General features: G+C 64.4%; 58 protein-coding genes and 1 other RNA gene (2 of these 59 running past the window's edge). 31 read left to right on the top strand and 28 right to left on the bottom strand.

Going from position 1 to position 54,204, the window contains the following annotated elements:
* Positions 1-302, bottom strand: the start of a protein-coding gene (locus VSX79_RS10430; RefSeq protein WP_179495667.1) for a sensor domain-containing diguanylate cyclase. It extends 835 nt beyond the left edge of the window; 302 of the gene's 1,137 nt are visible here — the first part of the coding sequence; its start codon is at positions 300-302; the stop codon falls past the left edge of the window.
* A 135-nt stretch (positions 303-437) separates the two neighbouring features.
* Entirely contained in the window at positions 438-2,567 is a 2,130-nt protein-coding gene (locus VSX79_RS10425) for a S9 family peptidase (RefSeq protein ID WP_326913303.1), read from the bottom strand.
* Between the two features lie 293 nt (positions 2,568-2,860).
* Here VSX79_RS10425 and VSX79_RS10420 point away from each other — a divergent pair, with 293 nt between their 5' ends.
* Both VSX79_RS10420 and VSX79_RS10415 read left to right on the top strand, forming a co-directional pair.
* A complete protein-coding gene (locus tag VSX79_RS10420; protein ID WP_326913302.1) occupies positions 2,861-5,053 on the top strand; it encodes a TonB-dependent receptor in 2,193 nt (730 codons plus the stop codon).
* Positions 5,054-5,166: 113 nt separating this feature from the next.
* On the top strand, positions 5,167-5,553 hold the full coding sequence (locus VSX79_RS10415; protein WP_326913301.1) for a hypothetical protein: 387 nt from the start codon (positions 5,167-5,169) through the stop codon (positions 5,551-5,553).
* A gap of 64 nt (positions 5,554-5,617) precedes the next feature.
* On the opposite strand, the gene VSX79_RS10410 is transcribed toward VSX79_RS10415, so the two are convergent.
* From VSX79_RS10410 to VSX79_RS10400, 3 genes are read right to left on the bottom strand one after another with little or no spacing between them, the layout of a single operon-like run.
* Complete coding sequence (locus tag VSX79_RS10410) at positions 5,618-6,631, bottom strand: histone deacetylase family protein (RefSeq protein ID WP_326913300.1); 1,014 nt, start codon at positions 6,629-6,631, stop codon at positions 5,618-5,620.
* On the bottom strand, positions 6,628-7,206 hold the full coding sequence (locus VSX79_RS10405) for an FMN-binding negative transcriptional regulator (protein WP_179495673.1): 579 nt from the start codon (positions 7,204-7,206) through the stop codon (positions 6,628-6,630). The genes VSX79_RS10410 and VSX79_RS10405 overlap by 4 nt, the downstream gene beginning before the upstream one ends.
* On the bottom strand, positions 7,203-8,159 hold the full coding sequence (locus VSX79_RS10400; protein WP_326913299.1) for an alpha/beta hydrolase: 957 nt from the start codon (positions 8,157-8,159) through the stop codon (positions 7,203-7,205). Before VSX79_RS10400 ends, VSX79_RS10405 begins: the two co-directional genes overlap by 4 nt.
* Before the next feature lie 176 nt (positions 8,160-8,335).
* Here VSX79_RS10400 and VSX79_RS10395 point away from each other — a divergent pair, with 176 nt between their 5' ends.
* Positions 8,336-9,094, top strand: coding sequence for an AraC family transcriptional regulator (locus tag VSX79_RS10395; RefSeq protein WP_179495678.1), 759 nt, complete (start codon positions 8,336-8,338; stop codon positions 9,092-9,094).
* A 19-nt stretch (positions 9,095-9,113) separates the two neighbouring features.
* Here VSX79_RS10395 and VSX79_RS10390 read toward each other — a convergent pair whose 3' ends face one another.
* Complete coding sequence (locus tag VSX79_RS10390) at positions 9,114-9,527, bottom strand: DUF2147 domain-containing protein (RefSeq protein WP_179495680.1); 414 nt, start codon at positions 9,525-9,527, stop codon at positions 9,114-9,116.
* On the bottom strand, positions 9,524-10,381 hold the full coding sequence (locus VSX79_RS10385; RefSeq protein WP_326913298.1) for a metal-dependent hydrolase: 858 nt from the start codon (positions 10,379-10,381) through the stop codon (positions 9,524-9,526). Before VSX79_RS10385 ends, VSX79_RS10390 begins: the two co-directional genes overlap by 4 nt.
* Before the next feature lie 162 nt (positions 10,382-10,543).
* On the opposite strand from VSX79_RS10385, the gene VSX79_RS10380 reads away from it, so the two are divergent.
* Positions 10,544-11,170: a TetR/AcrR family transcriptional regulator gene (locus tag VSX79_RS10380; RefSeq protein ID WP_179495684.1), complete on the top strand. Its 627-nt coding sequence runs from the start codon at positions 10,544-10,546 to the stop codon at positions 11,168-11,170.
* Positions 11,171-11,182: 12 nt separating this feature from the next.
* On the opposite strand, the gene VSX79_RS10375 is transcribed toward VSX79_RS10380, so the two are convergent.
* Both VSX79_RS10375 and VSX79_RS10370 read right to left on the bottom strand, forming a co-directional pair.
* A complete protein-coding gene (locus VSX79_RS10375; RefSeq protein WP_179495686.1) occupies positions 11,183-12,178 on the bottom strand; it encodes a FecR family protein in 996 nt (331 codons plus the stop codon).
* Positions 12,175-12,687 (bottom strand): RNA polymerase sigma factor, encoded by a 513-nt coding sequence (locus tag VSX79_RS10370; protein WP_179495688.1) that lies wholly within the window; start codon positions 12,685-12,687, stop codon positions 12,175-12,177. The genes VSX79_RS10375 and VSX79_RS10370 overlap by 4 nt, the downstream gene beginning before the upstream one ends.
* A gap of 333 nt (positions 12,688-13,020) precedes the next feature.
* On the opposite strand from VSX79_RS10370, the gene VSX79_RS10365 reads away from it, so the two are divergent.
* The 3 genes from VSX79_RS10365 to VSX79_RS10355 all read left to right on the top strand — a co-directional run bounded on the left by VSX79_RS10365 (position 13,021) and on the right by VSX79_RS10355 (position 19,366).
* Positions 13,021-16,260 (top strand): TonB-dependent receptor domain-containing protein, encoded by a 3,240-nt coding sequence (locus VSX79_RS10365; RefSeq protein WP_179495691.1) that lies wholly within the window; start codon positions 13,021-13,023, stop codon positions 16,258-16,260.
* 182 nt (positions 16,261-16,442) lie between these two features.
* Positions 16,443-16,937, top strand: a complete 495-nt coding sequence (locus VSX79_RS10360) for a hypothetical protein (protein ID WP_179495693.1) — start codon at positions 16,443-16,445, stop codon at positions 16,935-16,937.
* A 203-nt stretch (positions 16,938-17,140) separates the two neighbouring features.
* Positions 17,141-19,366 carry a TonB-dependent receptor gene (locus VSX79_RS10355; protein ID WP_326913297.1) on the top strand — a complete coding sequence of 742 codons (2,226 nt, stop codon included), beginning with the start codon at positions 17,141-17,143 and terminating at the stop codon, positions 19,364-19,366.
* Here the strand turns inward: VSX79_RS10355 and VSX79_RS10350 are convergent.
* On the bottom strand, positions 19,363-19,839 hold the full coding sequence (locus VSX79_RS10350) for an Lrp/AsnC family transcriptional regulator (RefSeq protein WP_179495697.1): 477 nt from the start codon (positions 19,837-19,839) through the stop codon (positions 19,363-19,365). The two genes, VSX79_RS10355 and VSX79_RS10350, sit on opposite strands and share 4 nt — an antisense overlap.
* A gap of 187 nt (positions 19,840-20,026) precedes the next feature.
* On the opposite strand from VSX79_RS10350, the gene phhA reads away from it, so the two are divergent.
* The 9 genes from phhA to VSX79_RS10305 all read left to right on the top strand — a co-directional run bounded on the left by phhA (position 20,027) and on the right by VSX79_RS10305 (position 28,375).
* The gene (gene phhA / locus VSX79_RS10345) at positions 20,027-20,899 is read left to right on the top strand and encodes a phenylalanine 4-monooxygenase (RefSeq protein ID WP_326913296.1); all 873 of its coding nucleotides are present in this window, start codon (positions 20,027-20,029) and stop codon (positions 20,897-20,899) included.
* On the top strand, positions 20,896-21,801 hold the full coding sequence (locus VSX79_RS10340; protein WP_326913295.1) for a tryptophan 2,3-dioxygenase: 906 nt from the start codon (positions 20,896-20,898) through the stop codon (positions 21,799-21,801). The genes phhA and VSX79_RS10340 overlap by 4 nt, the downstream gene beginning before the upstream one ends.
* Positions 21,798-22,427, top strand: coding sequence for an arylformamidase (gene kynB / locus VSX79_RS10335; protein WP_179495704.1), 630 nt, complete (start codon positions 21,798-21,800; stop codon positions 22,425-22,427). The genes VSX79_RS10340 and kynB overlap by 4 nt, the downstream gene beginning before the upstream one ends.
* The gene (gene kynU / locus VSX79_RS10330; RefSeq protein ID WP_326913294.1) at positions 22,424-23,665 is read left to right on the top strand and encodes a kynureninase; all 1,242 of its coding nucleotides are present in this window, start codon (positions 22,424-22,426) and stop codon (positions 23,663-23,665) included. The genes kynB and kynU overlap by 4 nt, the downstream gene beginning before the upstream one ends.
* Positions 23,662-24,678 carry a carbon-nitrogen hydrolase family protein gene (locus VSX79_RS10325; RefSeq protein ID WP_326913293.1) on the top strand — a complete coding sequence of 339 codons (1,017 nt, stop codon included), beginning with the start codon at positions 23,662-23,664 and terminating at the stop codon, positions 24,676-24,678. Before kynU ends, VSX79_RS10325 begins: the two co-directional genes overlap by 4 nt.
* Positions 24,675-25,808 (top strand): cupin domain-containing protein, encoded by a 1,134-nt coding sequence (locus VSX79_RS10320; protein ID WP_326913292.1) that lies wholly within the window; start codon positions 24,675-24,677, stop codon positions 25,806-25,808. The genes VSX79_RS10325 and VSX79_RS10320 overlap by 4 nt, the downstream gene beginning before the upstream one ends.
* 22 nt (positions 25,809-25,830) lie before the next feature.
* Positions 25,831-26,739: a fumarylacetoacetate hydrolase family protein gene (locus tag VSX79_RS10315; protein WP_326913291.1), complete on the top strand. Its 909-nt coding sequence runs from the start codon at positions 25,831-25,833 to the stop codon at positions 26,737-26,739.
* A 10-nt stretch (positions 26,740-26,749) separates the two neighbouring features.
* Positions 26,750-27,502 carry a maleate cis-trans isomerase family protein gene (locus VSX79_RS10310; protein ID WP_306455566.1) on the top strand — a complete coding sequence of 251 codons (753 nt, stop codon included), beginning with the start codon at positions 26,750-26,752 and terminating at the stop codon, positions 27,500-27,502.
* 249 nt (positions 27,503-27,751) lie between these two features.
* Positions 27,752-28,375 carry a PilZ domain-containing protein gene (locus VSX79_RS10305; RefSeq protein ID WP_179495713.1) on the top strand — a complete coding sequence of 208 codons (624 nt, stop codon included), beginning with the start codon at positions 27,752-27,754 and terminating at the stop codon, positions 28,373-28,375.
* Positions 28,376-28,377: 2 nt separating this feature from the next.
* On the opposite strand, the gene VSX79_RS10300 is transcribed toward VSX79_RS10305, so the two are convergent.
* The 4 genes from VSX79_RS10300 to VSX79_RS10285 all read right to left on the bottom strand — a co-directional run bounded on the left by VSX79_RS10300 (position 28,378) and on the right by VSX79_RS10285 (position 32,792).
* The gene (locus tag VSX79_RS10300) at positions 28,378-29,022 is read right to left on the bottom strand and encodes an FABP family protein (RefSeq protein ID WP_179495715.1); all 645 of its coding nucleotides are present in this window, start codon (positions 29,020-29,022) and stop codon (positions 28,378-28,380) included.
* Positions 29,023-29,044: 22 nt separating this feature from the next.
* Positions 29,045-29,896, bottom strand: coding sequence for an N-carbamoylputrescine amidase (aguB, locus tag VSX79_RS10295; RefSeq protein ID WP_326913290.1), 852 nt, complete (start codon positions 29,894-29,896; stop codon positions 29,045-29,047).
* A 96-nt stretch (positions 29,897-29,992) separates the two neighbouring features.
* Positions 29,993-30,976, bottom strand: coding sequence for an agmatine deiminase family protein (locus VSX79_RS10290; protein ID WP_326913289.1), 984 nt, complete (start codon positions 30,974-30,976; stop codon positions 29,993-29,995).
* Between the two features lie 130 nt (positions 30,977-31,106).
* A complete protein-coding gene (locus VSX79_RS10285; RefSeq protein WP_326913288.1) occupies positions 31,107-32,792 on the bottom strand; it encodes a M28 family metallopeptidase in 1,686 nt (561 codons plus the stop codon).
* Between the two features lie 150 nt (positions 32,793-32,942).
* Between VSX79_RS10285 and VSX79_RS10280 the strand changes: the two genes are divergently transcribed.
* A complete protein-coding gene (locus VSX79_RS10280; RefSeq protein WP_326913287.1) occupies positions 32,943-34,904 on the top strand; it encodes an alpha/beta hydrolase family protein in 1,962 nt (653 codons plus the stop codon).
* Positions 34,905-34,961: 57 nt separating this feature from the next.
* Here VSX79_RS10280 and rpsD read toward each other — a convergent pair whose 3' ends face one another.
* The gene (gene rpsD / locus VSX79_RS10275; RefSeq protein WP_037510385.1) at positions 34,962-35,573 is read right to left on the bottom strand and encodes a 30S ribosomal protein S4; all 612 of its coding nucleotides are present in this window, start codon (positions 35,571-35,573) and stop codon (positions 34,962-34,964) included.
* 202 nt (positions 35,574-35,775) lie between these two features.
* Here rpsD and VSX79_RS10270 point away from each other — a divergent pair, with 202 nt between their 5' ends.
* Complete coding sequence (locus VSX79_RS10270; protein WP_179495723.1) at positions 35,776-36,090, top strand: chorismate mutase; 315 nt, start codon at positions 35,776-35,778, stop codon at positions 36,088-36,090.
* Between the two features lie 2 nt (positions 36,091-36,092).
* On the opposite strand, the gene VSX79_RS10265 is transcribed toward VSX79_RS10270, so the two are convergent.
* From VSX79_RS10265 to rpiB, 6 genes are all read right to left on the bottom strand, one after another.
* Positions 36,093-36,317 (bottom strand): hypothetical protein, encoded by a 225-nt coding sequence (locus VSX79_RS10265; protein ID WP_179495725.1) that lies wholly within the window; start codon positions 36,315-36,317, stop codon positions 36,093-36,095.
* Between the two features lie 67 nt (positions 36,318-36,384).
* Positions 36,385-37,110, bottom strand: coding sequence for an RNA methyltransferase (locus VSX79_RS10260; RefSeq protein ID WP_326913286.1), 726 nt, complete (start codon positions 37,108-37,110; stop codon positions 36,385-36,387).
* Positions 37,107-37,574 (bottom strand): transcriptional regulator NrdR, encoded by a 468-nt coding sequence (nrdR, locus tag VSX79_RS10255; protein WP_179495730.1) that lies wholly within the window; start codon positions 37,572-37,574, stop codon positions 37,107-37,109. The genes VSX79_RS10260 and nrdR overlap by 4 nt, the downstream gene beginning before the upstream one ends.
* A gap of 3 nt (positions 37,575-37,577) precedes the next feature.
* The gene (locus VSX79_RS10250; protein WP_179495732.1) at positions 37,578-37,796 is read right to left on the bottom strand and encodes a hypothetical protein; all 219 of its coding nucleotides are present in this window, start codon (positions 37,794-37,796) and stop codon (positions 37,578-37,580) included.
* A gap of 4 nt (positions 37,797-37,800) precedes the next feature.
* Positions 37,801-39,108 (bottom strand): serine hydroxymethyltransferase, encoded by a 1,308-nt coding sequence (gene glyA, locus VSX79_RS10245; RefSeq protein WP_179495734.1) that lies wholly within the window; start codon positions 39,106-39,108, stop codon positions 37,801-37,803.
* A complete protein-coding gene (gene rpiB / locus VSX79_RS10240; RefSeq protein WP_179495736.1) occupies positions 39,105-39,557 on the bottom strand; it encodes a ribose 5-phosphate isomerase B in 453 nt (150 codons plus the stop codon). Before rpiB ends, glyA begins: the two co-directional genes overlap by 4 nt.
* 112 nt (positions 39,558-39,669) lie before the next feature.
* Here rpiB and VSX79_RS10235 point away from each other — a divergent pair, with 112 nt between their 5' ends.
* Complete coding sequence (locus VSX79_RS10235) at positions 39,670-39,834, top strand: hypothetical protein (RefSeq protein WP_179495738.1); 165 nt, start codon at positions 39,670-39,672, stop codon at positions 39,832-39,834.
* A 101-nt stretch (positions 39,835-39,935) separates the two neighbouring features.
* Here the strand turns inward: VSX79_RS10235 and VSX79_RS10230 are convergent, their stop codons facing one another.
* Positions 39,936-40,592, bottom strand: a complete 657-nt coding sequence (locus VSX79_RS10230) for an alpha/beta hydrolase (RefSeq protein ID WP_011541103.1) — start codon at positions 40,590-40,592, stop codon at positions 39,936-39,938.
* Positions 40,593-40,732: 140 nt separating this feature from the next.
* Between VSX79_RS10230 and VSX79_RS10225 the strand changes: the two genes are divergently transcribed.
* Both VSX79_RS10225 and VSX79_RS10220 read left to right on the top strand, forming a co-directional pair.
* A complete protein-coding gene (locus VSX79_RS10225) occupies positions 40,733-41,824 on the top strand; it encodes a cysteine desulfurase family protein (protein WP_326913285.1) in 1,092 nt (363 codons plus the stop codon).
* Complete coding sequence (locus tag VSX79_RS10220) at positions 41,821-42,159, top strand: 2Fe-2S iron-sulfur cluster-binding protein (protein WP_179497328.1); 339 nt, start codon at positions 41,821-41,823, stop codon at positions 42,157-42,159. The genes VSX79_RS10225 and VSX79_RS10220 overlap by 4 nt, the downstream gene beginning before the upstream one ends.
* 65 nt (positions 42,160-42,224) lie before the next feature.
* Here the strand turns inward: VSX79_RS10220 and VSX79_RS10215 are convergent, their stop codons facing one another.
* Positions 42,225-43,520 (bottom strand): MFS transporter, encoded by a 1,296-nt coding sequence (locus VSX79_RS10215; RefSeq protein ID WP_179495742.1) that lies wholly within the window; start codon positions 43,518-43,520, stop codon positions 42,225-42,227.
* A gap of 133 nt (positions 43,521-43,653) precedes the next feature.
* On the opposite strand from VSX79_RS10215, the gene pgsA reads away from it, so the two are divergent.
* The 3 genes from pgsA to VSX79_RS10200 are packed head-to-tail and all read left to right on the top strand — an operon-like array spanning position 43,654 to position 44,931.
* Positions 43,654-44,226, top strand: coding sequence for a CDP-diacylglycerol--glycerol-3-phosphate 3-phosphatidyltransferase (gene pgsA, locus VSX79_RS10210; protein WP_179495744.1), 573 nt, complete (start codon positions 43,654-43,656; stop codon positions 44,224-44,226).
* A 10-nt stretch (positions 44,227-44,236) separates the two neighbouring features.
* The gene (locus VSX79_RS10205; protein WP_179495746.1) at positions 44,237-44,494 is read left to right on the top strand and encodes a MoaD/ThiS family protein; all 258 of its coding nucleotides are present in this window, start codon (positions 44,237-44,239) and stop codon (positions 44,492-44,494) included.
* The gene (locus tag VSX79_RS10200) at positions 44,491-44,931 is read left to right on the top strand and encodes a molybdenum cofactor biosynthesis protein MoaE (RefSeq protein ID WP_179495748.1); all 441 of its coding nucleotides are present in this window, start codon (positions 44,491-44,493) and stop codon (positions 44,929-44,931) included. Before VSX79_RS10205 ends, VSX79_RS10200 begins: the two co-directional genes overlap by 4 nt.
* Before the next feature lie 49 nt (positions 44,932-44,980).
* Here the strand turns inward: VSX79_RS10200 and VSX79_RS10195 are convergent, their stop codons facing one another.
* Both VSX79_RS10195 and VSX79_RS10190 read right to left on the bottom strand, forming a co-directional pair.
* A complete protein-coding gene (locus VSX79_RS10195; protein ID WP_326913284.1) occupies positions 44,981-45,550 on the bottom strand; it encodes a hypothetical protein in 570 nt (189 codons plus the stop codon).
* Between the two features lie 93 nt (positions 45,551-45,643).
* Positions 45,644-46,549: a hydrogen peroxide-inducible genes activator gene (locus VSX79_RS10190; protein ID WP_179495752.1), complete on the bottom strand. Its 906-nt coding sequence runs from the start codon at positions 46,547-46,549 to the stop codon at positions 45,644-45,646.
* 132 nt (positions 46,550-46,681) lie between these two features.
* Between VSX79_RS10190 and VSX79_RS10185 the strand changes: the two genes are divergently transcribed.
* Positions 46,682-47,149, top strand: coding sequence for an EF-hand domain-containing protein (locus tag VSX79_RS10185; RefSeq protein ID WP_179495754.1), 468 nt, complete (start codon positions 46,682-46,684; stop codon positions 47,147-47,149).
* A 76-nt stretch (positions 47,150-47,225) separates the two neighbouring features.
* Here VSX79_RS10185 and trmFO read toward each other — a convergent pair whose 3' ends face one another.
* Positions 47,226-48,572 (bottom strand): methylenetetrahydrofolate--tRNA-(uracil(54)-C(5))-methyltransferase (FADH(2)-oxidizing) TrmFO, encoded by a 1,347-nt coding sequence (gene trmFO, locus VSX79_RS10180; protein ID WP_179495757.1) that lies wholly within the window; start codon positions 48,570-48,572, stop codon positions 47,226-47,228.
* 78 nt (positions 48,573-48,650) lie between these two features.
* Here trmFO and VSX79_RS10175 point away from each other — a divergent pair, with 78 nt between their 5' ends.
* Positions 48,651-49,316: a lysoplasmalogenase family protein gene (locus tag VSX79_RS10175; RefSeq protein ID WP_326913283.1), complete on the top strand. Its 666-nt coding sequence runs from the start codon at positions 48,651-48,653 to the stop codon at positions 49,314-49,316.
* Here VSX79_RS10175 and VSX79_RS10170 read toward each other — a convergent pair whose 3' ends face one another.
* Positions 49,317-49,778, bottom strand: a complete 462-nt coding sequence (locus VSX79_RS10170) for a host attachment family protein (protein ID WP_179495760.1) — start codon at positions 49,776-49,778, stop codon at positions 49,317-49,319.
* 51 nt (positions 49,779-49,829) lie between these two features.
* The gene (locus VSX79_RS10165) at positions 49,830-50,672 is read right to left on the bottom strand and encodes a TauD/TfdA dioxygenase family protein (protein ID WP_326913282.1); all 843 of its coding nucleotides are present in this window, start codon (positions 50,670-50,672) and stop codon (positions 49,830-49,832) included.
* Positions 50,673-50,837: 165 nt separating this feature from the next.
* On the opposite strand from VSX79_RS10165, the gene VSX79_RS10160 reads away from it, so the two are divergent.
* From VSX79_RS10160 to VSX79_RS10140, 5 genes are all read left to right on the top strand, one after another.
* Entirely contained in the window at positions 50,838-51,215 is a 378-nt protein-coding gene (locus VSX79_RS10160) for a glycine zipper 2TM domain-containing protein (RefSeq protein WP_179495765.1), read from the top strand.
* A 152-nt stretch (positions 51,216-51,367) separates the two neighbouring features.
* Complete coding sequence (locus VSX79_RS10155; RefSeq protein WP_179495767.1) at positions 51,368-51,928, top strand: peroxiredoxin; 561 nt, start codon at positions 51,368-51,370, stop codon at positions 51,926-51,928.
* A 128-nt stretch (positions 51,929-52,056) separates the two neighbouring features.
* Positions 52,057-52,154, top strand: an RNA gene (gene ffs / locus VSX79_RS10150) — signal recognition particle sRNA small type.
* 43 nt (positions 52,155-52,197) lie between these two features.
* Positions 52,198-53,901, top strand: a complete 1,704-nt coding sequence (locus VSX79_RS10145) for a DNA polymerase III subunit gamma/tau (protein ID WP_407697216.1) — start codon at positions 52,198-52,200, stop codon at positions 53,899-53,901.
* A protein-coding gene (locus tag VSX79_RS10140; RefSeq protein WP_058803723.1) for a YbaB/EbfC family nucleoid-associated protein crosses the window boundary here: on the top strand, positions 53,898-54,204 show its 5' portion. 29 nt of this gene lie beyond the right edge of the window; 307 of the gene's 336 nt are visible here — the first part of the coding sequence; the start codon lies at positions 53,898-53,900; the stop codon falls past the right edge of the window. Before VSX79_RS10145 ends, VSX79_RS10140 begins: the two co-directional genes overlap by 4 nt.

Below are 54,204 nucleotides of genomic sequence, written 5' to 3'. Positions count from 1 at the left end.
GTGATGCCTTCGGCGGTCTGCGCCTGCGCGACGATCTGCCGCGCGAGCCGCGGGTTGCGTCCCGAAAAGGCGCCGTGCGCCAGCAGGAGGTTCGTCGGCGACACGTCGAGGTCGTTATCGACAAGAAAGGAGGTGATCGACGCCGCGAGCTCGTAGCGCGCCTCGCGCGCCAGAAGGCGCGGGCCGCCGGGGTCGGGGGGCGCGTGGCCCTCTTCGGGGGCGCCGCCGCGTGCGTGGCGAAGCCCCAGCCAACCAAGGAGCCGCCCTACCGGCTCGTTCGATGCTGTCGCTTTGGTGGTCATGCGAGCTTTAACGAGCGGGCGCAGCCGGATTTAAGCGCGATTTGCACCGATTCGGCGGGATTTTGCCGCAGCCCGTCGCCGCGTGCCCGGAGGCCGCGGCGATCCTTTCGTCAAATCAGCGATTTAGCTTCGCGCCTATGCGACGCAGCGCATGGCGAAGGCCCAGAAGAGCGCCTTCTCCTTATATTCGCTCGCCAGATCGGCGCTGCCCTGGTGGCCGCTGTCCATGTCGGTCATCAGCATCGCGGGATTGCCGCTCGTCGACCTCCGCCGCACTTCCGCCACGAGCTTCGCCGGCTCCCAATAGGCGACGCGGTCGTCCTTCAGCCCCGCGGTGCAGAGCAGCGGCGGATAGGAGGCTGCCTGCACATTCTCATAGGGCGAGATCGAGGCGATATAGTCATAGGCCTTCGGATCGGCGAGCGGATCGCCCCAGTCGGGCCGGAACAGCGGGACGAGCGGATGCGCTGCATCGCTCATCGTGTTGAGCATGTCGACGAAAGGCACCTTCGCAATCACGCCGCCCCAGAGCGTCGGGGCGATATTCATGCTCGCACCGACCAGCAGCCCGCCAGCCGAGAGGCCGTAAGCGACGACCTTGCCCTTCGCGGTATAGCCTTCGGCAGCGAGATGTTCGGCGCAGGCGACGAAGTCGGTGAAGCTGTTGCGTTTGGTGAATTTGCGTCCACCGAGGAACCAGCGACGCCCTTTCTCCGACCCGCCGCGCACATGCGCGATCGCATAGCGCCAGCCGCGGTCGACGAGCGCGAGCGCGGGGATCGAAAATTCCGGATCGCTCGGCACGCCATAGGCGCCATAGCCATATTGGAGGAGCGGCGCCTTGCCGTCCCGCGCCATGCCGCGGCGCGAGAGCAGGGTGATCGGCACCATCTCGCCGTCGGGGGCGGGCGCGGCCAAGCGTTCGACTTCATAATCGTCCGGATCGAAGTTCGCGATCGTCTGTTGCCGCACGACCCTTTGTTCTCCGTTCGAAAGATCGACGCGGATCCAGCGTGGCGGCGACTTGGGCGACTGATGGACGATCATCGCTGACGATGCGTCATACGCCTGCTCGCCCGGCAGTTCGATCGCATAGGCGGGATCGTCGAAGGTGATCGCCTGTTCGGAGCCGTCGGGGCGGAGGATGACGAGGCGGTGCAGTCCCTCGATGCGTTCGAGCCGGACCAGCGCCGTCTTGAATGGCAGGATTTGCAGGATCGGGGTCCCCGCGCGATGCGGGACGAGCGTCGCAAGCGTTCCGAAATCCCTGGGATCGAGCCGCAGGAGCTGCATGTCGAACGCATCGTCCCGGTCGGTCAGCGCGACGAGGCTGCCGTCCCACTCGTCGATCTCGTACCGCACGCCGGCCTTGCGCGGCCAGACCGTGGTGGGGGCGGCGGTTTCATTCGCTGCCGATACAAGGCGAACCTCGGCGGTTTCGGGACCCGCGAGCGTCAGCGCCACAAAGCCGTCGGCGGCGGTGCGCTTGACCGACATGAAGATCGCCGGGTCCTTTTCCTCATAGACGAGGTCGGTGATCTTGCCGTCGACCGAGGTCCGATAGAGCCGCGTCGGCCGGTTGCGCGCGTCGCGCCAGATCCAGAATAGCCAGCGCGACGAAGGCGAAAAGACCAGCCCGCCATAACCATAGGCGTCCTTGTCGACGATCGTGCGGATCGCGCCGCTCGCGTTGTCGCGGATACAGATGCGGTGGCGGTCGTTGCCGATGACATCCTCGGCCCATGCGAACCAGCGATGGTCGGGGCTCGGCTGGTGGCCGGTGCTACGAAAATAGGGCTGGCCCTTTGCGCGCAGGCCTTCGTCGACAAGCAGTTCGGCCTGTCCGCCGTCGCGCTGGCGGCTATAGCGCGCGTGCGTTTCGCCTTCGGAAATCGCCGATGAATAGCGCCAGCCGTCCTTTTCGAGCGCCGGAGCCGCGACCGCGCCGGCGCTTCGCGCGAGCATCGCGCGGACCAGTTCGGCCTGCATCGCTTCGGTCGGTTTCAGCATTGCGTCGGCATAGGCGTTTTCGCCGGTCAGCATCTTCGCGACCGGGGCGGGCAGGTTGGTCCGGTTGCGTTCGCCGCTCGCAGGGATGAACTTCATCCAGCTGTAGGAATCGTCGCGCGACCGGCCCAATTGCTCGATCGGGTTCGAGATGCGCGGCGATTGCGGGGGTGTGATCTTGGGCCAGCGTCCGCCCGCCTCGCGCGCCCAGCCAGCGCGATGCCCGAGCATAAGTGCCGCCGCCGCGACGCTGCCCATAAACGCTCTCCGACCTTTGTTTTCGATGCTGTGCATGCGACCCTCTTTCGACCGGCGGGGATATCGCGTCCAGTCTATGATGGCACGAATGGCTTACTGCGCCGATCAGGCCGCCCAATCCATCGATCGGGCAATTTGACCGCTGGCCCTCGCGAAACTGCGCTTTCCCGCGTGCAGGTGCTGGCCCGATCCGGCTGGATTATGGCCCGACCATCGCCGTCACGCCAGTTTCGCGTGATAGCTTGAGCATCGGATTTTCCTACCAATAGGCATTATAAAAAAGGGAGGCAAAAATGGGGTTTGCATCGATCCGGCGGGTCGCCGTGTGCGGCATCTCGATCCTGGCGCTGGGGTCCGCGACGGGCGCGACCGCGCAGGAAACCGATGACAGCGAGATCGTCGTCACCGCCGCCAAGCGCGAACAGTCGGTGCGCGACGTCAGCGGTTCCGTGAGCGCGGTCAGCGAAGCGACGCTGCAGAAGCTCAACGCGCAAAGTCTCTCCGACTATATCACGCGCGTCCCCGGCGTCGTGTTCAACGATTATCAGCCCGGCGTGTCCGAAGTCGTAATCCGCGGCGTCGCCTCATCGACCTATCACGAAGCGAACCAGGCGACGACGGGCTATTATCTCAACGAAGTCCCGCTGATCGAACCCGGCTTCCCGCTCGTTATCCCCGATGTCGACAGCTTCGACGTCAGCCGCGTCGAGGTGTTGCGCGGGCCGCAGGGCACGTTGTTCGGATCGTCATCGCTCGGCGGCGCTATCAACTATGTGGTGAACGAGGCCGATCCCAGCCGTTTCGATGCGGGGTTTGAGGGCAATCTTGCGACGACCAAGGGCGCTGGCGAGGCAAGCTATGCCGCGAAGGCGATGGTCAACCTGCCGATCGCGACCGACAAGCTCGCCGTCCGCCTCGTCGCGCTCCAGCGCTACGACGCGGGCTATCTCGACAACACGCTGCTCGGCGAGGACGGCAGCAACGACCTGCGGGTCAGGGGCCTGCGCGGGTCGATCGTCTTCACCCCGACCGAGGCGACGCGCATTTCGGCGCTCAGCATGTATCAAGAATATGATCTCGACGATCAGACCTATGTGATCTTCGGTCCGCCCAAGACGTTCGACCGCGCGACCAACGTGGCCGAGTTTCAGGACACGAGCTTCATGATGCACAGCCTGCGGCTCGAGCAGGATCTGGGCTTTGCGACCTTGACGGCGGTCGGCAGCTATACCGAGAAGAAAGCCAACCTGGCGTTCGACAATTCGATCTTCGGCGGCAACGACCCGCGCACCGACACGCCCGAACTCGCGAGCAGCGACGGCAAGTCGAAGACCGAATATGGCGAGCTCCGGCTCGCCTCGCCCGACGGCGGACGCTTCCGCTGGCTGATCGGTGCCAATTACACGCGGCTGCGGTCGAACAACACCGACGGCACCTTTATCGAGGGCATCGCCGATTATATCGACGCGAACCCTGGCGAGTTCGACGGCCAGCCGGGCAGCGAGCTTGCTCCCGGCGACCTCGCGACGCGGACGATCAGCAGCAACCGCGTGACCGAAAAGGCGATATTCGGCGAAGCGTCGTTCGACATTGTCGATGCGCTGACGCTGACGGTCGGCGGGCGCCTGTTCGAATATCGCTCGCGCCCGCGGCTGCAATATCTGCCTAACGCCAATCTGGTCGATCCGTTCGATTTTGCCCCGGCGGCGAGCAAGGATTCGGATTTCATCCCGAAAGTCTCGCTGACGTACAAGCCATCGAACGACTTCATGATCTATGCGCTCTATTCGGAAGGTTTCCGCATCGGCGGCGTCAACGTCTATTCGGCCGCGGTGCCCGGCCTGCCGCTGACCTTTGAAAGCGACACGACAAAGAATTACGAGGTCGGGACGCGGTTCGACCTGATCGACCGGACGCTGAGCGTCGATGTCACCGCCTATCATATCGACTGGGGCAATGTGCAGGCGCGCCTGTTCACGCCGGTCGATTTCAACGCCTATACGGTGAATGGCGGCGGCGCCGATATCGACGGCGTTGAAATCAGCCTCAATCTGCGTCCGACGCGCAACCTGACCTTCTCGTCGAACATCGCCTATAATGACGCGCGCCTGTCGACGCTGCTCCCCGACAGTTTTGCGCCGGGGGGCGGTTATGCCAAGGGAACGCGCCTGCCGGGGGCGTCCGAATGGACGCTGTCGAACTCGCTCGACCTGAGCTTTCCCGACATGTCGATGAAGCCGCGGTTCGGCATCGCGCACCGCTATCTGTCGAGCGCGCCGGTCGATTTCGCCGGGTCGCTGGAGAAGGGCGATTTTCATCTGGTCGATCTCAACGCGTCGGTCACGGTGAACGACCGGATCGAATTTAGCGTCTTTGCGAAGAATCTGTTCAACCAATATGGCATTTTGAACGCGCCGTTCGCGTTCGCGGGGTCGGTCGCACGGCCGCGCACGATCGGCGCGAGCCTGCGCTTCAGCCTGGATTGAGGACAGGGAAGGGCTGCCCCGCCGGCAAGGCGGGGCGGTCATTCTTGAGAGCGATCGGAAACGACCGGAATTTGCCGTTAACGCTATGGCGAGATGCCGCTAAAGCCTGACTGATGTTTATCAGGTTTGTAATTGGCTCATTGGATGAAGATTCAGGTCGGCGGCAGGGGCTGTTTCAAGCAGGGGAAACTCTGGTCTTGAGCGGCCAGATGGCTGTGAGTGATCTGGAATATCTGGAAGTGCTGCGTGCTTGGTTCAGAAATAATCTTCCAGTGCCGACTCGTTTCGCGGTTTCTTCGAAGCCTCACGCGAAAGCCCAGGCGTTAAGCTGGTTTCGCGACACGGCGGTCGAGCACATCGAACGGATGCGAGAGTATCAGCGGGTTCTGGAGGAATATGGACTGCGCGTGTCAATGCTCAGAACCAAACGCCCTGGCTATATCGTGTTCGAAGATCAGCATCAGGTGGTGGCATATCCGTTTGCCGACACTCCGTGCTGACCGTCTGATAACTCATCGTCTTGCATCGAAAGCCGGCCGGCGTCTTCCCACCCCAAAGTGGGCGTTACGCCTGAAAGCCCGATAGAAACGCCGCGACATTCTTGCCGAGGTCGCCGACGGCATAACCGCCCTCCATCACGATCAGCGTCGGGATGCCGAGCGCGGCGATCCGGCTTGCCAGCGTCACATAATCCTCGCGTTCGAGCGCGAAGCTCGAGATCGGGTCGCTGCTGTGGGTATCGGCACCGAACGACAGGACAAGGAATTGCGCGCCCCAGTCCGAGATGGCGGCGAGCGCGGTGTCGAGCGCGGGCGCATAGCTTTGTCCGTCGGTGCCGCGCGGCAGGGGGAGGTTGAGTGTCGCGCCTTTGCCCGCACTTTCGCCGGTTTCGTCGGCATGGCCCCAGTAAAAGGGATAGTCGGTCCGCGGGTCGGCATGGATCGAGCAAAAGAAGACTCCCGGATCCTCGTAGAAAATGTCCTGCGTGCCGTTGCCGTGGTGATAGTCGATATCGAGCACCGCGACCGGCCCAAGGCCGCGGTTGTGCGCCTCGCGCGCCGCGATCGCGGCGTTGTTGAGGTAGCAATAGCCGCCCATATAGTCGCGCCCGGCATGATGGCCGGGCGGGCGGCACAGCGCGAAGGCATGCGCCTCGCCGCTGTTCGCCAGATGGTCGAGCGCGGTCACCGCGCCCTGCGCCGACCAATAGGCCGATTGCCAGGTTCCGGCCGCGATGGGGGTTCCGGCGTCATAGCTGTAAGCGCCAAGGTCGGCGTCGATGCGGCCGAAGGCGAGCGGCCGGCGCCGCCGGATCGGGAAGGTATAGCCGATCGCATCGCCGCTGCGTCCGGCTGCGAGCCAATCGCGATGCGCGCGTTCGAGGAAAGCAACATAGTCGGCATCATGCACGGCAAGCAGCGGCGCCATGCCGAAGTCGCGCACGGGGCGCCAGTCGGTGAAGGCATCGACAATGGAACGCGGGCGCTCGACATTCTCGGCATAGGGCACCCAGTCGCCATTGTGCAGCTCGCGCGACGGTGCGTGGGCCAACTGGCGATCGTCGAAGAAAAGCTTCACCTCTTTGCCTGTCCTTCCATCCATAGCGCGAGCGTCCGGTCGCCGTGCCCCGCGACGATCTCGGCAAAGCCCTGCGGGCTTTCATCCTGCCCGAGCTTGAAGCTGTGCTCGGCCGAACGGACGTGCGCGCGAAAGGCAATGATCTGATCGAGCATCGTGTCATAACGTGTGCCCAGGCTCGCTGTCGACCAGCCGCCGTCTTCCATCCTGGCGACGAGCTGCTCGATAGCGTCCTTCGTTTCGCCCTCGACGAACTCGACCTCGACGACGAAGCGCAGCACGGCATAATTCCACGTCGGGGCCCAATCGGGTTTCGACAGCAGGCTGGTCGGGACGTAGCCCGACGGCCCGTTGAACAGCACCAGCCCGCGCGGGTCGGCGCGGAAATCGGCAACGAGCGGGTTGCGAAGCGCGCAATGGCCGAAGAGCGCCGCGACCGCGCCACTCGCATCGGTCTCGGCGATCAGCGGCAACGGGCTCGCGTGAAAATCGCGCGAGACGAGCCAGGCGAGCGGGTAGTCGGCGACGAGTTGGCTTATGTCGGCGGCATCGCGCGGTTCGTAGGGCGAGGTCATGTCTTTACGATATCACGGATCCATGCGGCCTGCTCGTCGAGCGCGCGGTTTGCGAGCGGCGCGATCGACATGGCTTCGAGGAAGCTGTGGGTCGCGCCCTTATAGGTGACCGCATGGGTCGGGACGCCGGCCGCTTCAAGCTTGCCGGTGAAGGCGCGGTTGCAGTCGGCCAAGATGTCGCATTCGGCGATCGCGAGAAAAGCGGGAGGGAGGCCGGTGAGGTCGGCGCGCAGCGGCGCGACGAGCGGGTCGGCAAGCTGTTCGGCGCCATCGACATAGGCAGCCCAGAATGCGTCCATCTCGTCGGCTTCGAGCGAATAGTCGCCCGCGCCGAAGCGCGCATAGCTCGGCGTGCGTTCGGGGTCGAACGCGCCATAGTTGAGCAGCATCGCCGCGGGCAGGGGGCGCCCGCGCTGGCGCTGCAACAGACAGGTCGCGACCGAGAGGTTGGCGCCCGCGGAATCGCCGCCGATGAGCAGGCGGCTCGCGTCGAGGTTCAGCGCCTCGGCTTGCGACGCGATCCAGTCGAGCGCGGCGGCGCACTCCTCCAGCGCGACCGGAAACTTGCTTTCGGGCGACAGGCTGTAATCGATGCCGACCACCGCGATACCCGCGCGCGCCGCATATTCGCGCATCAGCCGGTCGTGCGTGTCGACGCTGAACAGCATCCAGCCGCCGCCATGGATATAGAGCATGACGGGCAATATTTTGTCCGCGACCGGGCGGTGGAGGCGCAGGCGGACGCCGCCCATGTCCAGTTCGCGGGTCTCCGCCATTATCGGGCCACCTTCGCGCCACGGCCGGCGCACGCGTTCGGCGACCTCGCGGCGCGTCGCCATGCTCGCGCCCGCGGGCGCGGCATGTTCGGCGTAGGCGGCATTGATGGCATCGACAAAGCGGCGGATATCGGGGTCGGCCATGTCGTCCTGCATGGCGCTCAAGCCCTTTGACATGATTGGCATATCCTCTCGAAACGATCCTTTGATCGCCTGATAGCTTTTACACGATCGCCTCTATCGCCCAAACGGGCCAATCACCGCAGCGGACAGGCCAGCGGGCGCCGTGCGGCTGGTCAGTGGGGTACCCGGCCTATATTGTGTGTTTGTCCAGTATTTGCGAGGATCGGGCCATGAAACATAGTGTCGATGTCCTGACGGCCGGCCGGCCGGTGATGGCGCTGCAGGATGAATATCCCGCGGGTTTCGTCGATCCGATGCACAGCCACGACCATATCCAGATTCTCTATGCGTCGGCGGGGGTGATGTCGGTACGCACGCCCGAGACGAGTTTCGTCATCCCGCCACAGCGCGCGGTGTGGCTCCCCGCCGGGACGCGGCATGAGGTCGCGTGCCGCGGGCCGGTGTCGCTCCGCACGCTCTACCTGCCGTGCGCGGGGCACGAGCATGAACAGCAATGCCGCGTCTTCGAGGTGTCGAACCTCGTCAAATCGCTGATCCTCGAGGTCGTCGATTTTCCCGCGCTTTACGATGTCGACGGGCGCGAGGGACGGATCATCGCGCTGCTGCTCGACGAGATCGGGCGGATGCCCAACGCGCCCTATCAGGTGTCGATGCCGTCCAACCCGCGCCTGCTGCGCGTCTGCAACGCGATCATCGCCGATCCGTCGGACCCGCGCGACATCGACGACTGGGCGGCGCTCGCTGCGATGGGGCGGCGAACCTTCACGCGCAGCTTCAAGCAGGAAACGGGGATGGGGCTTGCCGTCTGGCGGCAGCAGGTGCGGCTGATGGAGGCGCTGTCGCTGCTGGCGGCCGGCGCATCGATCACGCAGGTCACCTATGACGTCGGATATGATAGTCCCAGCGGGTTCGCCGCGATGTTCCGCCGCGCTTTCGGCGTTCCGCCGAGCCAGTATCTGAAACACTGACCCGGCGAAGCGCATGGCATCAGCCGGCGCGGGTCCAGATCTTGGTGCGGCAGAAAAAGGCGATGCAGCCCTTGAGTTCGAGCTTGCCGTTCGGGAGCAATTTGAGCTGGCCCTTCGCGGCGCCGTCGCCGGTTTCCGGGTCGTAGACAGGGCCGCCCTTCCACTCGGTCGGACCGCCGGTGAAGCCATTGAGGACAACGAGGCCCTTGAGCTTGCGCTGGCGGAGCTCGGGGTCCGAATTGCGCACGTCGCGCAGGTCGGGATTGGCGCGCAGCCGCTTTGCATCGACCACCTTGCCGCACAGCGCCTTGCCGCAGCGGTAGATTTCGACGCGCCCGCCCTCGCTGCCCGTCGCCCAGACGCCCGTGATATCGGCGGCGGCGGCGGGCGTGGCGACGGTCGCGGCGGCCAGAAGGAGCAGCGTCCGCCTCATGCGGCCAGCTCCTTGGCCTTGCCGCCTTCGAGCAGGCGGAGCGCCTCTTCGAGCAGCGGCCGGTCGTCGAGTTCCCACGGGTGGAATCCCGGCTTCATATAGGTGAAGACGCCGCGCAGCAGCGCACGCATCAGCCCGTCGCGGCCATAAAGCCATGCCAAGAGGCCCTTCCACGTCGCCCAATTATTGCGGCCGTCCTGCGCGAGCAGATCGGCGGTGTTGCGAAAGATGACATAGTGGAAGCGCATCGTCGTCACGCACATCACCGTGCTGCGCTTCAGCCAGCGGCGCAGCGGGGTCATCGTTCGCGCGGCGTGGAGATAGGTATCGAAGGCGACGGCCTTGTGCTCGATTTCCTCGATCGCGTGCCAGCGCCACAATTGCCGCGCCTCCTCGGCGGCGCCGCCCAGATGCGCCGGGTTGGCGAGCGCATCATGCGCGAGCGTCGCGGTGAAATGTTCGAGCGCGCAGGTCGCGGCGAGCTGCTGGATCGGCGAGCGGCGCTTGACCCAGGCGATCGTCCGCCGCGCGCGATCCTCGGCCGCCGCGATGTCGAAGCCCGCGTCCTCGGCCTGGCGGTTGAATACGACATGTTCGCGGCTGTGCATCGATTCCTGGTAAAGGAAATCGTCGATCTGCCCGCGCAGCGGCTGCGGCGTGCCCTCGCGATAATGGCGCACCGAGGTCATGAAGAATTTCTCGCCGACCGGGAAGGTCGAGGACAGCGCGTTGAAAAAGGCGGTGCGACCGGCGTCGCCGCTGTGCCACCAGCGCGGCGGCGGGTTCTCGCGACCGAATTTGAGGTCGCGCTTTTCGATCCGGATATCGGCGGGGGTGTGGAGCGGCGTAGACATCGTGCAACCTTTCTGCAAATCAAAGTTACATTAACATCAATGTTTATATCATGCGTTTTCCGGAACGGCAAGCGGGACGATAAGGGTGACAATCCACCGCTTTCGGGTAAGGCTTCCGGCACGAAGGCCGTAGCGGGGCGCGACGGCCGCAAGGAAAGATTGATGTACAAGCAAGCGCGGCCGCACCAGAAAAGGCGCAAGCGTTCAGGGGACGAGGTTCGCGAGGAAGGGCTGGCGGCGGCGCGTGCGCTGCTTCTCGATCGCGGCCCTGCAGCGGTGACGCTCGCCAACATCGGCCAGGCGATCGGCATGTCGCATGCCAATGTGCTCCACCATTTCGGATCGGCGGCGGGCTTACAGTCGGCGCTGATGGAATCGATGATACGCGACCTCACCGACGCGCTCGGCAATGTCGTCGAACTGATGAAGACCGACAGCGCGGCGCCGCGCGCGGTGGCCGACCGCGTATTCGACGCTTTCGACAAGGGCGGGGCGGGGCCACTCGCGGCATGGATCATCCTGTCGGGCGATGTCGAACAACTCGAACCCGTGCGCGCCGCGGTGCGCGCGCTCGTAGAGGCGATCGTCGGCCAGTCGACCGACGAAGCCGCGCCCGACCGGGTGCGCGCGGCGGTGCTGATGATGGCGGTCAGCGCCTTTGGCGACGCGGTGATCGGGCCGCATGTCCGCGATATGCTCGACCAGCCCGACGACGCGATGCGCGACCTGATCGCGCGCATCCTGCCGCTGTTCCTGATCCCGACGGGAATTCCCCCGGCCGCGCCCTGAACGGCGCCGGCCCTATTCGCCGCCCGACAGGAGGATATGGTCGTCGGTCGCCGATATCCGGCGGGCGGTGCCGTTCAATTCCATCGCTTTGACGAACCCGTCGACGTCGCCGGCCTGGAACACGCCGACGACCTGCTTTTCGGGAATCTTGCCGTCCTTGAAGACGAGCTTTCGCGGCGAATAGCGGTTCATTTCGGCAACCGCTTCCGACAGGGGGTCGCGCATGAAGATCAGGCGCCCCTCGGTCCAGCTCGTTTCCTTCGCCACGTCGACCCGGCTGAGCGTCCAGTTGCGGTCGGCGCCGATGACGAGCTGGCCGCCGGGCGCCATGTCGGTGCCGCTGCCCGGATCCGAACCCGTCTCCTCGACGCGCACCTTTCCTTCGGCGAGCGTGACGACCATGTTGCCATGTTCGAAGCTGACCTCAAAGGCGGTGCCGATCGCACGCACGCTCTTGCCGCCGGCGTTGACGGTGAAGGGACGCGACGGATCGGATGCGACGCGGAAGAAGGCCCGCCCGCCGAGAAGATCGACGCGGCGCTCGCGCGGCGTTTCGCGCATCCGCATCTCGGTTTCGGCATCGAGCGTCACGACCGAGCCTTCGGGAAGGGTAACGGTGGTCGTCTGGCCGACCCCGGTGCGGAAATGCTGATCCTGCGTGGTGCCGAAGCCCGGAAAAGCGTGTTGATAGACCGACCAGCCGAGCGTGACGACGAGCAAAAGCGATGCTGCCAGCGCCAGATGGCGGCGCCAGCCGGATCGCTGCTTCCCCCCTTCGGTATCGAACGCGGGCGGGGCGAGCATTTCGGGTTCCTGCGGGATCGTTCCCGCGATCAGCCACGCGCGTTCAACGAGCCGATAGGTGTCGCGATGCGCGTCGGATTCGTCGAGCCACTCGATGAAGCGCAGCTCGTCGTCGATCGTCATGTCGCCCGATCGTTCGAGGTTGAACCATTGCACCGCCTCTGCGCGAAGCGCGGCGCGGGCGAAGGCGTCGTTGCCGCTCACAGGTCGGGCTCCATTTCTTCGACGATGCGCACGAGGGCGCGGTGCATCAGTTCCTTCACCGCCTCCTTGGAAATGCCCATCCGCTGGGCGATGGCCTGATAGGTGAGGTTTTCGAACCGGTGATATTGAAAAGCCTCGCGCGCGCGGGGCGGAAGGTTCTGGATCGCCTCGAGCACGCGGCGATATTCCTGTTGCCCGATCACGATGCGTTCGGGCGATCGTTGCTCGGCGATTTCGATGCCGTCTTCGAACTCGTCGTGTAGCGCCGTCGCGCGCGCCTTTTGCCGGCGGTGGCGGCTGATCAGCGCGTTGCGCGCGGCGGTGAACAGATAGCGTTCGACATTGTCGATCGGCGCGCTCAGCTGTGCCGATTGCAGGCGCAGGAAAACTTCCTGCACCAGGTCGTCGACATCGGCATCGTCGGCACGGCGCCGAAAATAACGGCGCAGGCCGGGGCCATAGGTCGCCATCCACGCGGCCAGATCCCGGTCCTGATGCGGGACGGCCATCGTCAATAACGCTCCCGATAAAACAGGCATTGCGAGATGCTCCCAACCCTACGCGTCATCCCGGCATCATTCCCAAAACGGTCATCGCGGCTCCATTTTCGTGCTGGAGTTAACAGGGTAGACGCAGGAAACTCGCAAGAGGGGGGATGAAAATCGCACCGGCCGACGAATTTTCCTAACGCTCCGTTCACTGGCGTAGATATTAACATCGTTGAAAATTTTATTCGACGATCCCCCCATGTCCGAAAATGGGGCGTCTATCCGAATGGCGTCGCATCGAACGCCGGAACAGCGGGACATGAATCCCGCACGACAGGATGAGGGAGAGGGGACATGCGGGTTCGTGCATGCAATTTGCGCAAATTTCTGTTGAGTGGTGCGGCGATCGGCTGCCTGGCGTTTTCGGGCAATGCGGCGCTGGCGCGCGAGCATGTTACAAATTACCGCATTCCGGCGCAGTCGCTCGATCGCGCGCTGCGCGATTTCGGCGTGCAAAGCGGCGTGACGATTCTGGTCGATGCGTCGGTCGTCAACGGCAAGCGCACCGCCGGGCACAGCAAACGTTCGGACCCCGAAACGGCGCTGCGCTCGCTGCTGCTCGGAACCGGGCTCGGCTATCGCCGCGACGGCAACGTCTTCGTGGTGACGCGGGAGGGAAACGCGACCCCGCTCGCCGCCGGCGATGAAATCGAGGACGATAATGAAATCGTCGTCACGGCGCAGAAGCGCGAGGAAAAGATCAGCGACGTGCCGATCGCGATCAGCGCCTTCACGCCCAAGGGTCTCGACGACCGCAAGGTCGAAAGCGGGGCGGAACTGGTTCGCGCGGTTCCCAATGTCAATTTTTCGAAGGGCAACTTCAGCGGTTATGATTTCACGATCCGCGGCATCGGAACCAAGGCGATTTCCGCGTCGAGCGATCCCGCCGTCGCGGTCAGCTTCAACAACACGCCGCTGATCCGCAACCGCCTGTTCGAAGCAGAGTTTTTCGACCTTGAGCGCGTCGAGGTGCTCCGCGGCCCGCAAGGGACGCTATATGGCCGGAACGCCACGGGCGGGGTGGTCAATGTCATTCCGGCGATGCCGAGCGACGAGTTCGAGGGGATGGCGAAGGGCGAAGTCGGGAATTTTTCGACGCGCCGGCTGAGCGGGATGATCAACGTTCCGCTGACCGACACGCTGGCGGTCCGCGCGGCCGGCGCGATGACCAAGCGCGACGGTTTCGATTTCAACAGTTTCACCCAACAGCGCGTCAACGATCGCGACCTGTGGTCGACGCGCGTGTCGGCGCAGTGGGAACCCACCGACGATCTGAAGGCGAGCTTCATCTGGCAGCATTTCGAGGAGGACGATCAGCGTTCGCGCACCGGCAAGCAGCTTTGCACGCGCGACGACGGGCCGGCGATGCTGGGCACGACGGTCGTCCCGGACTATCTGCGTCCGAAGCTGAGCCAAGGCTGCAAGCCGGGATCGCTTTACAGCGACGCGGCTTTCGGCGCGCCGAATGCGTCGAGCTTTGCGTTCGTCTACACGGCAAAGCTGATCGGCGTCGGCTTTGTTCCCGACCCCATATTGGGTGTCGCGGTGGTGCCGCTGATTGACCCGGACCTCGACCCCTATGCCGGCATCCGGCAATCCCGGAACCTGCGTGAGATCGCTACCAGCTATGATCCGGTCTTCCGCGCCAAGAATGATGTGTTCCAGCTCAATCTCGAGGCAGGGGTGGGCGACTTGAAGCTGATCTCGCAGACCGCCTATTCGCGGGATCGTTACTATTCGTCGCAGGATTATAATCGCTTCGTTTCGGTTCCGATTTTCAACGATTCGAGCGACCCGGGGTTGATCGATGGTCTGGGACGGCCGAATAATATCCCCGGGCCGACTCCGGGTGGCGTCTATACCGATCCGCAACTCGGGCCCTCGGACCGGATGCTCGCGGTCGATGTCAGTCAGTCGCGCAACACGCAATGGACGCAGGAGCTGCGGCTGCAATCCGATTTTTCGGGGCCATTTAATTTCAGCATCGGCGCCAATGCGCTGAACTTCAAGTCGCAGGACGATTATTACGTCTTCAGCAATTTATTCAGCCTGCTTGGGGAGTATTTTTACAACCGCGAGGACGCGCCGGGCGAAATCGGCACGGGAACGCGCAATTGCAATCCGGGCCAGGAGTTTCGTGAATGCATCTATGTCGATCCGAATCCTATCGACCAGATCGACGGGCAGGGGCATAATTATTTCCGCAGCAAGAATGTCGTGCAGACGCGGTCGTGGGCGCTGTTCGGTGAGGCCTATTGGAATGTGTCGGACGATGTAAAGATCACCGCCGGCGCGCGCTATACCAACGACAAGAAGACCTCGACACCGATTCCCAGCCAACTTTTGCTCGGCGCGCAGAATTTCGGAACCGAGAGCGGCGCATCGAGCGGCGGCCGCGTCAGCATCGGTTACCCGGCGCTGCCGCCGATCGACCAGCAGTGGGACGCCTTCACCGGACGGTTGGTCGTCGACTGGAAACCCGAAACCTCCTTTTCAGACGACACATTGGTCTATGCGTCCTTTTCGCACGGGTACAAAGGGGGCGGTTCGAACCCGCCGCGCGTCGATATCGACCCCAAGGTGATCCAGTATCAGCCGCTCGCCGAGACGTTCAAACCCGAGTATGTCAATGCGTTCGAAATCGGCACGAAGAACAGTTTCGCCGGTGGCAGGATGACGCTCAACGCCACCGCCTTTTTCTATGACTATACCGATTATCAAGTGTCGCAGATCGTCGACCGCATTTCGCTCAACGAAAATTTCGATGCGCAAAGCTGGGGGCTGGAGCTGGAGGCGGCGTGGCAGCCATCGCGCAATTTCCGGGTCGATTCCAACTTCGGCTATTTGCGCACGCGGATCGGAAAGGGGGCGCAATCGATCGATGTGATGGACCGGACGCAGGGGAATGAGGACTGGGTCGTGCTGCGTCCGCAGCTTGGCGTGCCGTCGAACTGCATCGCACCGCGCGACAAGGTCGAGACGATCCTCAATTCCTTTTTTGCCGGTCCTGGCGGGCTGGGAGATTTGATGCTGTCCGCGATGTGCGCGGGATCGGCGCGCTACGGCAGCTTCAATCCGAATGTCGAGACCAATCTGCGCTACGATCAGTTTCTGGGTTTCACTTACGATCCGCTCACCGACGCGCCGAACGGCGGGCGCGGTTTCTATGCCGATCTGGAAGGGAACGAGTTGCCCAATTCGCCGCGCTTCACCTTCAATGTCGGCGCCCAATATACCTTCTTCATCGACGACTGGAATCTGACGTTTCGCGGCGATTATTACCGCCAGGCGAAAAGCTATGCGCGCGTTTACAACACCGAATATGACCGGCTGAAGGCGTGGGACAATGCCAATCTGGCGGTGACGCTGGAACGGCCGGAATCGCAGTTCGCGATGCAGCTTTATGTCAAGAATCTGTTCAACGACACGCCGATAACCAACACTTTCACGAACAGCGACGACACGGGGCTCAGCGCGAATATCTTCACGCTCGATCCGCGCATCATCGGTTTCAGTGTGACCAAGCGTTTCTGATCGGCACGACGCAAGGTCCTCCCTCGGGCGCGTTTTCGAACGCGCCCTTTTTTTACGAACGATCGGATTCACCGAAAAATTTCGATGCCTTATCCCCCCTGTCCGATCGCGCGCGCGTCTATGGGTAAGGGAAATCAGAATAGTTTCCCGCAATGCAAAGCAATAAACGGAGAGGATAAGTCATGAACAATCTCAAGAAGATATTCGTCGGCACCGTGGCTGCGCTCGCCATGCTTCCTACCGCCGCGCTCGCGGGAACCTATTCGCCTGCGGGTACGGGTGGCGCCGGTCCCAGCACGGTGGAGGTGAAGAAAGGCATCACGCTGACCTGCACGCTCACCGCCACCACCAATTCGAACGGCACCATTTCGACCACGGTTCCCAGCGGCACCAAAATCACCGGCATTTCGCTGACCGGCGGCCTCTGCGGTGCGGTTTCGTTCAGCGGTTTTCCGTATGACATCACGACGCTGAACGCGACCGATGTCGTGATCAACGATGTGCGCGTCGTCGGCATCACCGGCAATTGCCGCGGAAACCTCCGCGCCAAGCTGGTCGGCGGCGTCCTCCAGTTCACCCACGCCAACACCATCCCCTCTGACCCGCCCGGTGGCTCGGCGTGCAGCATGCAGAACAATGTCTCGACCAGCCCGACGGCATCCTACACCTATCCCTGATCGGCCGTTGGCAACCAGACCGTCCCCTGCCTGTCCCTATGGGGCAGGCAGGATCGGGGTAACCCCTCCCTCCCTCCCCACGGTCTGCCAACAGCTGAAACGATGAAGACCGGAAGGCATTTTGCCTTCCGGTCTTCATCGGCTTGCGGGGGGAAGGGACGGGCGCGGCGGGGTTTCGAGGCTGCAGGACGGGTGACGGAACGATGAATGCGGGGATAGACGGGGGATTTGCCGGCGCGATTGGCGTGCTGCTCACCCTGCTGGACGTCCCGGCCCAGGCTCAGGCTCCCGCGGTCGAATCCTCCTCGCCCCTATCGCCCGAAATCGACGAGATCGTGGTCACCGCCCAGTGGGGCGCCGCGCTGGTCGAGTCCGAAACCGAACTCGGCGAGGCCGAAATCGACGCTTATGGCGCGAATTCGATCGGCGACCTTGTCTCGCTAATCGCCCCGCTCACCGGGCGGCCGGACGAACGCCCGATCATCCTCATCAACGGCGAGCGCGCCGATGGCGCAACCGGAATCAACGGTTTCCCGCCTGAAGCACTGGCGCGGATCGCCATCCTGCGCTCGGAGGCGGCGGAGCGATATGGCTATCCGCCCGGGCAGCGGGTGGTGAACCTCGTGCTCAAAAAGAGCTTCGCGTCGTGGCAGGGCGAAGCCGGCGTGCAAATCGCGACGGCGGGCGGGCGCGAAAGCGGGCAGCTGTCGCTCGGCCGCTTCGTGATCGACGGCAAATCCCGCTGGAGCGCGCGCGTCGACGCCTCGCACGACAATCACCTGCTCAAGAGCGCGCGCAGCGGTGCAGGCGACCTCGACGCCTCCGATGCCAGCCGCACGCTGCTGCCCGCTTCGGACAGGCTGACGATGAATCTTGGCCTGACGCGGCCGCTGGGGCGGTTCAGCGGCACATTCGGTATCGATGTCGCCCGGCGCGACACGCGCCAGTTGCTCGGCCCGGCGCCCGTGCCCGCTGGCGGTGGCGGGGATCCGCTTCGCGGCGATCAGGATTCGACAAGCCTCGGATTGTCGGCGCTTTTGGGCGGCCCGCTCGCCGGCTGGCAATCGAATATCATCGCCCGCTACACGCGCTCCTGGTCCACCAACGCGCTCGAACGCGTGGCCGCCGGGCCCGAAATCCGGATCGACCGGACGCGTTCGCGCAGCGAGGGGTTGTCGGCCCAGGTCAATCTCAACCGGCCGGTCCTGACGCTTCCAGCCGGCATGGTAACATCGAACATTTCGTTCGGCGCGGCCCGCGACTGGACCCAAAGTCGCGGGTCGGGGGAGGGGGATATTCCTGCCGGGTTCGAATTCCGGCGCCGGCAATGGGACGCGCGGCTCTCGCTCGGCGTCCCGATCTCCTCATCGGTTTCCGACCGTTTTTCGGCGCTCGGCGACCTGTCGGTCGATATCGCCGGCGGCGTGAGCGAGGCTTCGGGCTCGCCGCTGCAGGAACGGTTCGATTTCGGATTGAACTGGACGCCTTTCCCCCTGCTTCAGCTCACCGCCACGGCGGGCTTTGCGCAGCTGATACCGAGCGCCGATCAATTGGGCGGCCCCTATGTCGAGGAGGTCAGGCGCATCTATGACTATCGCCGGCAGGAGATCGCCGAACCGCGATGGATAACCGGGGGCAATCCCGACCTCGGCCGCGGGCGGCAGCGCAGCTATTCGCTGCGCGCCAGCCTGACGCCCTTCGCCGATCCGCAAATCTCGATCACATCGCAATATCAGCGACAATCGGCGACCGGCGGCGCCGGACTATTCCCGACGCTGACGCCCGCAGTCGAGGATGCGTTTCCGGAGCGCGTCGTGCGCGATGCTGCTGGCCGGCTCGTCTCGGTCGATGCGCGCCCGATCCGGATCGCGCGCGACATCAGCGAACGGCTCGACAGCGGCCTTGTGGTCTCCTTTTCCACCGGGGGCCGGGCTGGCGCAGAAGTCGGCGCTCCGCCCCAAGCCAGCCCCTGGCAGATGACGTTGTCGATCAACCATGGATGGACGCTCCGCAGCGAATTGCTGACCCGCCCCGGTGTCCCCGCCATCGACCGGCTGCGCGGCGACACCGCGCAATCGCGGCATAGCCTCACGTTCCAGCTCGTCGCCGGTCGCGCCGGGGCGGGGTTGACGCTCGACGGGACCTGGCAAAGCCCCTTCCGCCTCCGCGTCGACGGCCAGCAGGACTATCGCCACCGTGCCGTGACGGCGCTGAACCTTCGCCTGTTCGCCGAGCCAGAGCGCTTGCTGCGAATGCAGGAGAAGCCCGCGTGGCTCGCGGACCTGAATATTGCGCTCGATATCCGGAACCTGTTCGACAGCTATCGGCGCGTCGTGCTGAGCGACGGCACCGTGCCGGCGGGCTATGAACGCTATGAAGTCGACCCGCTCGGCCGTACGGTCCAGTTGTCGCTCCGCAAACGTTTCTAGCGCGGCGCGCGCGCCTCGGTGGTGCGGGCCCATTCGGCAAGCGGCCCGTGTCGTTTGATCGTCTTGAGGCACACGACGGTTTTCAACCGCTGGACGCCGGGCAGCTTCGACAAATTATGGCGGAGCAGCTCGTCGAGATGATCGGCCGATCGCGCAAAAATCTTGAGCAGATAGTCGCTCTCGCCCGCGGTGGTGTGGCACTCGACCACGGCCGGATGCGCGAGAACCGCGGCCTCGAACTCGATATGCGCGTCGAAACGGATCTGCACCTCGACAAAACTTTGCACGGCAAGCCCGATCGCGATCGGATCGAGGCGCGCGGCATAACCGTCGATCACGCCGCTTTCCTCAAGATTTTTCACGCGCGACCAGCAGGGCGACTTCGACAGACCGACCCGGTCGCCAAGGTCGGCGTAGGATTGGCGGCCGTCGCTCTCGAGCGCGGCGGCGATCTTCCAGTCGAGCTTGTCCATGCGTTCCGTCCTATATCGTGTTCAGGCAGCAATAGGGGAGCAAGTCGCACGGGAGAAGAACAAAATCCTTCATTTAGTGATAATGGCAGAACAATAGGTTGGTTTCGATCGGATTTGAACAACAAATCCGGACAATGTTCGCGCGCACGGGGGCTAGTCTTGCGGCCGAAGGTTTGGAGAGAGACCGATGGCCGCGACACATATTTTCGACGCACCGCCCGAAGGTGTCGGGGCCGATTGGACGATGCCGCAAAATTGGCGTGCCTTCACGGCCGAACAACATGAGACCTGGCGGTCGCTGTTCGATCGGCAGTCGGCGGTGCTCGACGGTTATGCGTGCCGGTCGTTCCTCGGCGGGCTCGACATTCTTCGCAAGCTGAAACCGGGGGTTCCCGACTTCACCGAACTCAACGCGCTGCTCAAACCCGTGTCGGGGTGGGAGGTCGTGGCGGTGCCGGGCTGGATTCCGAACGAGCCCTTTTTCCGGCATCTGGCGAACCGGCGCTTTCCCGCCGCCAATTTCGTCCGCCCGCCCGAGCAGATCGCGTACAGCGAAGAGCCCGATATGTTTCACGACATATTCGGCCATGTCCCGATGCTCACCGATCCGGCCTTTTCGGACTTTCTGGTCGCTTATGGCGAGGCGGGATTGCGCGCCGAAAAGCTTGGGGCATCGGACTATCTCGGGCGGCTGTGGCTTTACACGGTCGAGTTCGGCCTCGTCGTCGAGGATGGCGAGCTTCGCGCTTTTGGTGGCGGGCTGATGTCGAGCTTTGCCGAAACCCTGTCGGCGCTGACCGCGCCCGAACCGCGGCGCCTCTGGCTCGATATCGAGCGGGTTATGCGGACCAGATATCATTTCGACCAGTTGCAGCAGACCTATTTCGTCGTCGCGGGGTTCGAGCAATTGCTGCGCGCGACCGAGGAAACCGACTTTGCGAGCGTCTATCGCAAGATAGCGAACGAGCCCGCGCTTGAACCGGGGGATGCCTGTCCGGGCGATGTCGCCTATGAAGGACGCCTGCCGGCCCGTCCGGCAAGCGGAGAGGCATTCCCATGATCAGGCAGACGCGCGACGGCGGCACCGACATCTTCGAGACCGAGATCGACGGCGAGACGATCCAGTGGGACAATGGGCTCACTTACGCTCGGCATCTCCAGACCGCGCAGCTCTTGTCGGCACAGGTGCCGGTGTCGGACAAGCCCGACGAGATGCTGTTCATCATCATGCACCAGACGATGGAGCTGTGGATCAAGCTGGTGCTGCATGAGGCGCGGCTGGTCCTTGACGCGATCCAGGCCGACCGGCTGGAAATTGCAGGCAAGGGGCTCGACCGCATCGCGACGATCCAGCGGCACATGATCCACAGCTGGGAGGTGCTCGCGACGCTGACGCCGCATGATTTCCTGACTTTCCGCGGCTTCCTGCGTCGCGCGTCGGGGTTCCAGTCGCAGCAATATCGCGAGCTTGAATATCTGCTCGGCAACAAGCGCGAGGATATGATGATCGTCCATAAGGACGACCCAGAGGCCACGGAGCGGCTGCGCGCGACGTTCGAGGCGCCGTCGCTCTATGACGAACTGCTGCGGCTCCTCGCGCGGCGCGGGTTCGCCATTCCCGCCGATCATCTGGAGCGCGACTGGACCAAGCCCTATGAAGCGTCCGAGGCGGTCGAAAAGGCGTGGCTGGCGATCTACACCGACCCTGACCGGCACTGGGATCTCTACACGCTCGCCGAAAAGGTCACCGCGCTCGAATATTATTTCCAGGAATGGCGCTTCAAGCACATGAAGACCGTCGCGCGCGTGATCGGGCACAAGCCGGGGACCGGCGGCTCGTCGGGGGTCAATTATCTCGTCAAGGCGCTGAGCCTCAGTTTCTTTCCCGAACTCTGGTCGATGCGCACCGAAATGGTCGCGCCGCGCGAGGGTGGGGACTATGCGGCGGGGGAGCGCAAATGAGCCGGATCTGGGACATTTCGCAGCCGCTCCACGCCGCTGTGCCGGTGTGGCCGGGCGAGCCGGCCTTCGCGCTCCACAGCCATGCGGTGATCGGCGAAGGCTGCCCGGTCAACGTCGGGGGCATGTTCACGCCGCTGCACGCCGGGACGCATGGCGATGCGCCGCTGCACTATGCCAATGACGGCGCGTCGTCGGCCGACTGCGATCTGGGTGCCTATATCGGGCCGTGCGTGCTGCTCGACATGCGCCATGCGCGCGGGCGGGTCGAGATTGCGGATGTGGACTGGACCGCGATCGAAGGCGCCGAGCGTGTGCTGCTGCGGACCTACGAACATTTTCCGCACGATCGATGGGATAGCGATTTCACCGCCATCGCCAACGATGTGATCGCGAGGCTCGGCGCAATGGGCGTGCGCCTGATCGGCACCGATGCGGCGTCGCTCGACCCCGAACAGTCGAAGACGCTCGACGCGCATCAGGCGGTGAAGGCGGCCGACATGCGGATATTGGAGGGGCTGGTGCTCGATGACGTGCCGTCCGGCCGGTACGAACTTGTTGCGCTGCCGCTGCGCATCGTCGGCGCCGATGCCAGCCCGGTGCGCGCCATCCTGAGGGAAATCGCATGACCGACACGATGACCGTCACCGATGTGCAGGCGCTCGATGCTTCGGATCCGCTCGCCCATTTTCGCGAGCGTTTCCATCTGCGCAAGGGGATGATCTATCTCGACGGCAATTCGCTCGGCGCGCTGCCCAAAGCGACGAGCGACCGGCTGGCGGGGGTGATCGGCGAAGAATGGGGCGAGGGGCTGATTACCTCGTGGCTCGAAGCCTTATGGTCGACCGCGCCGCGGCGCATCGGCGACAAGATCGGCCGGCTGATCGGCGCCAACCCCGGCGAGATCGTCGCGAGTGATTCGACTTCCGTCAATATCTTCAAGGCGTTGACGGCCGCGCTTTCGTTGCGGCGTGAACGGACGGTGATCCTGTCCGAAGCGACCAATTTCCCAACCGACGTCTATATGATGCAGGGCATCGAGGCCTTTTCGGGCGGACGCGTCAAGGCGGCGACCGTCGCGCCCGACGATATCGTCGAGGCGCTGAACGACGATGTCGCGGTGCTGCTGCTGACGCAGGTGCATTACAAGTCGGGCCGCGTTCGCGACATGGCGGCGATCACGCGCGCCGCGCACGATGCTGGCGCGCTCGTCGTCTGGGACCTGAGCCACAGCGCGGGCGCGATCCCGGTCGACCTCAACGGCGCAAACGCCGATTTTGCTATTGGCTGCGGCTATAAATTCCTCAACGGCGGGCCCGGCGCGCCGGCCTATCTGTTCGCGGCGGCGCGGCACCATTCGGCGACGCCGGTGCTGTCGGGCTGGTTCGGCCACGCGCGGCCCTTCGCTTTCGAGGAGGATTATGATCCTGCCGCCGGGATCGAGCGCTTCCAGTGCGGGACGCCGCCGGTGCTCGGCCTGTCGGCGCTCGAGGTCGGCGTCGACCTGATGCTCGAAGCCGATATGGCCGAAATCCGCCGCAAGTCGCTCGCACTCGGCGACCTGTTCATCGAGCAGATGCGGCCTCTGTGCGAAGCCTATGGTTTCGAACTGATCAGCCCGGAGGACCATGCGACGCGCGGCAGTCAGGTCGCCTATGCGCACCCGCAGGGCTATCAGATCGTGCAGGCGCTCAAGGAATATGACGTCATCGCCGACTTCCGCGCGCCCGACATTTTGCGCTTCGGACTGACGCCGCTTTACCTGCGTTATCGCGACATCGTCGAAACGGTCGATCGGCTCGAAACAGTCTGCGCGACGCGCGCATGGGACAAACCGCAATATCACCAGCGGGCGGCGGTGACATGAGCGACGTGTCGGCGCCCCTCCTGCCCAGGTCGCGCGTCGCCGCGGTGCAGGCCGCGCCGGTCTTCCTCGACCCGGCGGCGACGATCGACAAGGCGTGCGCGCTGATCGCCGAGGCGGCCGTCAATGGCGCGCAGCTGGTCGCCTTTCCGGAGGTGTTCGTCGCCGCCTATCCCTACTGGAACTGGCTGATGACGCCGATCGAGGGCGCCGAATGGCACGAGCGCCTCTACCGCGCGTCGCTCCTGATCGACGGGCCCGAGGTTGCCGCGCTGTGCGCCGCCGCGCGCGACCATGGCTGCACCGTCGTGATCGGGATCAACGAACGCGACCCGGTCAGCGTCGGCACGCTCTACAACGCGAACCTCATTATCGGCGCCGACGGTAGCCTGCTCGGACGCCACCGCAAGCTGGTGCCGACCTGGGCCGAGAAGCTGACCTGGGCGGGCGGCGACGGCAGCTCGATCCGCGTCTATGACACGCCGGTCGGGCCGCTCGGCACGCTTGCATGCGGCGAGAATACCAATACGCTCGCGCGCTTCGCGCTGCTGTCACAGGGCGAGCTCGTCCATGTCGCCAATTATATCGCGCTCCCCGTTGCGCCCGCGTCGTACAATATGGCCGAGGCGATCAAGATCCGCGCGACCGCGCACAGTTTCGAGGGCAAGGTCTTCACGATCGTCGCCTGCTCGACGGTGAGCGAGGAGATCGTCGCCGCGATGAGCGCCGACCGCCCGCAGAACCGCGATCTGCTCTCGCGCCCGAACAGCGCCTGGTCGGGCGTGATCGATCCGCACGGCAATCTGGTCGGCGACGCGCTGATCGACGTCGAGGGCATCGTCTATGCCGACATCGACCTGGGCGAATGCATAAGGCCCAAGCTGATGCACGACATCATCGGCGGCTATAATCGCTTCGACATCTTCAACCTGACGGTCGACCGGACGCCCCGCGCGTCGGCCCTGTTCATCGACGAGCCCCAGCCCGCCGATGCCGACGAGGAGACGCCGCCATGACAGGCAATAGCACGATGATCGACCCGCGCGACGATGTGCTCGGACGGTCGCGCGTCACCGATACCCCTGAACTCGAAGCCTTTTATCAAGAGCTTGCCGCGCGCAATGCCGGCGCCTTCTGGAAGCGCGCCAATGCGATCGAGCCGTGGGAGCCCGAAACGCGCTATCGCCCGACGCTCTGGCGCTATTCCGAGATGCGCGACATGTGCCTCCGCGCGCTCGATCTGGTGAAGCCCGAGGAAGCGGGGCGCCGCGTCGTGACCCTGCTCAACGACAGCGACGCGGGGCGCGAGAATGTCGCCGTATGCGGCTGGCTGTTCAGTGGCATGCAGGCGATGCGTCCCGGCGAGATCACCCCCGCGCACCGCCACACCGCCTCGGCGCACCGCTTCATCATGGAGGGGAAGGGCGCCTATACCGTCGTCGATGGCCATCACATCACGCTCGGCGCCAATGATTATGTGCTGACGCCGGGCGGCTGCTGGCACGACCATGGCGTCGTTGCTGACGGCGAAGTGTCGATCTGGCAGGACGGGCTCGACATTCCGCTGATGAACAGCCTCGAGACCAATTTCTACGCGGTTTATGACCAGCCCGCACAGGCGGCGGCGTTTCCGACTGACGACCTGCCACTGACCTATGGCGGGGGGGCGCTGCGGCCCGAAGGCATCGGTGCATGGGAAAAGCCCTATTCGCCGGTGATGGTCTATCGCTGGGACGCGACGCGTGACGCCTTGTGGAACCTCGCGAAAGTGTCCGACGGGTCGCCCTTCGACGGGCATATGGTGCGTTACTCGAACCCGCTGACCGGCGGTTGGGCGCTGCAGACGATGGGCGCGCATATGCAGATGCTGAAGCCCGGTTTTCGCGGGCTTGCGCACCGCCACACCGGCAATGTCGTCTATAATGTCGCGGGCGGCCGCGGCTATTCGATCATCGGCGGCCAGCGCTTCGACTGGGGCACGCACGACATTTTCTGCGTTCCCGCGTGGGTGTGGCACGAGCATGTCAATCTCGACGCGTCCGAAGAGGCCTTCCTTTTCTCGTTCAACGATTTCCCCGTGATGGAGGCGCTCGGCGTCCGGATCGAGGAAGCCTATCCCGACCATGGCGGCCACCAGCCCGCCTGACTTGCAGCAGACAGGACTATTTATGCGCTTCGTGACATATCGCACGGTGGACACCGAGCCGCGGCTCGGCGTTCTCCATGGCGGCCTCGTGATCGACGTCGAATATTTCGGCGACGCGATCGGGCAGGATTTGCCCGCGACGATGCTCGATTTCATCGACCTGGGGCCCGTCGCGCTGCGCTTCCTGCAGGAAGCCGTCGCGTCGGCGACGACCGCCGACCTCATCGGCACCTCGCTGCCCGAGGGAAATGTCACCCTGCTCGCACCGATCCCTCGCCCGCGCAAGAATATCTTCGGAATCGGTCTGAACTATACTGAGCATGTTGCTGAATCTGCGCGCAGTCTCGACACGTCGAACGAGCTGCCGCAGCAGCCGGTGATCTTCTCGAAGCCGCCGACCGCAGTCGTCGCGTGGAACGATCCGATCCGGCACAATGCGAAGGTGACGCAGCAACTCGACTGGGAAACCGAGCTGGCAGTGATCATCGGCAGCACGGCGCGTGACGTCGCCGAAGCCGACGCGCTGGACCATGTGTTCGGCTATACGGTGATCAACGACGTCTCAGCGCGCGACTGCCGCCGCGCCGGGCAATGGATCGTGTCGAAGGGCCAGGACAGCTTTGCGCCGATGGGGCCGTGCATCGTCACCGCCGACGAAATCGGCGACCCGCATAATCTCAATATCCTCACCCATGTGAACGGGGTGGAAAAGCAGAACAGCAACACGCGCTTCATGCTGTTCAATATCAATCAGTTGATCTCCGATATTTCGAGCGTGATGACGCTCGAACCTGGCGACATTATCGCGACCGGAACCCCAGCCGGGGTCGGCGCGGGGCGCGATCCGCAGGAGTTCATGTGGCCGGGTGACGTCGTCGAATGCACCGTCGAGGGCATCGGCACGCTCCGCAACCCGATCGTCGCGGTCTAAGGCGCCCACGATGACCCGACCCATCCGTATCGGGCAGATCGTGCCCAGTTCGAACGTCACGATGGAAACCGAAATTCCGGCGCTGCTCCGCGCGCGCGAGGCCATCGCGCCCGAACGCTTCACCTTCCATTCGTCGCGGATGCGGATGAAGCAGGTCACGAAAGAGGAACTCGCGGCGATGGACGCGGACTCCGACCGCTGCGCGCTCGAACTGTCCGACGCTGCGGTCGATGTGCTCGGCTATGCCTGCCTCGTCGCGATCATGAGCATGGGCGAGGGCTACCACCGGGTATCGGAGGCGCGGCTGCACCAGCGCACGGTCGATAACGGCCACGCCGCGCCGGTCGTCACCAGCGCGGGTGCGCTGGTCGAGGGGCTCAAGACGTTGCACGCGAAGCGTATCGCGCTCGTCGCGCCCTATATGAAGCCGCTGACCGAGATGGTCGTCGGCTATATCGCGAAGGAGGGGGTCGAGGTCGCCGACTCGCTCGCGCTCGAAATTCCCGACAACCTCGAGGTGGCGGCGCAGGATCCCGCGAATTTGCTCGACCATTACAAGCGGCTCGACCTTTCCGGGATCGACGCGCTCGTTCTCTCGGCGTGCGTGCAGATGCCTTCGTTGCCGGCGGTGCAGAGGGTCGAGGACGCCATCGGCAAACCCGTGATATCGGCGGCGATTTGCACGGCGCACCAGATGCTCGCGCGGCTTGGGCTTTCGACGCGGGTTCCGGGCGCCGGCGCGCTGCTTTCCGGCCGTTATTGAGCCGATACCGATCCTGCCAATCTGGCGCTTAATTCCGCAATCGCGCCGCCGTAAATTATGCAAAATGCGACATTCACCCCCAACGAGTGCGCGCGTTTTTCCGGACCTTGCCGATGATAATGTTAACTATGATCCGCAACATGATTGAATTGTAAGACTAATTCTAGTATTTTGATGACGTGGGGATTGTGTATTTGCAGTATAGACAAACACTTATGCTTGTTTTGCTGCTTCGATAAGGTGGACGGCATGAACCAGCATCGCTTCTCGGATCCGGCAGAGGAGCGGGATATCGCCGCCGCCGCCGATCGCCGCGAAGGCGATCGCTATCGCACGGTCTGGCGGATCGCCAAGGTGATGCGCAACGGTGACGCGGGCTTGTGGCGGGTCCGCAATATTTCCGATCGCGGCATGATGCTCGCGGCCGACGTCCCGATCGCCGTCGGCGAAAAGCTGGAGGTTGCGCTTTCGGATACCGTTATGATCCGTGGGGAGGTCGTCTGGTCGGACGCGGGCCGATGCGGCGTTTCGTTCGACAAGGAAGTCGATGTCGCCGACGTGCTCAAGAAATTGGCGGCCGAACAGCGCGCCACCGGCTATCGCCAACCCCGCCTGCAGGTGCACACGAAGGCGCAGGCGGTGACCGACGAAGGCGCGGCGACCGATATCGAACTGGTGGACCTGTCGCAGAATGGCGCCGGTTTCGTCCACGACGGGCATCTCGAGGTCGGCAAGGAATTCAACCTAGTGCTCGCGGGCGACGTCAAGCGCCGTGCGATCGTGCGCTGGTCGCGCGGCGGGCGCGGTGGCCTGTGGCTGACGCAGCCGCTCGACCGTGCCGACCTTGAAAGCATCCGCCGCTTCGAAAGCTGAAGCTAGGCCGCGCTCCGCACGATCCTGGCCCATGGATTGAGGTCGGGTTCGGCGATCTTGACCAGCCTGTTGCGGTCGCGGTGCAGGAAGGGCTCGTCGCGGCCCTTCACCGTCAATGTCGTGTCGGACACATAGCTCCACGACCCATCGTCGTGGAAATCGACCGTCAGTTGATAGGCGTCGGTGCGAAAGGCGAGGTCGAGAAAGCTCGTCGAACAGATGCCATATTCGGTTTGACCGCGTTCCGCCTTGACGACGAGGCGCTTGCTATCGGGCTCGGCGTGACCCGATGCGATGGCAATTTGTCCGCGCGGGATCGCCAGCGTTTGCAGGATCAGGCCGGTCGACGCCTCGTAAAGCCAGTAACCGACCTGGTCGTGGAAGCTGATATCCTCCTCGCGCGTGTTGACGTGCTGGTGATAGCGCAGGCCGTAGAAGAGTTGCGGTCCGTTCGCCTGCGGGTCGATCGGCTGCATCTCGATCCGCTCATAATATTGGCGCGTCTCGGGGCCGTCGGCCTTGGGGTTGATATCGACCCCGCGTTGCCCCTCCCAGATGCCCGCCAGCCGCCGCAGGGGGCCGAGATTGGCGAGCGTTTCGGGATCGACGTCCTCGGGCTCGGTGAAGATATCGTCGGGTATTTCCATCGCTTTCCCCCTTCGACGGCGATCAGATGTCCTCGACCAGTCGCCCGTAAAGCTGCGGCCGGCGGTCGCGGAAGAAGCCCATGCCGGCGCGGTGTTTTGCGGCGCGGTCGAGATCGATCGTCTGGGTGAGCACACCCGTCTCGCTCGCGCCGAACGCCTGCGTCATGTCGCCCCATTCGTCGGTGATGAAGCTGTGGCCATAGAAATTGGCGTCGCCTTCGGTCCCGATGCGGTTCGCCGCGATCACCGGCATGCAGTTCGACACGCTGTGCCCCTGCATCGCGCGGCGCCACATGCGGCTGGTGTCGAGGTCGGCATCATAGGGTTCGCTGCCGATCGCGGTTGGATAGAAAAGCAGTTCGGCCCCCATCAGCGCCATCGCGCGCGCGCATTCGGGATACCATTGGTCCCAGCAGACGCCGACGCCGATGCGCGTGCCGAACACGTCCCAGACCTTGAAGCCCGTGTTGCCGGGGCGGAAATAATATTTCTCTTCATATCCGGGCCCGTCGGGAATGTGGCTTTTGCGATACGTCCCCATGATCGCCCCGTCGGGGCCGATCATCGCGAGCGTGTTGTAATAATGCGGCCCGTCCTTCTCGAAGAAGCTCGTCGGAATCGCGACCTTCAGTTTGATGGCGAGCGCCTGCATCGCGACGACGCTCGGATGCTCGGTCGTCGGGCGGGCGGTCGCGAACAGTTCCTCGTCCTCGACCTGGCAGAAATAGGGGCCTTCGAAGAGTTCGGGCGGCAGGATGATTTGCGCGCCTTGTCCCGCGGCTTCTTCGACGAGCGCTGACACGGCCTCGATGTTGGGCTGGACAGGGCCGGGCAGGGGAAGCTGTAACGCGGCGACGGTGATGGTGCGGGTCATGGGGCTGGATATAAGCGAGCCCGCGCATCTTGCCAGAGCAAAAGCCCGCGACCCGTTCACGTCATCCCGGCCTTCGCCGGGATGACGTGAAGAAGATCAACTGGGAAGCTGCTGGCTGGAACAGTGGAAGCTCCCGCCGCCAACGATGATCCCCCGCGCGGGCACGCCGACCGCGCGGCGATCGGGGAAGAGCGCGGCGAGCGTGTCGACTGCTGCCTGATCGTTGGGAACGCCATAGGTCGGCACGACGACAACGCTGTTGCCAATGTAGAAGTTCATATAGCTCGCCGCCGCGATCTCTCCGCCCACTTCCACGCGGCCGGGCGAGGGCAGGTCGACGATTTCGACGCCGCCGAACGCCGCAGTGCGTGCGCGCGCGTCGGCATAGATATGCGCGTTGGGATCATCCTTCCCCGCCGCGACGGGCAGCGCGAGGCGGCCCTCGCCGACGAAGCGCGCGAGATTGTCGACATGGCCGTCGGTATGGTCACCGACGAGCCCTTTGCCCAGCCACAGCAGCCGGTCGATGCCGAGCGACTGGCGGAGCCGCACCGCGATATCCTCGCGCGTTAGCGTCGGATTGCGGTTGGGGTTGAGCAGGCATTCCTCGGTGGTGACGCACAGGCCGGTGCCATCGACGTCGATCGCCCCGCCTTCGAGCACCCAGTCGAGATGCTGCGTCGGCAGGTCCGCGTGCGCGGCCAGGATCGCCCCGATCTCCCGGTCGCCGGGCATCACGAACTTGTTGCCCCACCAATTGAAGTCGAAATTGCGCGCCTCGCGTTCGGGGCCGGTGCCGACGATGATAGGGCCCGTGTCACGCAGCCAGATATCGCCAAAGGGAGCCACGAACAACTGCACACCCTCGTCGACGAGTGCCTCAGCGATGTCGGCATTTTCATGGTCGCGAACGAGAAGGTGCACCTTCTCCCCGCGCCCGCCGTCGTGGACGGCGTTGGCGAAGGCCGCGACATCCCGACGCGCCGCGTCGATCTGTCCCGCCCACTCGTCTTCGAGGTGCGGGAAGCCAATCCAGACGGCGTCGTGCGGCGCCCATTCAGCAGGCATTTTCAGCGTCATCTGACTTCTCGCTTTTTTAAAGCTCACCAAACTCCGTTCGCCCTGAGCCTGTCGAAGGGCCGTTCTTTCTTTCGGCGTCGAATAAGAACGGTGCTTCGACAGGCTCAGCACGAACGGGAAAAGGGATGTCTTATTTCGCTGCGGCGCGCGACTTGTCGCGGGCGGCGCGGAATTCGTCGCCCTCGACCCAGTTCGGCCACGCGTCGGTCATCGCGAGCATCCGCCCTGCGGCATAATAGAGGCGCAGGTCCGACATCATGCCGCCCCAGTTGGTGATCGCCTCATACTCGTCGCCCGGCGCATGATAGCGGTTCTTCTCATAATCTTCCGACGCCTTCTGGCCGGCTTCGACCCCGCCTTCGACGAGATCCTCGCCGCTGCCGAAGTTGAACATCGGCACGCCGAGCTTGGCGAAGCTGAAGTGGTCGGAACGATAATAGAAGCCCTTTTCGGGGGTCGGCTCGGCCTTGACCGTGCGGGCCTCCATCTTGGCGAGTTTTTCGACATAGGCGTCGAGTTCGGACTTGCCGCCGCCCACGACGACGATGTCCTTCGCCGGACCGCTCGCGTTCAATGCGTCCATGTTCACGCCGCCCACCGTCTGCGCGAGCGGGAAGATCGGGTTTTCGGCATAATATTTCGAGCCGAGCAGACCCGATTCCTCGGCCGTTACGGCAAGGAAGACGATGCTGCGATCGGGCGCGCCGACCTTCTGGAACGCCTGCGCCAGCGTCACCAGACCGGCGATGCCGCTCGCATTGTCGACCGCACCGTTGCAGATGTCGTCGCCGGCGACGGGCGTGCAGCGGCCGAGGTGATCCCAGTGGCCGGTGTAGAGAACATATTCGTCGGGACGTTTGGTGCCCGGCAGGACGCCGATGACGTTGCGCGACATCTTCTTCGAAATCGCATTATCGAAGTTGAAGTTCGCCTTCACGCCGGTCAGCGCGACGGGCTTGAACCCCTTCTTCTTGGCGGCCTCGCGCAGCTTGTCGAAGTCCTGGCCCGCGCTTGCGAACAATTCCTTCGCCTTGGGAAGCTGGATCCAGCCGTTGGCGACCGTCTGGTCGGCGCCGCCATTCTTGCTGTCGGCCAGATATTGCGTGCCGGTGTTGCTCGATTCGACAACGTTCCAGCCATAGGCGGCGGGTTCGGTGTCGTGGACGATCAGCACCGCCGCGGCGCCCTGCCGCGCGGCTTCCTCATATTTATAGCTCCAACGGCCGTAATAGGTCATCGCGCGGCCGTTGAACTCGCCCTTGGCTTCCTTGGTCTGCCAGTCGGGATCGTTAACGAGGACGACGACGGTCTTCCCCTTCACATCGAGCCCGGCATAGTCGTTCCAGCCCTTTTCGGGGGCGTTGATGCCATAGCCGACGAAGACGACGTCGCTGTCCTTGACCTCGGTCTTCGGCTGGACGCGATAGCTGAACGCGACATAGTCTTTCGCATATTGCGCGGTGACCGGCGTCTTGCTGCCGGTGAAGGTGAGCGGTGTCGCATTTTTCGCGGTGATTTCGACCAGCGGAACATCCTGCGTCCAGCTGCCGTTGTTCCCGGGCTTCAGCCCCGCTTCCTCATATTTCTTGATGATATAGGCGACGGTCTTTTCCTCGCCCGCGGTGCCGGGCGCGCGGCCCTCATAGGCGTCCGACGACAATTCCTTGGTCACCTCCTGCAACGTCGCGAGCGACAGTTCGGGGATCTCGACGTCGGGGATCGTAACGGTCGACGTGGCTGTCTTGTCCGACGCATTGCACGCGGCAACGGTCAGAAGAACCGCAAGGGCTGCGGTCGAGCGGGGGAAGCGAAGCATGGAAATTCCTCGGGTTTTCGTATTCGACCGCGGGCTTGTGCCAGCCCGGTGCGGAGGGTGCAAGCGCCGCTTGTGGGACTTTCAGCGCTTGGAAAAGCGGACGCCGGCTTTTAGAGAAGCAAAAGGGGACCGAATAACAGGGGGATGGATATGCGGGGGCGCTGGCTATATTTGCTGGGTTTGGGGATTGCCGCGGGGGCCGCGCACGCACAGGAGGGAGACGTCGCACGCCGCTTCGGTACGCTTGACGGCGTCACGCAGGTCAGCTTGTCGCCTGACGGGCAGCGCCTTGCCTTTCTGGCCCCGAACAAGGGACAGGCGAACGATCTGTTCGTCGTCGATATTGCCGACGGGGCCTTGCCCCGCCGCATCTTGCGCGCAAGCGGCGACCCCGAAATCCTGCGCTGGTGCAGATGGGCGACCGACGCGCGGCTGGTCTGCCAGATCGGCGGCCGGGAGAAGGTGGGCGAGTTCATCTATGGCTTTTCATCGCTGCTGGGCGTCGATGCCGCGGGCGGCAACGTCAAGTCGCTGAGCATCCGGCGCGGCGACAATGCGCTGGGGATCGATTTCCGCGGTGGCAGCGTCATCGACTGGCAGCCGGGACCGCCGGGCAGCGTATTGATGATGCGCAGCCATGTTCCCGAGGCGAACCGCCGTACGGCTTCCCTGATCACCAAGGATGAGGAGGGGATGGGGGTCGACCTGGTGAATGTCATCGAAGGCTCGGTGAAGGTCGTCGAGAAACCCCGGCGCGACACCATCGAATATATCACCGACGGCAAAGGCGAAGTGCGCATCATGGGCACCCAGCCGATGGAAGGACGGACGGACAACCTCAGCCGGATCGTGCGTTATTTCTACAAGCCTGCAGGTGGCGGTGACTGGCAGCAGTTATCGTCGATTGACACATTGTCGCGCGAGGGATTTGAGCCCTGGACGGTTGACGCGGCGACCGATCGTGCGATCGGCTTCGGCAAGATCGACGGGCGCCTTGCGGTCATGGCGGTGAAGCTTGATGGAACGGGGAAGGGCGAAACCCTCTATCGCCATCCCGAAGTCGATGTCGATGCGCTGGTTCGTGTCGGCCGCGATCAGCGCGTGGTGGGTGCGACTTATGCCACCGATCGCCGCCAGATGGTGACGACCGACCCCCAGGTCGCGGCGATGGCCAACTCCTTGTCACGCGCGCTTGGTGGCCGCCAGGTTTATTTCGTCGATGCGTCGGCCGATGAATCGCATTGGTTGCTGTGGGCCGGATCGGACGTCGATCCGGGGCGCTATTATCGTTATACACCCGCGCTAAAACAGCTGCGCCCGCTGCTTGAAGACCGGCCCTTGTTGTCGGGACTGACGCTCGCGCCGGTCAAGGCGGTACGCTATCCTGCGTCCGACGGTACGATGATCCCCGGTTATCTGACGCTCCCTCCGGGACGCAGCGATGCCAAGGGCCTGCCGGCGATCGTCATGCCGCATGGCGGGCCGTCTTCGCGCGACGAATGGGGGTTCGACTGGCTCGCGCAATATTTCGCCCAAGAAGGCTTCGCGGTCGTCCAGCCCAATTACCGCGGATCGTCGGGCTATGGCGACCAATGGTATCAGAACAATGGGTTCCAGTCGTGGAAGGTCGCGATCGGCGATGTGAGCGACGCCGGCCGGTGGATATTGGCCCAAGGGGCCGATCCCGCCAAATTGTCGATCGTCGGCTGGTCCTATGGCGGCTATGCCGCGTTGCAGTCGGGTGTCGTCGCGCCCGACCTGTTCCGTGCGATTGTCGCGATCGCACCGGTGACCGATCTCAGCAGATTGAAGACCGAAAGTGCCCGCTATACCAGCGGCGCGATCGTTCGCGATTTCATCGGTTCGGGTCCCCACATCCGCGAGGGGTCGCCGGCCCAGAATGCCGGCCGCATCGTAGCGCCGGTGCTCATGTTCCACGGAACGCTGGACCAGAATGTCGATATCGACCAGTCGCGGATCATGCGCGGTGCGTTGGCCTCCGCCGGAAAGAAGGTTGAGCTGGTCGAATATCCCGGCCTTGCGCACGGCCTGAGCGACAGCGACACGCGCACAGCGATGCTCGCGCAGATTACGCGGTTCCTGCCACACTGAACGAAAAAGGGGCGGTCCGTTTCCGGACCGCCCCTCGCAATTTCGCAATCGAACCGATCAGCGCGAATAGAATTCGACGACCAGGTTCGGTTCCATCTTCACCGGATAGGGCACTTCGTCGAGTGTCGGGACGCGGACATAGGTCGACTTGGTGCCGTCAACCGACAGATATTCGGGCAGGTCGCGCTCGGGCAGGCTCTGCGCTTCGGCGACCAGCGCCATTTCCTGCGCCTTCTTGCCGAGGGTGACTTCGTCGCCCGGCTTCACGAGGCGGCTCGCGACGTTGCACTTCACGCCGTTCACATAGACGTGACCATGGCTGACGAGCTGACGCGCCGAGAAGATCGTCGGGGTGAACTTCGAGCGATAGACCACGGCGTCGAGGCGGCGCTCGAGCAGGCCGATCAGGTTCTGGCCGGTGTCGCCCTTCATGCGCGATGCTTCGAAATAGTTCTTCTTGAACTGCTTTTCGGTGATGTCGCCGTAATAGCCCTTCAGCTTCTGCTTCGCGCGGAGCTGGATACCGAAGTCGGACATCTTGCCCTTGCGGCGCTGGCCGTGCTGGCCGGGGCCATATTCGCGGCGGTTGACCGGGCTTTTCGGACGCCCCCAGATGTTTTCGCCCATCCGGCGGTCGAGTTTATACTTGGCGCTCTGGCGCTTCGACATATGTCGTCTCCAATATGCTGTTTGCCGAAGGATTTCGGCGGTTCCCGGGTCGCACCATATGGACGGGATGCCATATGCGACCGCCGCTTCACCGGGGTGCGGGGTCCATTGCGAAGGCGCGCGGTTAGACGGGGAGGGGCGGAAAGTCAAGCCGCAAGCCCGCCGCTCGACAGCGGCGAAAAAGCCGCTAAAGGCTGCGCGCATGACGTCCGCCAAACTTCCCGAACGATGCGAAACGATGACCGAAGTCCGCGCCGGGGTCGATCAGGTCGACCGCGAACTCGTCGCGCTGCTCGTCCGCCGCTTCGGCTATATGGACGCGGCCGCGCGCATCAAGGCCGACCGCAATGCCGTCCGCGACGAAGCGCGCAAGGCCGAGGTGCTGGCCAACGTGGCGCGTGAGGCCGAGGCCGCCGGACTGGAGCCCGAGCGGCTGCGCGCGGTGTGGAACGAGCTGGTCGAACAGTCGATCGCCTATGAGGCGACCGAATGGGATCGTCTGCGCGCCGGTCGCTGATCCTAGTTGGTGGCGCCGGCGGGCGGTGCGTCGGTCGCCGCCTGTTCTGTCTCTTCTTTGGGTTTCGCGGGCTCTGCCACGGTGCGGCACACGCGCTTCGGTACCGTGCTTCCGGTGACCTCGATCTTCGTACAGACCTTTTTGGGCTTTGCCGCTTTGGCCGGAGGGGTGTCGGTCCCGCTGGCGGCGGTCATGGCCAAGGCCAGGGAAAGTATTGCGGAAATCATAAAGCTATTCGCTCCTTGAAGGACCGTGCCTTCTAAGAGCGCGATGCGCGATTGTCGAGGTCGATACTCAACGCGCTCTTGGGGTGCGGCCAAGCGCCGTAATAATGCCGTGCATCATACGGACGTCATTATACGACCAGCCCGCCTTGGTCAGCGCGGTGCGCAAGGTGCGCAGCGTCATTTCGCGTCGTTCGGGCGGAAAGAAATATCCGCTCTTGTCGAGGTCGCGGACCAGATGCTCGATGAATTCTTCCAGCACGCCATGTTCGGCCGGGGGATCGAGCGGGACCTCGGGCGGGCTCGCCAGCGCGACGCCCTTCGACCATTCATAGGCGAGCAGAATCACCGCCTGCGCAAGATTGAGCGAGGCGAATTCTGGGTTGATCGGCACGGTGACGATCTTGTGCGCCAGCGTGACATCGTCGGTCTCGAGCCCCGAACGTTCGGGGCCGAAGACATAGGCCGAACGCCCCGCGCTGCCATGGACCTCGCCCGCCGCCGCCTCCGGGGTCAGCACCGGCTTGGTCACGCCGCGCTTGCGAACCGTGGTGGCATAGATGGTCGTGCAGTCGGCGACGGCGTCGGCGAGCGTGTCGAAAACCTGCGCTTCGGCCAGCACGGTGTCGGCGCCCGACGCCGCGGGCCCCGCATCGGGATTGGGCCAGCCGTCGCGCGGGGCGACGAGGCGCATTTCGGTCAGCCCGAAATTGAGCATCGCGCGCGCCGCCTTGCCGATATTCTCACCAAGCTGCGGACGGACGAGGACGATGACGGGGGGCGGAGCCGCGGTCATTTGATCGGCCGGGCCGCCTCGGTGATCGTCGAGGCGAATTCCTCGAAATCCTTGGCTTCGGTGAAATCGCGATAGACGCTGGCGAAGCGGATATAGGCGACATTGTCGAAGCCCTTGAGCGCTTCCATCACCATCGCGCCGATTTGCGACGCCTGCACCTCATTCTCGCCCGAAGTTTCGAGCTGGCGCTGAATGCCCGACACGAGGCGCTCGATCCGCGCGCCGTCGATCGGGCGCTTGCGGCAAGCGATCTGGACGCTGCGCATCAATTTCTCGCGGTCAAAGGGTTCGCGCGTCCCACCCGCCTTGAGCACGGCGACCTCGCGGAGCTGGATGCGCTCGAAGGTCGTGAAGCGCGCGCCGCAATCCTCGCACTGGCGGCGGCGGCGGATGGCGGCGCCGTCCTCGGTCGGACGGCTGTCCTTCACCTGGCTGTCTTCATGTCCGCAATAGGGGCAGCGCATGGGTCAGCGCTTCACCCGGCTGTAAAGCGCGATGGCGGCGCCCGCGAACAGGCCGACCGGCCATGTCACGACGGGCAGCACCGCACCCGCGATCGCGCCGACGACGCCGCCGGTCAGGACGGGGCGTGTCGAGGGATGGTTCATCCCCTGCTTGCCCATCGCCTTGACCTCTTCGATCGAGAGTTCAACGAGCGTCGGTTCCTCGGGGTGCTGCCGCGCCATTGTTTTATCCCTGATAGATGGGGAAGCGCTCGCACAGCGCGCGCACGCGGCCGCGGACATTCGCTTCGACGTCGGCATCGCCATGCTCGCCCTTGTCGCGCAGCGCCTCGAGCACGTCGGCGACCATGTCGCCGATTTCCTCGAACTCGGCGATGCCGAAACCGCGCGTCGTGCCCGCGGGCGATCCAACGCGGATGCCGCTGGTCTTGACCGGCGGCAGCGGGTCGAAGGGGATGCCGTTCTTGTTGCAGGTGATCGCGCTGCGCTCGAGCGCCTCGTCGGCGTCGCGCCCGGTGACGCCGAGCGGGCGGAGGTCGATGAGGGCAAGGTGCGTGTCGGTGCCGCCCGCGACGATGTCGGCGCCGCGCGCCTTCAGCCGGTTCGCCAGCGCCTGCGCATTGGCGATCGTCGCCTTCGCATAATCCTTGAATTCGGGACGCAGCGCTTCGCCGAACGCCACGGCTTTCGCGGCGATGACGTGCATCAGCGGGCCGCCCTGAAGGCCGGGGAAGACCGCCGAGTTGATGCGCTTGGCGATCGCTTCGTCGTTGGTCAGGATCATGCCGCCGCGCGGGCCGCGCAGCGTCTTGTGCGTCGTCGTGGTGACGACATGCGCATGTTCCATCGGCGAGGGGTGCGCGCCACCGGCGACGAGGCCAGCGAAATGCGCCATGTCGACCATCAGCAGCGCGCCGACGTCATCGGCGATGGCTCGGAAGCGCGCGAAGTCGAGCGTGCGCGGATAGGCCGAACCGCCCGCGATGATCAGCGACGGGCGATGCTCCCTCGCCAGCGTCTCGACCTGGTCGAAATCGACGAGATGGTCGTCGGCACGCACGCCGTACTGAACCGCGTTGAACCATTTGCCCGACATCGCAGGCGGCGCGCCGTGGGTCAGGTGGCCGCCGGCGTCGAGGCTCATGCCGAGGATCGTCGCGCCGGGCTTGGTCAGCGCGAGCATCACCGCGCCGTTCGCCTGCGCCCCCGAATGCGGCTGGACGTTCGCATAGCCGCAATCGAAAAGCTGCTTCGCGCGGTCGATCGCGAGGGTTTCGACCTCGTCCGACGGAGCGCAGCCCTGATAATAGCGGCGGCCGGGGTAGCCCTCGGCATATTTGTTGGTGAAGACGCTGCCCTGCGCTTCGAGCACCGCTTTCGAAACGATATTCTCGCTCGCGATCAGTTCGATCTGATGTTGTTCGCGTTCGAGTTCGTGCTTCATTGCCGCGGCAACCGCAGGGTCTACCGTGCCGACACCATCGGTGAAATAGCCGGCCGATTTGATGGGCTTGGCGAGCGTTTCTGTGGTCATCGGCTGGTCTCCAGTTGAGGCGGATTCGAAAGCTTGTCGACGCGGCGCGCGTGGCGGTCGCCGGCGAAATCGGTGATCAGGAAGGCGTCGAGGCACGCCTTGGCCATGTCGATACCCGTCAGGCGTGCGCCCATCGCGATGACGTTCGCGTCATTATGCTCGCGCGCGAGCTTCGCCGACAGCGGTTCGGACACCAGCGCGCAGCGCGCGGCGGGGTTGCGGTTGACCGAGATAGAAATGCCGATGCCCGATCCGCACAGCGCCACGCCGCGTTCCGCACGGCCATCGGCGATCGCTTCGGCGAGGCGATAGCCATAATCGGGATAATCGACGCTGTCGGGACCGTTGGTGCCGAGGTCTTCAACTTCATGCCCCTTTTCGCGCAGCCAGTCGGCAAGCAGGGCTTTCAGTTCGTAAGCGGCGTGGTCGGAGGCGATGGCGATGCGCATGGTGCGGCTCCCGCAGGGCATAAGGGAATCGATGTCGGCCCTTTAGGCCAAGCCATGCGGATTGGCCATAAGCGAGGTGGCAAATTTGTGACGGCGCCGATAAAGCCGCCCCATGTCCGACACGATCATGTCCATCCTGATGCTGACCGGCGTGCTGCTGACTGGCGGTGCCGTCCTTGTTTTTCGCAAGGGCGACCGCCGCCGCGCGCTGCTGATGCTGGTCGCTGCGCTGGTGATGTTCGCGAATGTCGCGATCTGGCTGATGCCGGTGAAATAGCACTTCGTCATTACAAGCGCAGCGAAGCAATCTCCAGCCATCGGCGTGAACTGCCGCACGCTGGAGATCGCGTCGTCGCTTTGCTCCTCGCGATGACGGGTTTAACGGATCGGCGAATCGGGCGCGAGCCGCATATCCAGATAATTGTCGAGCGACTTCATCAACTGGTCGAGCTCATGCTCGAAGAAATGGTTGGCGCGCGGGATCTCGTCGTGATGGATCGTGATGCCCTTTTGCGTGCGCAGCTTGTCGACCAGCTTCTGCACCGCGCTCGGCGGCACGATCTCGTCCTGCCCGCCCGCGACGATGATGCCCGACGAGGGGCAGGGGGCGAGGAAGCTGAAGTCGTACATGTTCGCCGGCGGCGCGACCGAAAGGAAGCCGCGGATTTCGGGACGGCGCATCAAAAGCTGCATGCCGATCCACGCGCCGAAGCTGAAGCCCGCGACCCAGGTCGTCTGCGCCTCGGGATGGATCGACTGGACCCAGTCGAGCGCCGATGCGGCGTCGCTAAGCTCGCCGATGCCGTTGTCGAACGTGCCCTGGCTGCGGCCGACGCCGCGGAAGTTGAAGCGCAGCACCGCGAAACCGCGCGCGACGAAGCTCTTGTACATCGCCTGCGTGATGCGGTCGTTCATCGTGCCGCCGCCCTGCGGATGCGGGTGGAGAATCAGCGCGACCGGCGCGCGCGGGCGCGGCGGGGGCGAGAAACGGCCTTCGATGCGGCCTTCGGGGCCGGGGAAAATAACGTCGGGCATGGGAGCACCTCTTATCTTTTATGGCTGGCCGCCGAATCGCCGGGTTGGCAGGGTGGCGGAGCGAAGATGGCGCCTATATAGAAAATAGGTCGCAACTTGCAACTTTTGCGAATCGCTCGCAACAAGGATTTTCGCCCCGGATGATTTACCTCGACTATCAAGCCACTACGCCGCTCGCTCCTGAAGCGCGCGAGGCGATGCTGCGCTGGCTAGAGGGGCCGGACGGGGAGGATGGTTTTGCGAATCCATCGAGCACGCACAAGGCCGGCCGCGCCGCAGCCGCCGCGGTCGAGGTCGCGCGCGACCAGGTTGCGGCGCTGCTCCCCAAAGGCGGCCGCCTCTTCTTCACCTCGGGTGCGACCGAGGCGCTCAACTGGGCCCTGCTGCGCGGCGCCGAGTCGATGCCCGGCGGCGTCGCGGGGCTCAGCATCGAACATGCCGCCTCGCTGCAATGTCTCGAGCGGTTGAACGCGGCGATCCTGCCGGTCGATGACAAGGGGCTGGCGCTGTCGCCTGATGATGCGATGATCCCCCATAACGGCATCGTCGCGACGATGCTGGTGAACAACGAGGTCGGCACGATCCAGCCCGTCGCCGATTTCGCCGCCGCCGCCCATGCGAAAAACAGCCTGCTGCTCTGCGACGCGGTGCAGGGTTACGGCCGCGTCGCCATCCCCGACGGTGCCGACCTGATCGCGCTGTCGGCGCACAAGATCCACGGGCCCAAGGGTATCGGCGCGCTGTGGGTCAGGGACGGCGTCGACCTGCCGCCGCTGATGTTCGGCGGCGCGCAGGAGCAGGGGATGCGATCGGGCACCGTGTCGCCTGCGCTCTGTGCCGGGTTCGGCGCTGCGGCGGCGCTCGCCGCCGAGCGGTTCGACAAGGACGCAAGCCATGTCGAGCGGCTCTGGTCGCTCGCGCTCGATATGCTCCCCGAATGGACGATCAATGGCGATGCCAACCGCCGCTACCACGGCAATCTCAACATCCGGCGCGAAGGCGTGAACGGCCTGCGCCTGATGTCCGACGCACGCGAAATCGCCTTCTCGCTCGGTAGCGCGTGCGGCAGCGGTTCGGGCAAGGTCAGCCATGTGCTGCGCGCGATGGGCGTCAGCGAAGCCGACGCCCGCGCCTCGATCCGCCTCGGCTGGGGGCGATACACCAGCGAGCAGGACTTGCGCGCGGGCCTGACAGCGATCAAGGCGGCGGCGCGGCTGCAGGGGGTGAACTGATGCGCGTCACCTTCATCCACGCCGATGGCAAGCAGCGCACCGAGGCCGAGGCGCAGCCCGGCGATATCCTGCTCGACGTCGCGCAGGCGCATATGATGCCGCTCGAAGGGACATGCGAAGGCCAGATGGCCTGTTCGACCTGCCACGTCATCGTGGCGAAGGAGGATTTCGACCGCCTGCCGCCCGCGAGCGAGATGGAAGAGGATATGCTCGACCTCGCCGCGGGGGTGCGGCGGACCAGCCGGCTGTCGTGCCAGATCGTCCTGACGGCGGATATGGATGGGATGACCGTGCATATCCCGGCGGAAAGCCGCAACATGCAAGGGCCGCGCTGACCGGTTTCTACCGGAGGCGGTCGCTCACCACCCCGAAGCGGAAACAGCCGCCGTCGCGGGCTCGGTCAGTCGCAGGCGCGGTGCAGCTTGACCGCGAGCCAGGCGGAGATGAGGCACATCGCGGCGCTCATCAACAGCTGATCGACGACCCCGACCCCGGCGAAACCGAGCCCCATCGCGAGCAGCGAACCCGCGACCATCGCGCCCGAATTGACGATATTGTTCGCGGCGACGGTGCGTGCGGTCTGGTCCTTGGGAACCGTGGTGGTGAGGAAGGCATAAAGCGGCACGACGAACATGCCGCCGCTGATCGCGATGCCGAGCAGCGCGGCGAGCAGCGGGATGACGTCGGCGTGCCCGAGGAAGCCTTCGATCCCGTACATCACGCCCGACGGATCATGCTCCCAGTTGCGGCAAACCCAATAGAAGGCGAGAACGAAGACGCCCATGACGATGACGCTGGCGGGGCTGTAGCGCGCCGACACCTGCCCCTTGAGCAGTCGGTTGACCGCGACCGAGCCGATCGCGATGCCGATCGAGAAGATGGCGAGGAACAGGCTGGCGACGCTCTTGTCGGCATGGAGGATGTTCTTCACCAGCGGCGGGAACTGGATGAACAGCACCGCGCCGATCGTCCAGAAGAAGCTGATCGAAAGGATCGCGAGATAGAGGCGCGGAATGTGCATCGTGCCGCGGACGAGCGCGACCGACGAGCGGATGATGTGCCAGTCGATCCCCGTTTCCTCATGTTCGGGCGGCGCGGGCGGTACCTTGCGACCGGTCCAATAGCCGAGGCCAGCCACCAGCACGACGCCGAGCGCCGCCCATTCGACGTCGATCACGCCGGCGAGGATCGTGCCCGCGAGGATCGCGATATAGGTGCCCGCCTCGACGAGCCCGGTGCCGGCGAGCACCTCGTCGCTTTCGAGGTGCTGCGGCAGGATCGCATATTTGATCGGGCCGAAGAAGGTCGAGTGGATGCCCATCGCGAAGAGCGCGAGCATCATCAGCGGGATCGCGATCAGGTGGACTGCAAAGCCCATCCAGGCAAGGACGAGACCGAGCCCGCCGACGAACATGATGAGGATTTCGCAGAATTTGACGATGCGGATGATCCGCGCCTTGTCGCGCGTATCGGCGAGCTGGCCCGCGAGCGCCGAAAGCAGGAAGAAGGGCAGGATGAACAGCCCCGTCGCGACCGCGCTGAACAGCGTTTCGGACGCCTCGTCGTTGAAAACGCCATAGACGACGAACAGCACCATCGCGTTCTTGAACAGATTGTCGTTGAACGCGCCGAGGAGCTGGGTGACGAAAAGAGGCAGGAACCGGCGTTGCTTCAATAGCGCAAAGGAGCCGGTCATGCGTGGTCCAATCTCTTCAAACTTGTTCGGTCACCACGCAAATCGCGGGCAATTTGGTTGTCGCCCGGGGGACTTATCGGCTAGGGCGGATACGGTCAAAGGTCATTTTGGACCGCTTATATCGACGGGGATCATGCTCAGCCTTCCCAACATCCTGACCCTTTCGCGGATCCTGGCGGTTCCCATCCTGCTTTTCCTGCTGTGGCCGGGGGTGGTCGAGGGATCGCACCAGCCCAAGCCGATCGACTATGCGCTCGCCTTCGGTCTTTACTGCCTGATGGGCATTACCGACTATTTTGACGGCTATGTTGCACGCTCGCGCGGGATCGTGTCGCGGCTGGGCGCCTTTCTCGATCCGATCGCCGACAAGATCATGATCGCGGCGGTCATTCTGTTGCTCGTCTTCACGCGCGACATTGCGGGTTATCACGTCATTGCGGCGCTGATGATCCTGCTGCGCGAGATCATCGTGTCGGGGCTGCGCGAATTCCTGGCGACGCTGCAGGTGTCGATGCCGGTGACGCAGCTCGCGAAGTGGAAGACGACCTTTCAGCTCGTCGCATTCGGCGCGCTGATCCTGGCGGGCGCCTTGCCCGCGATGGTCTGGATCAAGAGCGTCGGGCTCGTCTCGCTGTGGGGCGCCGCGGTGCTGACGCTGATCACCGGCTGGGATTATCTGCGCGTCGGCCTGAAGCATATGGATTGAGGCCGGGCCGATGGCGCTGAACATAGCCTATTTTTCGTGGGTCCGCGAACGGATGGGGGTGGCCGATGAAGTGGTCGACGTGCCGGCGGGCATCGGCGACGTCGGCGCGCTGATCGGATGGCTGGCCGCGCGCGACGAGCGCGGCGCGCTGGCGTTTGCCGAGCCGCACCGCATCCGCGCCGCGATCGACGGCGTAATGATCGGCGCCGACGCTCCGCTGTTGGACGCGCGCGAGGTGGCACTGTTTCCGCCGGTCACCGGCGGATGATCCGCGTGTCCGTGCAATCGGCGCCAATCGATGTGTCCGCCGAATTCGATGTGCACGATGCGGGGGAGCATGGCGCGAGCGCGAGTTTTGTCGGCCGGGTCCGCGGCGGCGACGGGCTGACCGAGCTGTTCCTCGAGCATCATCCGCACATGACCGAAGCGGGGCTCGCCGCGCTCGCTCACGCAGCGTCCGATCGCTGGAAACTGTCGGCACTGACGCTGATCCACCGCGTCGGCGCGATGGCGTCGGGCGAGACGATCGTGCTCGTGCTCGCCAGCAGCCCGCATCGCGCCGAGGCGCTCGCGGCGGTCGAGTTTCTGATCGACCGGCTGAAGACCGACGTGATGCTGTGGAAGCGCGAGAGCTTTGCCGACGGGCGCGTTCGGTGGGTCGAGGAGCGTGATACGGATCAGACGCGGGCGGAGCGGTGGGATTGACTGATCGGGCGAAAGCGGACGGCCGATATGGGGTGGGAAGCGGCCGTCTCTACATGTCCAGATTGAAGGCTCTACGAATGGCGTCACCTTCTTGAAACATGAGCCCCGTCACGATTTTTGACCCACCGCTGAGGGTGGCTCCGCTCGCAGCCCTATCCACTTTAAAATGCATGCCGACTGCTAATACCGGGGGCCATAATCCTGTGCCGCAATTGTAATCAGGGCGGGGTCGATTTGGGCCAGCTTCGAAAGCCCCCATGGAATACACTGCGGGGAAAAATGGATGGAACATATAGCCACTAAAATCCCCGATTATCTTTGGATAGCGATCATGAAGAGGGGCCAGAGGCGCCGCGCCCCCCCAATATTTCCCCCTCCCGTCCAGACGATAGATGGCTTGAATGCCGGAAATACAATGCTCGCTAAAAAATTCGTCTAAGGTGTCTTCGTTCCAGTGACGGCGCAACGCTTCAAATTTTTCAATCATTCGCTCGTTGTCTCGTTTTGTCGATGAGAACATCAGCGTCACCTGCGTGCATGCCTCAGCGCGAGTTTGGACTGCTGATGCGGCTACAAGGCCCGTCGTTAATGCGATCGCTTCTCTACGATCAATCGCCATCGTATTCCTCTCCTATCCATTGCTCTGCCAGTGGAATATTGCTGCCTTCGTCAACGTCGGCAACCGGTCGTTTCCTGCCGATGAAACGGACGGTTAATTCGCCTGATGCTTCCTGAAAATGTCCGCGAGCATGCGGAACTCCTCGGCGCGCGGGCTGCCCTTGCGCCAGACGAGCGCGATCGTGCGCCAGTCGTGCTCCGAATCGAGCGGGCGCGTATCGATGTCGGTGTGATCGAGGATGCCCGCCTCGATCGCCATTTGCGGCAGCATCGTGATGCCGAGGCCGTTATCGACCATCTGCACGAGCGTGTGGAGCGACGTGCCCATCATGCGTGCGCCCGCGCGCAGCTCGGGGCGGTTGCACGCGGCGAGGACATGGTCCTTCAGGCAATGCCCGTCTTCGAGCATCAGCATCTGCGCGGGGTCGAGCTGGTCGGCGCTGACCATCGCGGGCAGGTCTTCGCTCTGGTCGCCGGGAAAGGCGACGAACAGCGCGTCATCGAACAATTTCTCGCTCTCGACATCGCCGCACGCATAGGGGAGCGCGAGCAGCACGCAATCGACGGTGCCGTGGTGCAGCGACTCGCACGCCTGCGCGCTCGGTTCTTCGCGCAGGAACAGCTTCAGCGCGGGGCGTTCCTTGCGAAGGCGCGGAAGCAGGCCTGGGAGGAGAAAGGGCGCGATCGTCGGGATGACGCTCATCCGCAGCTCGCCGACGAGCGGAGCCGAGGCGGCGGCCGCCATATCGGCGAGTTCCTCGGCCTCGCGGAGCACGCGGTGCGCCTTTTCGACAATGGCGTTGCCGAGCACGGTGAAGCGGACGACGCGGCGGGTGCGCTCGACGAGCGTCTGGCCGAGCAGGGTTTCGAGCTCGCGAATGCCGGCGGACAAGGTCGACTGGGTGACGTTGCAGGCGTCGGCGGCGCGGCCGAAATGCCCATGCTCGTGGAGCGCGACGAGATATTGCATCTGCTTCAGCGAGGGGAGGTAATTTTGCATTGATCGAATGTAGCAATCATTCGAGCAATTTCGAGAGGGCCTTTCGATTATAATTCGTAACCATTATGGCGGCGTTTGTTGGCGCGCCGAAGGCGCCGTGATAGCGAGGGGGCGGTAACGGGGGAGATGCGTATGGCGGTTTCGCGGTTCCTGATCGGCGGCGTTGCGAGCGCGCTGCTCCTCACCGGCGGGCTGTTCATGTGGAAGGGCTATACGCAGGTCGCCGAAGTGGAGGTGCTGCCGGACCCGCCCCCGGCCTTGCCCGCCATTCCCGTGGCGGCGGCGAATGCGCCGAAACGGGGCCCCGCGCCGCCCGCGCTGCCCGCCGCAAAGGAAGCTTCGCGCGAGGAGCGGCGGTTCAACCGCTTCGACCGCGACCGCAATGACAGGATCAGCCGCGTCGAGCTGATGTCGTCGCGCACCGCGGCGTTTCGCAAGCTCGACCGGGACGGCAATAATCTGCTGACTTTCGAGGAATGGGCGGTGGCGACCGGCGATCGCTTCGCCGGAGCCGATAACGACAAGTCGGGCGATTTGACCCGCGCCGAGTTCGCGACGACGGCGCCGAAGCGGTCGGTGAAAGCGAAGTGCAGCTGTTGATCCGAGGTTGGTGATCTCCGGCGAAAGCCGGGGCCCATGGGTATGAAACCAGGCTTTCGCCGGGGATCACATCGGGTCAGGCTGCCACACCTTCGGCCTGCTTGATCCACTCCGCGAGCTTCGTCCCGGCGCGCTGCGTATAACCGAGCTTCCGATCCTTCTTGCGGACATCTTCCGCCAGCGGTGGGAAGAGGCCGAAATTGACGTTCATCGGCTGGTAGGATGCGGCGTCGGCGCCGCCGGTGATGTGGCCGAGCAGCGCGCCCAGAGCGGTTTCGGGCGGTGGCGGGAGCAAGCTCCGGCCGCCCAGCTCTGCGGCGGCAAAGCGCGCGGCGACGAGGCCGATCGCGGCGCTTTCGACATAGCCTTCGCAGCCGGTGATCTGACCCGCAAAGCGGATATGCGGCGCCGATTTGAGGCGAAGCTGATCGTCGAGCAGCTCGGGTGAACGGATGAAGCTGTTGCGATGGAGGCCGCCGAGGCGCGCGAATTCGGCCTTTTCGAGCCCCGGAATGGTGCGGAACAGCTCGACTTGCGCCGAATGTTTGAGCTTGGTCTGGAATCCGACCATGTTCCAGAGCGTGCCGAGCGCATTATCCTGCCGCAGCTGGACGACCGCATAGGGCCAGCGTCCGGTGCGCGGATTGTCGAGCCCGACGCCCTTCATCGGACCGAAGCGCAGCGTTTCGACGCCGCGCTCGGCCATCACCTCGATCGGCATGCAGCCCTCGAAATAGGGGGTGTCCTTTTCCCAGTCCTTGAAGTCGGTCTTGTCGCCGTCGATCAGCCCCTGGACGAAGGCGTAATACTGCTCCTTGTCCATCGGGCAGTTGATGTAATCCTTGCCGTCGCCGATCGGCCCGACCTTGTCCCAGCGGCTCGCCATCCAGGCGATATCCATGTCGACGCTGTCGCGATAAACGATCGGGGCGATCGCATCGAAAAAGGCGAGCGCGTCCTTTCCGGTCGCGACGCCGATGCTTTCCGCCAGCGATGCGGCGGTGAGCGGGCCGGTGGCAACGATGGTCGGGCCCTCGTTCGGCAGCGTGTCGATGCGTTCGCGGACGATGGTGACGTTGGGATGCTCCGCCAGCGCCCTGGTCACGCCGCCCGAGAAGAGGTCGCGGTCGACCGCGAGAGCCGATCCGGCGGGAACTTTCGTCGCGTCGGCTTCGCGCATGATGATCGAGCCCAGCTCCCGCATCTCGCGGTGGAGGAGACCGACCGCATTGCTGTCGCCGTCGTCGCTGCGAAAGCTGTTCGAGCAGACCATCTCGGCGAGCGTGTCGCCCTGATGCGCCGGGGTCATGTCGCCGCCGCCGCGCATTTCGGACAGGCGCACGCGATAGCCGGCCTCGGCGAGTTGCCATGTGGCTTCGGAACCCGCGAGGCCGCCGCCGATGATGTGAATGTCGTGCGTCATTTACCGTGTCCGTTGACTTGCCGTTCGTTCGGCGCGCACTAGTCCGGTTGGACGCAAGATGCAAAGGGGCGGCGGTTTATGACGGGGGAACGGGGCTGGGATCGCGCGCGCTGGCTTTGGCTGCTGGCGCTGGCCGGGGGCGTCAGTTTCATGCTCGCGGTGGTGCAGCGGCTCGACGGGCCGGCGATCTGGGCCTGGAAGACGACGGGGGTCGGTTTTCTGGCGCTGTGGGCTGCGGCGAACGCGCGCGAGAGGCGCGGCTGGCTGATCGCGGCGGCCCTCGCGTTCGGCGCGCTTGGCGATTATCTGCTCGATGCGAAGGGGCTTGTCGCGGGTGCGGCGGCCTTTGCGCTGGGGCATGTCGTCGCCATCGCCCTGTATATGATGAACCGGCGCACGCAGACGACGCCGTCGCAGCGCCTGCTCGGCTGGCTGACGATGCCCGCAACGCTCGCGATTGTCTGGGGCATGCTGAGCCCCGCGGCCGGCTGGTGGCACGCCGCCGTCTATTCGCTGTTCGTCGCGGCGATGGCGGCTGCGGCATGGACCAGCCGCTTTCCGCGCTATCGTACCGGCATCGGCGCGATGCTGTTTCTCGCGAGCGACCTGTTCATCTTCGCGGGCGAGGGCGGGGTGCTGGGCAAGGATGTCACCATGTGGCTCGTCTGGCCGCTCTATTTCGCGGGACAGGCGCTGATCGCGTGGGGCGTGGTGGGCACGCTCGCCAAGGAAGCGCGCGCCTGATCAGGAAGGCGGCGCGGCCTCGCCGACGAGCAACGCCTCGATATCGGGGATCGGGCGGTCGGTCATCTCCTTGACATGCTCGCCGACGAGGCGCGCGCCGACCTCCTTGTGCCAGAGCGGGCGAAGTTCGCCCATCGTGCGCGCGGGCGCGATCACCACAAGCGCGTCGAACTTGCCGGCGAGCGCCATCGCATTGACCTTTTCCGCCAGCTCGCGAGCGAAGCGATCCTCTTCCTGCTGGTGGAAATCGGGTTCCTCCATCGTGTCCTGAAAGCCCCCGGCACCGGCCGGACGGCTCGATCGGCCCGCGGCGTCGGTCTTGATGTCGCTATCCTTGCGATCCTCGCGCTCCCGGTGCGAGGCCGTGCGCAGGTCGATCTGTTGCTCGTCACCCTGATTGCGCAGGAACAGCGCCTTGCGGCCATCGGCGACGAGGACGAGGGTGTTGTTGGGGAGAGTCATGTTTCTTGCTCCTTCTTCGTGAGCAACGCGCGGGTCCGGTGCGAAGTTTCGCTATCCGTCCCACGCTGCGATCGTCGTGCGGTGGAGCAGGCGGTCGTGGCCGTCATAGCCGCCGGTCGCGCGATGAAGGACCGAGCGATTGTCCCACATCACGAGCATGTCGGGTTCCCAGACGTGCGTATAGCGAAACTCCTCGCGCCCCTGCCACTGGATGAGTTCGTAGAGCAAGGGCAGGGCTTCGTCGTCGTCGAGCCCGTCGAAACCGATGATGTAGCCCGCGCAGCCGAACAGGCCGAGGCGGCCGGTCTCGGGATGCGCGCGGATGAAGGGATGAAGCTGCGTTTCGAGCGCCTCGTCCCCCGAGCGGATATCCATGCTGCGATTCTTGTCTTTCGCGCCGTACATCCCCTGCGGCGCATAGCCTGCACGCGCGCTGTGGATCGCCTGCAACTCCTCGACGCGAGCGCGGAGATCGACGGGCATCGCGTCGAGCGCGGCGTGCTGATTCGAAAATTCGGTGTTGCCGCCCACGGCCGGGATGGTGATGCCGAAAAGGCACGTGCCCGCAGGCGGGCGGGCCTGAAAGCTCCAGTCGCTGTGCCAGTTTTCGGCGAAGAGCGGCGCGGTCTCGTGGGCTCCGCGCTTCACCGCGATGATGTGCTCGCGGCCCGGGATCGGCCGGATGAACGGATCATCGCCGAAGCCGCCGAAAGAAAAGGTGAAGCGCTCGAGGTCCTCGTCGTTCATTTTCTGGTTCGGAAAGGCGAGAACATGATGGTCGAGCCACGCCGAGCGAATTTCGGCGACGGTGCCGGGATCGAGCGGCCGCGTCAGGTCGACGCCGGTGACACGCGCGCCGCACGCCTGGCCGCTGGGAGTGATGGTGAGCGTCATGGCGCGATGCTGCGCCGATCGGCGCGCGGGGTCAATCGGGGGCGACGGAACGCCCCGAAAGATCGCCGAACCGATGCGCGCGGCACGCCGGGGTAACGGCAGTTCAGCGGGGCGCCATCTTTGCGGCCCTAATCTGATCCGCGGGGGACAAGACGGAGAAGACAGATGGTCCTGTTCAAGAAACTGGCGTTGGCGGCGTTGATCGGCGCCAGCACCGTAGCGGCATTGCCCGCCGAGGCGGAGGCGCGCGACCGGCACCACCGCCATGGCTATTATGGCGACCGCGGCGATTACCGCGATTACCGGCGCGACTATCGCCGCGACCATCGCCGCGATTACCGGCGCAACCATTATCGCGGGGACCGCCGCTATTATTGCCGGCGCGGCAGCGGAACCACCGGCCTGATCGTCGGGGGTGCCGCAGGCGCCCTGCTAGGCCGCGAGGTCGACCGTTATGGCGACCGCCTGCCCGGCACGATCATCGGCGGCGCCGCGGGCGCGCTGCTCGGCCGCGAGATCGATCGCGGCGGCCGCCGCTGCTGATCGGCGATGACCACCGCCGGCTGGCGTGCGCCGCAGGGACCCGAGGGGTCGTGGCGGCGCGCGCCAGCCGGTCGGGCGATTGCGGTATGCGAATAAGGCAGTAGAATGGCTCCCGGCGGAAAATAGTCCCGCCGTTCGTGTGGAGGCCGCTGATGAAATTCCCGGCAAAATTCGCGGTGGCGGCCGGCCTGGGCCTGTCGCTGGCCGTTATCGCGCCGCAGGGCATCGCCGCGCTCAAGCAAGGCGCGAAGGCGCCCGATTTTACGCTGAACGCCGCGCAGGGGGGCAAGCCGTTCAGCCTGTCGCTGAAGCAGACGCTGAAGAAGGGGCCGGTCGTGCTCTATTTCTTCCCCGCCGCCTTCACCCCCGGCTGCACGATGGAGGCGCATCTGTTCGCCGAGGCGAGCGACGATTTCAACAGGCTGGGCGCGCGCGTCGTCGGCGTGACCGCGGGCAATATCGAGCGCGTCGCCGAATTTTCGAAATCCGAATGCCGCGACAAATTCGCCGTCGCCGCCGACCCGGGCGCGAAGGTCGCGGCGAAATATGATTCGACGATGCAGCGCCCCGACGGGTCGATGTTGTCGAACCGGACATCCTATGTCATCGCGCCGAACGGGACGATCCTGCTCAGCTACACCGACAGCAAGCCGCAGGCGCATGTCGAAAAGACGATGGCGGCGGTGCGTGCGTGGAAGGCGCGGCGGCGCTGAGCGTCGCGATACGATCGGAAACGGCCCCTCTTTCATCTATTTGCCGTGTCCGCTTCCCACCCCAAGCCGGCATCTTGGCGGTTGATCGCGTCGATCTTGCATTTGGACTCGTCTGCCGCCATATGCGCCGCGGGAGTCGGGCGGACGCAGTCTTCGCCAACCCGGTCAGGTCCGGAAGGAAGCAGCCGCAACGAATTCGCTGCGGGTCGTTCCGGCTCCCACCCATTTCCCCCTTCGACAAGACAGCGACGCGCCCCTAAGACGGGGCCATGGATGATTCCGCCGACGACGATACCCCGATGCTGGGAATGGACTTGCCCGAGGTGACGCCGCAGGCATCGAGCGGCCCTTACCGCGTTCTCGCCCGCAAATATCGCCCGCAAACCTTCGCCGAACTGATCGGTCAGGATGCGATGGTCCGCACGCTCGGCAATGCGATCGCGCGCGACCGGCTGGCGCATGCTTTCCTGATGACCGGGGTGCGCGGGGTCGGCAAGACATCGACCGCGCGCCTGATCGCCAAGGCATTGAACTGTATCGGTCCCGACGGGCAGGGCGGGCCGACGATCGACCCGTGCGGGGTGTGCGAACCGTGCCGCGCGATCACCGAGGGGCGCCATATCGATGTGATCGAGATGGACGCCGCCTCGAACACCGGCGTCGACGATGTGCGCGAGATCATCGAGGCGGTGCGCTATGCCGCAGTGTCCGCGCGCTACAAGATCTACATCATCGACGAAGTGCATATGTTGTCGCGTAATGCCTTCAATGCGCTGCTGAAAACGCTCGAAGAACCGCCGCCGCACGTCAAATTCCTGTTCGCGACGACCGAGGTCAACAAGGTGCCGGTAACGGTGCTGTCGCGCTGCCAGCGCTTCGACCTTCGCCGCATCACCCCCGACATGCTGTTCGCGCATTTCAGCTCGATTTTGCAGAAAGAGGGCGTCGAGGCCGAGGCGCCCGCGATCTGGCTGATCGCCAATGCCGCCGAAGGCTCGGTGCGCGACGGCCTGTCGATTCTCGATCAGGCGATCGCGCACGCCGACCTCGACGGCGGCGGCAAGATCAGCGCCGATCAGGTGCGCGTCATGCTCGGCCTCTCCGACCGCAGTTCGATCGCGCAGTTGATGGCGACGATCCTCGATGGTGACGCGGGCGGCGCGATCGACTTGGCGCGGGCGCAATATGCGCTCGGGATCGAGCCCGTCGCGATGGTGCGCGGCCTCATGGACCTGACCCATGCGATCACGCTTGCCAAGGTATCGCGCCACGACGACCCCGCGCTCGCCGCATCGGATCGCGAACGCATCGGCGACTGGGCGCAGAAACTCGGTTTTGCGCCGTTGAACCGCCTCTGGCAGCTCTTGCTCAAGGGGCATGACGAGGTGCTGCGCGCGAACAACCCGCTCGAACATCTCGAAATGCTGCTGCTGCGCGTCATCTATGCCGCGTCGATGCCCGATCCGGGCGAGCTTGCGAAGCTGCTCGAAAAGGGTGGCCTGCCGACGACGCCGATGGTCGCTCCCGCAGCGCCCGCGGCGCAGGGCGACACCGCCGCCGCGCAGCCGGTCGACGCGCCAGCAGCCGAAACTCCCGCTTCGGCGCTGACGATCGCGCAGATCCATCAGCTTCTCGAAAGCTCGGGTAATCATCAGCTTGCGCTGCAAGTTTATGATCATCTCCAGCTTCTCGAACTCGAACCCGGCTTGATCGTTTATGCGCCGGCGCCCGCGCTCGACGGCGATTTTGCGCGCAAGCTGGGCGAGGTGCTGCTCAAGGAGACGGGAAGCCGCTGGCAGGTTCGCGTCGGCGAAGGCGATGCGCGCCCGAGTCTCGGGCAAATGAAGGCTGCGAAGCTCGCCGACAATGACGCGCGGATTCGCGAATTGCCCGTCGTAAAGGCCGCCCTGGCCGCTTTTCCCGATGCAAGGCTTGTCGAGGACGACGACAACCGCCATAGGTCGAACCCATGAAATCGATCGAAGAAATGATGAAGGCGGCGCAGGAGGCGGCCGCCACCGTGCAGGCTCAGATGCAGGAGGCGCAGGCGAAGCTCGACAGCGTCGAGGTCGAAGGCGTCTCGGGCGGCGGGCTCGTCAAGATCACCGCGACCGCCAAAGGCCGCATCAAGGCGATCCACATCGATGACAGCCTGATCGTTCCCGCCGACAAGCAGATGCTCGAGGATTTGCTTGCCGCCGCGTTCAACGACGCGCGCGAAAAGGCCGATGCCGCGAGCAACGAAGAAATGGGCAAGATGACAAGCGGCCTGCCGC

The sequence above is a fragment of the Sphingopyxis chilensis genome (genome assembly GCF_035930445.1).
In the GTDB taxonomy this organism is placed as follows: domain Bacteria; phylum Pseudomonadota; class Alphaproteobacteria; order Sphingomonadales; family Sphingomonadaceae; genus Sphingopyxis; species Sphingopyxis chilensis.
The sequence above is the reverse complement of the archived record's forward strand: the minus strand, read 5'-3'. Positions and strand labels throughout refer to the sequence as shown.

What these genes read in the sequence shown, in the direction of transcription:
- VSX79_RS10425 (WP_326913303.1), bottom strand. Translation starts at nt 2,567, where the DNA reads ATGGGCAGCGTCGCGGCGGCGGCACTTATGCTCGGGCATCGCGCTGGC.
- VSX79_RS10420 (WP_326913302.1), top strand. Translation starts at nt 2,861, where the DNA reads ATGGGGTTTGCATCGATCCGGCGGGTCGCCGTGTGCGGCATCTCGATC.
- VSX79_RS10415 (WP_326913301.1), top strand. Translation starts at nt 5,167, where the DNA reads ATGTTTATCAGGTTTGTAATTGGCTCATTGGATGAAGATTCAGGTCGG.
- VSX79_RS10405 (WP_179495673.1), bottom strand. Translation starts at nt 7,206, where the DNA reads ATGACCTCGCCCTACGAACCGCGCGATGCCGCCGACATAAGCCAACTC.
- VSX79_RS10400 (WP_326913299.1), bottom strand. Translation starts at nt 8,159, where the DNA reads ATGTCAAAGGGCTTGAGCGCCATGCAGGACGACATGGCCGACCCCGAT.
- VSX79_RS10395 (WP_179495678.1), top strand. Translation starts at nt 8,336, where the DNA reads ATGAAACATAGTGTCGATGTCCTGACGGCCGGCCGGCCGGTGATGGCG.
- VSX79_RS10390 (WP_179495680.1), bottom strand. Translation starts at nt 9,527, where the DNA reads ATGAGGCGGACGCTGCTCCTTCTGGCCGCCGCGACCGTCGCCACGCCC.
- VSX79_RS10385 (WP_326913298.1), bottom strand. Translation starts at nt 10,381, where the DNA reads ATGTCTACGCCGCTCCACACCCCCGCCGATATCCGGATCGAAAAGCGC.
- VSX79_RS10380 (WP_179495684.1), top strand. Translation starts at nt 10,544, where the DNA reads ATGTACAAGCAAGCGCGGCCGCACCAGAAAAGGCGCAAGCGTTCAGGG.
- VSX79_RS10370 (WP_179495688.1), bottom strand. Translation starts at nt 12,687, where the DNA reads ATGGCCGTCCCGCATCAGGACCGGGATCTGGCCGCGTGGATGGCGACC.
- VSX79_RS10365 (WP_179495691.1), top strand. Translation starts at nt 13,021, where the DNA reads ATGCGGGTTCGTGCATGCAATTTGCGCAAATTTCTGTTGAGTGGTGCG.
- VSX79_RS10360 (WP_179495693.1), top strand. Translation starts at nt 16,443, where the DNA reads ATGAACAATCTCAAGAAGATATTCGTCGGCACCGTGGCTGCGCTCGCC.
- VSX79_RS10355 (WP_326913297.1), top strand. Translation starts at nt 17,141, where the DNA reads ATGAATGCGGGGATAGACGGGGGATTTGCCGGCGCGATTGGCGTGCTG.
- VSX79_RS10350 (WP_179495697.1), bottom strand. Translation starts at nt 19,839, where the DNA reads ATGGACAAGCTCGACTGGAAGATCGCCGCCGCGCTCGAGAGCGACGGC.
- phhA (WP_326913296.1), top strand. Translation starts at nt 20,027, where the DNA reads ATGGCCGCGACACATATTTTCGACGCACCGCCCGAAGGTGTCGGGGCC.
- VSX79_RS10340 (WP_326913295.1), top strand. Translation starts at nt 20,896, where the DNA reads ATGATCAGGCAGACGCGCGACGGCGGCACCGACATCTTCGAGACCGAG.
- kynB (WP_179495704.1), top strand. Translation starts at nt 21,798, where the DNA reads ATGAGCCGGATCTGGGACATTTCGCAGCCGCTCCACGCCGCTGTGCCG.
- kynU (WP_326913294.1), top strand. Translation starts at nt 22,424, where the DNA reads ATGACCGACACGATGACCGTCACCGATGTGCAGGCGCTCGATGCTTCG.
- VSX79_RS10325 (WP_326913293.1), top strand. Translation starts at nt 23,662, where the DNA reads ATGAGCGACGTGTCGGCGCCCCTCCTGCCCAGGTCGCGCGTCGCCGCG.
- VSX79_RS10320 (WP_326913292.1), top strand. Translation starts at nt 24,675, where the DNA reads ATGACAGGCAATAGCACGATGATCGACCCGCGCGACGATGTGCTCGGA.
- VSX79_RS10315 (WP_326913291.1), top strand. Translation starts at nt 25,831, where the DNA reads ATGCGCTTCGTGACATATCGCACGGTGGACACCGAGCCGCGGCTCGGC.
- VSX79_RS10310 (WP_306455566.1), top strand. Translation starts at nt 26,750, where the DNA reads ATGACCCGACCCATCCGTATCGGGCAGATCGTGCCCAGTTCGAACGTC.
- VSX79_RS10305 (WP_179495713.1), top strand. Translation starts at nt 27,752, where the DNA reads ATGAACCAGCATCGCTTCTCGGATCCGGCAGAGGAGCGGGATATCGCC.
- VSX79_RS10300 (WP_179495715.1), bottom strand. Translation starts at nt 29,022, where the DNA reads ATGGAAATACCCGACGATATCTTCACCGAGCCCGAGGACGTCGATCCC.
- aguB (WP_326913290.1), bottom strand. Translation starts at nt 29,896, where the DNA reads ATGACCCGCACCATCACCGTCGCCGCGTTACAGCTTCCCCTGCCCGGC.
- VSX79_RS10290 (WP_326913289.1), bottom strand. Translation starts at nt 30,976, where the DNA reads ATGACGCTGAAAATGCCTGCTGAATGGGCGCCGCACGACGCCGTCTGG.
- VSX79_RS10285 (WP_326913288.1), bottom strand. Translation starts at nt 32,792, where the DNA reads ATGCTTCGCTTCCCCCGCTCGACCGCAGCCCTTGCGGTTCTTCTGACC.
- VSX79_RS10280 (WP_326913287.1), top strand. Translation starts at nt 32,943, where the DNA reads ATGCGGGGGCGCTGGCTATATTTGCTGGGTTTGGGGATTGCCGCGGGG.
- rpsD (WP_037510385.1), bottom strand. Translation starts at nt 35,573, where the DNA reads ATGTCGAAGCGCCAGAGCGCCAAGTATAAACTCGACCGCCGGATGGGC.
- VSX79_RS10270 (WP_179495723.1), top strand. Translation starts at nt 35,776, where the DNA reads ATGACGTCCGCCAAACTTCCCGAACGATGCGAAACGATGACCGAAGTC.
- VSX79_RS10265 (WP_179495725.1), bottom strand. Translation starts at nt 36,317, where the DNA reads ATGATTTCCGCAATACTTTCCCTGGCCTTGGCCATGACCGCCGCCAGC.
- VSX79_RS10260 (WP_326913286.1), bottom strand. Translation starts at nt 37,110, where the DNA reads ATGACCGCGGCTCCGCCCCCCGTCATCGTCCTCGTCCGTCCGCAGCTT.
- nrdR (WP_179495730.1), bottom strand. Translation starts at nt 37,574, where the DNA reads ATGCGCTGCCCCTATTGCGGACATGAAGACAGCCAGGTGAAGGACAGC.
- VSX79_RS10250 (WP_179495732.1), bottom strand. Translation starts at nt 37,796, where the DNA reads ATGGCGCGGCAGCACCCCGAGGAACCGACGCTCGTTGAACTCTCGATC.
- glyA (WP_179495734.1), bottom strand. Translation starts at nt 39,108, where the DNA reads ATGACCACAGAAACGCTCGCCAAGCCCATCAAATCGGCCGGCTATTTC.
- rpiB (WP_179495736.1), bottom strand. Translation starts at nt 39,557, where the DNA reads ATGCGCATCGCCATCGCCTCCGACCACGCCGCTTACGAACTGAAAGCC.
- VSX79_RS10235 (WP_179495738.1), top strand. Translation starts at nt 39,670, where the DNA reads ATGTCCGACACGATCATGTCCATCCTGATGCTGACCGGCGTGCTGCTG.
- VSX79_RS10230 (WP_011541103.1), bottom strand. Translation starts at nt 40,592, where the DNA reads ATGCCCGACGTTATTTTCCCCGGCCCCGAAGGCCGCATCGAAGGCCGT.
- VSX79_RS10225 (WP_326913285.1), top strand. Translation starts at nt 40,733, where the DNA reads ATGATTTACCTCGACTATCAAGCCACTACGCCGCTCGCTCCTGAAGCG.
- VSX79_RS10215 (WP_179495742.1), bottom strand. Translation starts at nt 43,520, where the DNA reads ATGACCGGCTCCTTTGCGCTATTGAAGCAACGCCGGTTCCTGCCTCTT.
- pgsA (WP_179495744.1), top strand. Translation starts at nt 43,654, where the DNA reads ATGCTCAGCCTTCCCAACATCCTGACCCTTTCGCGGATCCTGGCGGTT.
- VSX79_RS10205 (WP_179495746.1), top strand. Translation starts at nt 44,237, where the DNA reads ATGGCGCTGAACATAGCCTATTTTTCGTGGGTCCGCGAACGGATGGGG.
- VSX79_RS10200 (WP_179495748.1), top strand. Translation starts at nt 44,491, where the DNA reads ATGATCCGCGTGTCCGTGCAATCGGCGCCAATCGATGTGTCCGCCGAA.
- VSX79_RS10195 (WP_326913284.1), bottom strand. Translation starts at nt 45,550, where the DNA reads ATGGCGATTGATCGTAGAGAAGCGATCGCATTAACGACGGGCCTTGTA.
- VSX79_RS10190 (WP_179495752.1), bottom strand. Translation starts at nt 46,549, where the DNA reads ATGCAAAATTACCTCCCCTCGCTGAAGCAGATGCAATATCTCGTCGCG.
- VSX79_RS10185 (WP_179495754.1), top strand. Translation starts at nt 46,682, where the DNA reads ATGGCGGTTTCGCGGTTCCTGATCGGCGGCGTTGCGAGCGCGCTGCTC.
- trmFO (WP_179495757.1), bottom strand. Translation starts at nt 48,572, where the DNA reads ATGACGCACGACATTCACATCATCGGCGGCGGCCTCGCGGGTTCCGAA.
- VSX79_RS10175 (WP_326913283.1), top strand. Translation starts at nt 48,651, where the DNA reads ATGACGGGGGAACGGGGCTGGGATCGCGCGCGCTGGCTTTGGCTGCTG.
- VSX79_RS10170 (WP_179495760.1), bottom strand. Translation starts at nt 49,778, where the DNA reads ATGACTCTCCCCAACAACACCCTCGTCCTCGTCGCCGATGGCCGCAAG.
- VSX79_RS10165 (WP_326913282.1), bottom strand. Translation starts at nt 50,672, where the DNA reads ATGACGCTCACCATCACTCCCAGCGGCCAGGCGTGCGGCGCGCGTGTC.
- VSX79_RS10160 (WP_179495765.1), top strand. Translation starts at nt 50,838, where the DNA reads ATGGTCCTGTTCAAGAAACTGGCGTTGGCGGCGTTGATCGGCGCCAGC.
- VSX79_RS10155 (WP_179495767.1), top strand. Translation starts at nt 51,368, where the DNA reads ATGAAATTCCCGGCAAAATTCGCGGTGGCGGCCGGCCTGGGCCTGTCG.
- VSX79_RS10145 (WP_407697216.1), top strand. Translation starts at nt 52,198, where the DNA reads ATGGATGATTCCGCCGACGACGATACCCCGATGCTGGGAATGGACTTG.